Annotated in this window: 59 protein-coding genes (1 of these 59 running past the window's edge); 35 read left to right on the top strand and 24 right to left on the bottom strand. The window is 55.8% G+C overall.

Annotation, left to right across the window (positions count from 1 at the left end):
• A protein-coding gene (locus VGM48_RS02825) for a hypothetical protein (RefSeq protein WP_331576197.1) crosses the window boundary here: on the top strand, positions 1–123 show its 3' portion. The gene continues 54 nt to the left of window position 1, outside the view; the window shows 123 of its 177 coding nt (coding positions 55–177); the start codon falls outside the window, past its left edge; the stop codon is at positions 121–123.
• Between the two features lie 13 nt (positions 124–136).
• Here the strand turns inward: VGM48_RS02825 and VGM48_RS02820 are convergent, their stop codons facing one another.
• Complete coding sequence (locus VGM48_RS02820; RefSeq protein WP_331576196.1) at positions 137–1,810, bottom strand: amidase; 1,674 nt, start codon at positions 1,808–1,810, stop codon at positions 137–139.
• Positions 1,811–1,861: 51 nt separating this feature from the next.
• On the opposite strand from VGM48_RS02820, the gene VGM48_RS02815 reads away from it, so the two are divergent.
• From VGM48_RS02815 to VGM48_RS02790, 6 genes are all read left to right on the top strand, one after another.
• Complete coding sequence (locus VGM48_RS02815) at positions 1,862–2,380, top strand: RNA polymerase sigma factor (protein WP_331576195.1); 519 nt, start codon at positions 1,862–1,864, stop codon at positions 2,378–2,380.
• Positions 2,362–2,946 carry a hypothetical protein gene (locus VGM48_RS02810; protein WP_331576194.1) on the top strand — a complete coding sequence of 195 codons (585 nt, stop codon included), beginning with the start codon at positions 2,362–2,364 and terminating at the stop codon, positions 2,944–2,946. Before VGM48_RS02815 ends, VGM48_RS02810 begins: the two co-directional genes overlap by 19 nt.
• Positions 2,943–3,452, top strand: a complete 510-nt coding sequence (locus VGM48_RS02805; protein ID WP_331576193.1) for a DUF4252 domain-containing protein — start codon at positions 2,943–2,945, stop codon at positions 3,450–3,452. Before VGM48_RS02810 ends, VGM48_RS02805 begins: the two co-directional genes overlap by 4 nt.
• A 1-nt stretch (position 3,453) precedes the next feature.
• On the top strand, positions 3,454–3,912 hold the full coding sequence (locus VGM48_RS02800; RefSeq protein ID WP_331576192.1) for a DUF4252 domain-containing protein: 459 nt from the start codon (positions 3,454–3,456) through the stop codon (positions 3,910–3,912).
• 197 nt (positions 3,913–4,109) lie between these two features.
• On the top strand, positions 4,110–4,505 hold the full coding sequence (locus VGM48_RS02795) for a response regulator transcription factor (RefSeq protein ID WP_331576191.1): 396 nt from the start codon (positions 4,110–4,112) through the stop codon (positions 4,503–4,505).
• A gap of 58 nt (positions 4,506–4,563) precedes the next feature.
• On the top strand, positions 4,564–6,042 hold the full coding sequence (locus VGM48_RS02790) for a Gfo/Idh/MocA family oxidoreductase (protein ID WP_331576190.1): 1,479 nt from the start codon (positions 4,564–4,566) through the stop codon (positions 6,040–6,042).
• A 27-nt stretch (positions 6,043–6,069) separates the two neighbouring features.
• Here VGM48_RS02790 and VGM48_RS02785 read toward each other — a convergent pair whose 3' ends face one another.
• Positions 6,070–6,837: an SDR family oxidoreductase gene (locus VGM48_RS02785; protein WP_331576189.1), complete on the bottom strand. Its 768-nt coding sequence runs from the start codon at positions 6,835–6,837 to the stop codon at positions 6,070–6,072.
• Positions 6,834–7,820 (bottom strand): nucleoid-associated protein, encoded by a 987-nt coding sequence (locus tag VGM48_RS02780; protein WP_331576188.1) that lies wholly within the window; start codon positions 7,818–7,820, stop codon positions 6,834–6,836. Before VGM48_RS02780 ends, VGM48_RS02785 begins: the two co-directional genes overlap by 4 nt.
• A 492-nt stretch (positions 7,821–8,312) precedes the next feature.
• Between VGM48_RS02780 and VGM48_RS02775 the strand changes: the two genes are divergently transcribed.
• The 4 genes from VGM48_RS02775 (at position 8,313) to VGM48_RS02760 (ending at position 14,349) form a co-directional block, all read left to right on the top strand.
• On the top strand, positions 8,313–11,237 hold the full coding sequence (locus tag VGM48_RS02775) for an Ig-like domain-containing protein (RefSeq protein WP_331576187.1): 2,925 nt from the start codon (positions 8,313–8,315) through the stop codon (positions 11,235–11,237).
• A gap of 36 nt (positions 11,238–11,273) precedes the next feature.
• Complete coding sequence (locus tag VGM48_RS02770; RefSeq protein WP_331576186.1) at positions 11,274–12,245, top strand: type IX secretion system membrane protein PorP/SprF; 972 nt, start codon at positions 11,274–11,276, stop codon at positions 12,243–12,245.
• Positions 12,246–12,257: 12 nt separating this feature from the next.
• The gene (locus VGM48_RS02765) at positions 12,258–14,000 is read left to right on the top strand and encodes an OmpA family protein (protein ID WP_331576185.1); all 1,743 of its coding nucleotides are present in this window, start codon (positions 12,258–12,260) and stop codon (positions 13,998–14,000) included.
• 115 nt (positions 14,001–14,115) lie between these two features.
• Positions 14,116–14,349 carry a hypothetical protein gene (locus VGM48_RS02760; RefSeq protein ID WP_331576184.1) on the top strand — a complete coding sequence of 78 codons (234 nt, stop codon included), beginning with the start codon at positions 14,116–14,118 and terminating at the stop codon, positions 14,347–14,349.
• On the opposite strand, the gene VGM48_RS02755 is transcribed toward VGM48_RS02760, so the two are convergent.
• The 4 genes from VGM48_RS02755 to VGM48_RS02740 all read right to left on the bottom strand — a co-directional run bounded on the left by VGM48_RS02755 (position 14,346) and on the right by VGM48_RS02740 (position 19,345).
• Positions 14,346–15,038: a LytTR family DNA-binding domain-containing protein gene (locus VGM48_RS02755; protein WP_331576183.1), complete on the bottom strand. Its 693-nt coding sequence runs from the start codon at positions 15,036–15,038 to the stop codon at positions 14,346–14,348. The two genes, VGM48_RS02760 and VGM48_RS02755, sit on opposite strands and share 4 nt — an antisense overlap.
• Before the next feature lie 8 nt (positions 15,039–15,046).
• Positions 15,047–16,651, bottom strand: coding sequence for a sensor histidine kinase (locus VGM48_RS02750; RefSeq protein WP_331576182.1), 1,605 nt, complete (start codon positions 16,649–16,651; stop codon positions 15,047–15,049).
• Between the two features lie 184 nt (positions 16,652–16,835).
• Positions 16,836–18,527 carry a hypothetical protein gene (locus VGM48_RS02745; RefSeq protein WP_331576181.1) on the bottom strand — a complete coding sequence of 564 codons (1,692 nt, stop codon included), beginning with the start codon at positions 18,525–18,527 and terminating at the stop codon, positions 16,836–16,838.
• A 5-nt stretch (positions 18,528–18,532) separates the two neighbouring features.
• Positions 18,533–19,345 carry a universal stress protein gene (locus tag VGM48_RS02740; RefSeq protein WP_331576180.1) on the bottom strand — a complete coding sequence of 271 codons (813 nt, stop codon included), beginning with the start codon at positions 19,343–19,345 and terminating at the stop codon, positions 18,533–18,535.
• A gap of 150 nt (positions 19,346–19,495) precedes the next feature.
• Between VGM48_RS02740 and VGM48_RS02735 the strand changes: the two genes are divergently transcribed.
• The 3 genes from VGM48_RS02735 (at position 19,496) to VGM48_RS02725 (ending at position 22,525) form a co-directional block, all read left to right on the top strand.
• Positions 19,496–20,191 carry a response regulator transcription factor gene (locus VGM48_RS02735; RefSeq protein ID WP_331576179.1) on the top strand — a complete coding sequence of 232 codons (696 nt, stop codon included), beginning with the start codon at positions 19,496–19,498 and terminating at the stop codon, positions 20,189–20,191.
• A gap of 1 nt (position 20,192) precedes the next feature.
• On the top strand, positions 20,193–21,584 hold the full coding sequence (locus tag VGM48_RS02730; RefSeq protein ID WP_331576178.1) for a HAMP domain-containing sensor histidine kinase: 1,392 nt from the start codon (positions 20,193–20,195) through the stop codon (positions 21,582–21,584).
• A 77-nt stretch (positions 21,585–21,661) separates the two neighbouring features.
• Positions 21,662–22,525 carry an OmpA/MotB family protein gene (locus VGM48_RS02725; protein WP_331576177.1) on the top strand — a complete coding sequence of 288 codons (864 nt, stop codon included), beginning with the start codon at positions 21,662–21,664 and terminating at the stop codon, positions 22,523–22,525.
• Between the two features lie 73 nt (positions 22,526–22,598).
• Here VGM48_RS02725 and VGM48_RS02720 read toward each other — a convergent pair whose 3' ends face one another.
• From VGM48_RS02720 to VGM48_RS02695, 6 genes are all read right to left on the bottom strand, one after another.
• Positions 22,599–22,793 (bottom strand): hypothetical protein, encoded by a 195-nt coding sequence (locus tag VGM48_RS02720; protein WP_331576176.1) that lies wholly within the window; start codon positions 22,791–22,793, stop codon positions 22,599–22,601.
• A 35-nt stretch (positions 22,794–22,828) separates the two neighbouring features.
• The gene (locus VGM48_RS02715) at positions 22,829–23,068 is read right to left on the bottom strand and encodes a hypothetical protein (protein WP_331576175.1); all 240 of its coding nucleotides are present in this window, start codon (positions 23,066–23,068) and stop codon (positions 22,829–22,831) included.
• Positions 23,069–23,326 (bottom strand): ABC transporter permease, encoded by a 258-nt coding sequence (locus tag VGM48_RS02710; protein ID WP_331576174.1) that lies wholly within the window; start codon positions 23,324–23,326, stop codon positions 23,069–23,071. It lies immediately after the preceding gene.
• Positions 23,327–23,452: 126 nt separating this feature from the next.
• Positions 23,453–24,664 (bottom strand): hypothetical protein, encoded by a 1,212-nt coding sequence (locus tag VGM48_RS02705; RefSeq protein WP_331576173.1) that lies wholly within the window; start codon positions 24,662–24,664, stop codon positions 23,453–23,455.
• Between the two features lie 238 nt (positions 24,665–24,902).
• Positions 24,903–26,240, bottom strand: a complete 1,338-nt coding sequence (locus tag VGM48_RS02700; RefSeq protein WP_331576172.1) for a TldD/PmbA family protein — start codon at positions 26,238–26,240, stop codon at positions 24,903–24,905.
• Between the two features lies 1 nt (position 26,241).
• Positions 26,242–27,876, bottom strand: a complete 1,635-nt coding sequence (locus tag VGM48_RS02695) for a TldD/PmbA family protein (RefSeq protein ID WP_331576171.1) — start codon at positions 27,874–27,876, stop codon at positions 26,242–26,244.
• 60 nt (positions 27,877–27,936) lie between these two features.
• On the opposite strand from VGM48_RS02695, the gene VGM48_RS02690 reads away from it, so the two are divergent.
• Entirely contained in the window at positions 27,937–30,174 is a 2,238-nt protein-coding gene (locus VGM48_RS02690; protein ID WP_331576170.1) for a S9 family peptidase, read from the top strand.
• A gap of 45 nt (positions 30,175–30,219) precedes the next feature.
• On the opposite strand, the gene VGM48_RS02685 is transcribed toward VGM48_RS02690, so the two are convergent.
• The 3 genes from VGM48_RS02685 to VGM48_RS02675 all read right to left on the bottom strand — a co-directional run bounded on the left by VGM48_RS02685 (position 30,220) and on the right by VGM48_RS02675 (position 33,787).
• A complete protein-coding gene (locus tag VGM48_RS02685) occupies positions 30,220–31,803 on the bottom strand; it encodes an amidase (RefSeq protein ID WP_331576169.1) in 1,584 nt (527 codons plus the stop codon).
• 80 nt (positions 31,804–31,883) lie between these two features.
• The gene (locus VGM48_RS02680; protein WP_331576168.1) at positions 31,884–32,648 is read right to left on the bottom strand and encodes a LytTR family DNA-binding domain-containing protein; all 765 of its coding nucleotides are present in this window, start codon (positions 32,646–32,648) and stop codon (positions 31,884–31,886) included.
• Positions 32,642–33,787, bottom strand: coding sequence for a sensor histidine kinase (locus tag VGM48_RS02675; RefSeq protein ID WP_331576167.1), 1,146 nt, complete (start codon positions 33,785–33,787; stop codon positions 32,642–32,644). Before VGM48_RS02675 ends, VGM48_RS02680 begins: the two co-directional genes overlap by 7 nt.
• Positions 33,788–33,925: 138 nt before the next feature.
• Between VGM48_RS02675 and VGM48_RS02670 the strand changes: the two genes are divergently transcribed.
• Positions 33,926–34,150 (top strand): CDGSH iron-sulfur domain-containing protein, encoded by a 225-nt coding sequence (locus VGM48_RS02670; protein ID WP_331576166.1) that lies wholly within the window; start codon positions 33,926–33,928, stop codon positions 34,148–34,150.
• 56 nt (positions 34,151–34,206) lie between these two features.
• Here VGM48_RS02670 and VGM48_RS02665 read toward each other — a convergent pair whose 3' ends face one another.
• Entirely contained in the window at positions 34,207–35,022 is an 816-nt protein-coding gene (locus VGM48_RS02665; RefSeq protein WP_331576165.1) for a phosphatase PAP2 family protein, read from the bottom strand.
• A gap of 138 nt (positions 35,023–35,160) precedes the next feature.
• Between VGM48_RS02665 and VGM48_RS02660 the strand changes: the two genes are divergently transcribed.
• From VGM48_RS02660 to VGM48_RS02645, 4 genes are read left to right on the top strand one after another with little or no spacing between them, the layout of a single operon-like run.
• Complete coding sequence (locus VGM48_RS02660; RefSeq protein ID WP_331576164.1) at positions 35,161–35,886, top strand: pirin family protein; 726 nt, start codon at positions 35,161–35,163, stop codon at positions 35,884–35,886.
• 1 nt (position 35,887) lies between these two features.
• The gene (locus VGM48_RS02655) at positions 35,888–36,196 is read left to right on the top strand and encodes a hypothetical protein (protein WP_331576163.1); all 309 of its coding nucleotides are present in this window, start codon (positions 35,888–35,890) and stop codon (positions 36,194–36,196) included.
• Complete coding sequence (locus VGM48_RS02650; protein WP_331576162.1) at positions 36,193–37,221, top strand: ring-cleaving dioxygenase; 1,029 nt, start codon at positions 36,193–36,195, stop codon at positions 37,219–37,221. Before VGM48_RS02655 ends, VGM48_RS02650 begins: the two co-directional genes overlap by 4 nt.
• 34 nt (positions 37,222–37,255) lie before the next feature.
• Positions 37,256–37,879, top strand: coding sequence for an alpha/beta hydrolase (locus tag VGM48_RS02645; RefSeq protein ID WP_331576161.1), 624 nt, complete (start codon positions 37,256–37,258; stop codon positions 37,877–37,879).
• Here the strand turns inward: VGM48_RS02645 and VGM48_RS02640 are convergent.
• A complete protein-coding gene (locus VGM48_RS02640; RefSeq protein ID WP_331576160.1) occupies positions 37,866–38,447 on the bottom strand; it encodes a Crp/Fnr family transcriptional regulator in 582 nt (193 codons plus the stop codon). The genes VGM48_RS02645 and VGM48_RS02640 overlap by 14 nt on opposite strands.
• A 92-nt stretch (positions 38,448–38,539) precedes the next feature.
• Here VGM48_RS02640 and VGM48_RS02635 point away from each other — a divergent pair, with 92 nt between their 5' ends.
• The 7 genes from VGM48_RS02635 (at position 38,540) to trxA (ending at position 43,194) form a co-directional block, all read left to right on the top strand.
• Complete coding sequence (locus tag VGM48_RS02635) at positions 38,540–39,124, top strand: TetR/AcrR family transcriptional regulator (RefSeq protein WP_331576159.1); 585 nt, start codon at positions 38,540–38,542, stop codon at positions 39,122–39,124.
• A gap of 81 nt (positions 39,125–39,205) precedes the next feature.
• Entirely contained in the window at positions 39,206–39,955 is a 750-nt protein-coding gene (locus VGM48_RS02630) for an SDR family oxidoreductase (RefSeq protein ID WP_331576158.1), read from the top strand.
• Positions 39,956–40,050: 95 nt separating this feature from the next.
• Complete coding sequence (locus VGM48_RS02625) at positions 40,051–40,614, top strand: NADPH-dependent FMN reductase (RefSeq protein ID WP_331576157.1); 564 nt, start codon at positions 40,051–40,053, stop codon at positions 40,612–40,614.
• A 235-nt stretch (positions 40,615–40,849) separates the two neighbouring features.
• Entirely contained in the window at positions 40,850–41,329 is a 480-nt protein-coding gene (locus tag VGM48_RS02620; protein WP_331576156.1) for a molybdopterin-dependent oxidoreductase, read from the top strand.
• 8 nt (positions 41,330–41,337) lie between these two features.
• On the top strand, positions 41,338–42,234 hold the full coding sequence (locus tag VGM48_RS02615; protein WP_331576155.1) for a creatininase family protein: 897 nt from the start codon (positions 41,338–41,340) through the stop codon (positions 42,232–42,234).
• On the top strand, positions 42,231–42,854 hold the full coding sequence (locus VGM48_RS02610; RefSeq protein WP_331576154.1) for a bifunctional 4-hydroxy-2-oxoglutarate aldolase/2-dehydro-3-deoxy-phosphogluconate aldolase: 624 nt from the start codon (positions 42,231–42,233) through the stop codon (positions 42,852–42,854). Before VGM48_RS02615 ends, VGM48_RS02610 begins: the two co-directional genes overlap by 4 nt.
• A 19-nt stretch (positions 42,855–42,873) precedes the next feature.
• Positions 42,874–43,194, top strand: coding sequence for a thioredoxin (trxA, locus tag VGM48_RS02605; protein ID WP_331576153.1), 321 nt, complete (start codon positions 42,874–42,876; stop codon positions 43,192–43,194).
• On the opposite strand, the gene VGM48_RS02600 is transcribed toward trxA, so the two are convergent.
• Positions 43,180–44,022: an alpha/beta hydrolase gene (locus VGM48_RS02600; protein WP_331576152.1), complete on the bottom strand. Its 843-nt coding sequence runs from the start codon at positions 44,020–44,022 to the stop codon at positions 43,180–43,182. The genes trxA and VGM48_RS02600 overlap by 15 nt on opposite strands.
• A 115-nt stretch (positions 44,023–44,137) precedes the next feature.
• Between VGM48_RS02600 and VGM48_RS02595 the strand changes: the two genes are divergently transcribed.
• From VGM48_RS02595 to VGM48_RS02585, 3 genes are read left to right on the top strand one after another with little or no spacing between them, the layout of a single operon-like run.
• Entirely contained in the window at positions 44,138–44,632 is a 495-nt protein-coding gene (locus VGM48_RS02595) for a DUF3347 domain-containing protein (protein ID WP_331576151.1), read from the top strand.
• Between the two features lie 7 nt (positions 44,633–44,639).
• Positions 44,640–46,865 carry a multicopper oxidase domain-containing protein gene (locus VGM48_RS02590; RefSeq protein WP_331576150.1) on the top strand — a complete coding sequence of 742 codons (2,226 nt, stop codon included), beginning with the start codon at positions 44,640–44,642 and terminating at the stop codon, positions 46,863–46,865.
• A 38-nt stretch (positions 46,866–46,903) separates the two neighbouring features.
• Positions 46,904–47,293 carry a VOC family protein gene (locus tag VGM48_RS02585; RefSeq protein WP_331576149.1) on the top strand — a complete coding sequence of 130 codons (390 nt, stop codon included), beginning with the start codon at positions 46,904–46,906 and terminating at the stop codon, positions 47,291–47,293.
• 8 nt (positions 47,294–47,301) lie between these two features.
• On the opposite strand, the gene VGM48_RS02580 is transcribed toward VGM48_RS02585, so the two are convergent.
• Entirely contained in the window at positions 47,302–47,715 is a 414-nt protein-coding gene (locus VGM48_RS02580; protein ID WP_331576148.1) for a VOC family protein, read from the bottom strand.
• A 118-nt stretch (positions 47,716–47,833) separates the two neighbouring features.
• On the opposite strand from VGM48_RS02580, the gene VGM48_RS02575 reads away from it, so the two are divergent.
• Positions 47,834–48,367 (top strand): DinB family protein, encoded by a 534-nt coding sequence (locus tag VGM48_RS02575; RefSeq protein WP_331576147.1) that lies wholly within the window; start codon positions 47,834–47,836, stop codon positions 48,365–48,367.
• Here the strand turns inward: VGM48_RS02575 and VGM48_RS02570 are convergent.
• Together VGM48_RS02570 and VGM48_RS02565 are read right to left on the bottom strand one after the other, a co-directional pair.
• Entirely contained in the window at positions 48,304–49,431 is a 1,128-nt protein-coding gene (locus tag VGM48_RS02570; RefSeq protein ID WP_331576146.1) for an exodeoxyribonuclease VII large subunit, read from the bottom strand. The genes VGM48_RS02575 and VGM48_RS02570 overlap by 64 nt on opposite strands.
• Positions 49,432–49,512: 81 nt before the next feature.
• Complete coding sequence (locus tag VGM48_RS02565; protein WP_331576145.1) at positions 49,513–49,662, bottom strand: lmo0937 family membrane protein; 150 nt, start codon at positions 49,660–49,662, stop codon at positions 49,513–49,515.
• Positions 49,663–49,861: 199 nt separating this feature from the next.
• Here VGM48_RS02565 and VGM48_RS02560 point away from each other — a divergent pair, with 199 nt between their 5' ends.
• From VGM48_RS02560 to VGM48_RS02545, 4 genes are read left to right on the top strand one after another with little or no spacing between them, the layout of a single operon-like run.
• Positions 49,862–52,189 carry a TonB-dependent receptor gene (locus tag VGM48_RS02560; RefSeq protein ID WP_331576144.1) on the top strand — a complete coding sequence of 776 codons (2,328 nt, stop codon included), beginning with the start codon at positions 49,862–49,864 and terminating at the stop codon, positions 52,187–52,189.
• Between the two features lie 6 nt (positions 52,190–52,195).
• Positions 52,196–52,981: a DUF4249 domain-containing protein gene (locus VGM48_RS02555; protein WP_331576143.1), complete on the top strand. Its 786-nt coding sequence runs from the start codon at positions 52,196–52,198 to the stop codon at positions 52,979–52,981.
• Positions 52,982–52,994: 13 nt separating this feature from the next.
• On the top strand, positions 52,995–54,041 hold the full coding sequence (locus VGM48_RS02550; protein WP_331576142.1) for a sensor histidine kinase: 1,047 nt from the start codon (positions 52,995–52,997) through the stop codon (positions 54,039–54,041).
• A complete protein-coding gene (locus tag VGM48_RS02545; RefSeq protein ID WP_331576141.1) occupies positions 54,038–54,748 on the top strand; it encodes a LytTR family DNA-binding domain-containing protein in 711 nt (236 codons plus the stop codon). Before VGM48_RS02550 ends, VGM48_RS02545 begins: the two co-directional genes overlap by 4 nt.
• A 34-nt stretch (positions 54,749–54,782) precedes the next feature.
• Here the strand turns inward: VGM48_RS02545 and VGM48_RS02540 are convergent, their stop codons facing one another.
• Positions 54,783–55,316, bottom strand: a complete 534-nt coding sequence (locus VGM48_RS02540) for a ferritin-like domain-containing protein (protein ID WP_331576140.1) — start codon at positions 55,314–55,316, stop codon at positions 54,783–54,785.
• A gap of 104 nt (positions 55,317–55,420) precedes the next feature.
• Positions 55,421–56,396, bottom strand: a 976-nt coding sequence (locus VGM48_RS02535; protein WP_331576139.1) for a hypothetical protein, incomplete at its 5' end; no start/stop codon positions are given.

The following is a 56,396-nucleotide window of genomic DNA, read 5'->3' as shown; positions in this document are numbered from 1 at the left end:
TATACCGTCGACCCAAGTCTGAACGGCGCCGTCGAGCGCCTGAAACTTCCTAAAAAAGTGATCGAAGCGAACGAACATCTCCTCGAGCTCGAAGAGCAGATCAAGGCAATCCCATGGAGCTAGTCGAATAAGCCCTCTACTCAAACCCCTTCGGCCGCTGCTTATTATACGGCGTCGCATCCTGAAACGCCTTCGCAAACGCCAGCAACTTCGCCTCCCCATACAACTGCCCGATAAACGAGATACTCCCCGGCATTCCATCCGGACGATATCCCACCGGCAATGTCACCGACGGATGCCCCGTCAGATTTGTGATAGCTAACTGATCCCCCGTCTCCGGCGGCGCAATAATGATATCATACTGGCTGATAAACGGATCCACCTTCTTCATGATCTCCGTCCGCATCCGGCACGCATTCACATACTCCACGGCCGGCACAAACCGCGCCGTCCGAAACGTATTAGGCCAGCGGTCCTTGTTCTGCTGCACCATCTCATCATCCCGGTTGGTCCGCGTCAGCTTGTCAAACGCAGCCGCCGACTCCACCCCGATGATCAAAGAAAGAATATCGTTCCCATGCAGATCGTCCGGGAAATCCACCGGTATCAACCGCGCCCCCAGCTTCCGCAGGATCAACAGCGTCTGCTTCTCGGGGCTGCTCTCCGGCAGCGAATCGATATAATTCCGCGTATACGCGATCCGCAACTGCCGCAGATCTACCTTACCAGTATAATTGAACGGCATAAGCCGGGACGAGACATCCACGCTATCCCCCCCATGGATATAGGCAAAGACGATCGCCGCATCCTCCGCGCTCCGGCAGATGGGCCCGACCTTATCCGAAGACCAGCACAACGCCATACAGCCCGTCCGCGCGATACTGCCAAACGTCGGTCGCAACCCCGTCGCACCACAGCGCATCGACGGATCCACGATCGACCCATAGGTCTCCGTACCAATCGCAAAAGGCACAAGCCCCGCCGCCGTCGACGAAGCCGACCCCGCGCTGCTGCCGCCCGATCCCACCGCCAGGTTCCAGGGGTTTCGCGTCAGCCCGCCAAACCAGACATCATCCATGGCCAGCTCGCCAAGCGAAAGCTTCGCCACCAACACCGCACCTGCGTCATCAAGCCGCTCGGCCACATAACAGGTCGAGTTGATGACCTGGTCCTTATAAGGGGGCGTTCCCCAGGTCGTATGCGTTCCCTTGACCGCAAACAGGTCCTTGATCCCGTACGGAATACCCTGCAGCGGGCTATGAACGACGCCCTTGGCAAAAAGCGCATCCGCCCAACGCGCCTGTGCAAGCGCGCTGTCTTCCGTCAGCTCGATCACACAATGCAGCACCGGGCCATACTTTTTGAGCCGGTCGATAAAGAATTTCGTCAGCTCCACGCTGGTGATCTTCCTGCGCCGGAGCAAGCTGGCCAGCTCCGGAATGGAATAAAAGGCCAGATCATTCCGGTTGGCCGGCAGGGCAACTTCCCCCGGGATATCCCAGCGCAGCGGGTTTTGCCGGCGCTCGTACGCCGTCCCCGGCAGCAGCGGATCGAAAGACAGCGACAGCGGGACATTGTTATAAAGATCCTGGGAATGCAGATATTGATAGAAATGCAGGTGATCGATCAGACCGCTAACAATAGAATCCCGTTTCACGGGCGTAAACTGAAGATCGAAGAGTTTTTCGGCGGCCATCAACTCAGGCATCCCGACGCCGGCGGAATCCTGGGCCGCCAGCCGGCCGGGCAAAGCTGCCAGCACACCCGTCACCACGGTCAGGAGGAGGGTCGGAAGGCATTTTTTAAGCATACGAAGAATTTACTGTAACATTAATGTTTTTCTTCCGTCATCTCAACAGTAATGTCATTAGAAGTTTTCAAAGGCCGCATATTGCCGATGAAAGACAAGCTGTTCCGCTTTGCTTTCCACCTTCTTGGGGATATCCAGGAAGCGGAGGACGCCATACAGGAGGTGTTCGCCGGCATCTGGACAAAACGGGCGGAATGGCCGCAATGGGCGAATATGGAAGCCTATTGTATGACAGCTACCCGTAACAATTGCCTCGACCGGCTCCGGCGCCACCGGATGCCGACCGTCCGGGACGCATCGGCCCACCAGCTCTCCAGCCCGGACCATGACCCGCATGAAAAAATGACGAGCAAGGAAATGATACAACGAATACGCCAATGCATGGATACCCTGCCTCGGCTGCAGCAGCAGGTCATCCGGTTACGCGATATGGAAGGGTTCAGCTATAACGAGATAGCCGAAGTGCTCGATGTTACCCTCGACCAGGTGAAGATCAGCCTCTTCCGCGGCCGAAACGCCATCCGGCAGCTCATAACAAAACAGGAGGAAAAATGGAAAAAGCAAATGTGATAGCCCTGCTCGAAAAATACTGGCGGACAGAGACGAGCGTGGAAGAAGAGAAAGCCCTCGCGGACTGGTTTAACGCCCAGGACCCCGATACCCTCGACCCCGATCTCCAGGCCTATGGCCCCCTGTTCGCCTACTTCGGCGAAGAGGCCCGGGTCTCTCCCGGCCCCGGCTTCGAAGCCCGGATCCTCCAGGCAATAACCGCCGCCGATGCAGAAACCTCAGCCGCTGCAATGTCCCCCGCTGCAATGTCCCCCGCTGCAATGTCCGCCGCAGCATCCCCCGTCCCACCCCGGTCCCCGGTCTTCCATTTCCAATGGGGCCTGGTCTCCGCCGCCGCAGCCGTCCTCTTCCTCGTAGCGAGCCTGTTCCTCCTGCAACCAAACCAAAAACACCCTGTTGAAACGCCTGTCACCGCCGACACACGGGCCGTCGCCGGCACCCCGGTCCTCGCCCGCGTAACCGATACCTACGACGATCCGGAACAAGCTCTCGCCGCCGTCCGTCATGCCCTGCTCATCGCCTCCGCTCACCTGAACGAAGGCCGCAAACAAATAACAAACAAATGAAACGACTACTCCTCATCCCCCTCATAGCCGCGCTGACCATGACCGCCCGCGCCCAGGATGATGCCATCGGCAAATTCTTCGGCAAATACCTCGACGACTCGCGGTTCACCGTCGTCTCCGTCAGCCCCCGCATGTTCCGCCTCATGTCAAAGGTCAACTGGGACACGATCCCTTCCGACCTCAAACAGACCGTTTCCCGGCTGCAGAGCTTTCGTATCCTCAGCACCGAAACGACTCCCTCCGTCTTCTATAAGGAAGCCCTGGCGCAGATCGACAGAAAAGAATATGAAGATCTGATCACCGTCCGCGACAACAAAGACAACTTCCGGTTCATGATCCGGGCTACCGGCAATACCATACACGAACTGCTGATGATCGCCGCCGACAAAGACGGCTTCACCCTCATGAGCTTTGTGGGCGATATCGATCTCGACAAGATCAGTCGGCTCGGCGCCGACCTGGACATAAAAGGCATGGAAAATCTAAAAAACGCAAAACGAAAATAACATGAAAACACTCCTTCTCCCCCTGACGGCCCTCCTGCTATCTTTTGCAGCCTGCGCCCAATCCTCACAGCTGGAAAAAGTCTATCAGCAATACAATTCCGGTGATAACTCGATCGGCATCGACCCCGGACTCCTGCTGAATGTCAGCTTCTCTTCGAAAAAGATCTCCGCCCTGCACTGCCTGCTCATCGACGGTAAAAAATCTCCCAATGCCGGCCGCGAATTTCGCGACCTCGAACACGCGGCCCGCGCCGACCACTTCGAAGAATGGTTCTCCATCCGCAAAGGAAAGGGTAGGGTACAGTTGCTTTCCCGCGAAGGGAAAGACGATCTCGAGGAAGTCGTCTGCCTGATCGTCGGCGATGACGACGGCGGACTGTTTATCCACCTCCGGGGTCATTTCACCGCTGCCGACAAAGCCAGGCTGGAAGCGGCTTTGCAGGACCATGACAGTCAATGAGTGGTTCTACTTTGATAATAATCAAATATTGTAATAAGTAAGTGTTTTTACTTATTAGTGAGTGGCTGATTTCTAATTAATTCCCTTTATCTTGTCGTTAAGTTAAGCAACTCGTTTGGTTTCCTCTGCGTAGCAATAGTAGCACACCTTGTTTTCCGACCTGTCTTACTCTATTCATTAACTTAACGACCACAACCATGATCAGGATTCTACTAGCTGATGATTTCACGATCATCAGAAAAGGTGTTAGACAGATATTGACGCAAGCATACCCCAACGCCGAGATTGAAGAGCTCGAAGATGGAGAGGAATGGGCCGATAAGCTCAGGGATAGCCCCTGGGATATGATCATCTCCGACCTTCCGGGCCCTGACAGAGGCGGATGGGAAGCCCTCCAGCAGATTCGCCAGGAATATCCCGACCTGCCCGTCCTGATCCTGAGTCTTTATAAAGAAAATCACGCCGGCCAGGCCCTCGAATCCGGTGCTGCAGGGTATATGGGCCGGGACGCGGCTTCCGATGAACTCATCTGGGCCGTCGGCCAGATCCTGGCCGGTAAGAAAAATCTGACCGTCCCTTCAAAAGACAATTGAATATTGTTGTACATTTAAGAGGGCCAACGTATTATACAAAAAAAGCGGCCCTCTGACTATGAACAAGAAGCGCATATTCACACAAGACGATTCTCGCCGTAACTTCCTGAAAAAAAGCCTGATAGCCGCCGCCGGTTTCTATATCGTTCCCCGCCACGTCCTGGGAGGCCGTGGCTATACCGCCCCCAGCGACAAACTCATGATCGCTGGCGTCGGCGCCGGCGGCAAAGGCGAATCCGACATCAATAACTTCTACGGCAGCGGCAAAGCAGAGATCGCCTATCTCTGCGACGTCGACGACCGCCGCGCCGCCACCATCCGCAACAAATTCCCCAAAGCAAAATATTATAAGGACTACCGGGAGATGCTCGACAAAGAGCACAAACACATCGACGCCGTCTCCGTCTCCACCCCCGACCATATGCATGCCGTCATCGGCATGGCCGCCATGCAGCTCGGTAAGCACGTATACATCCAGAAGCCCATGGCCCACGATATCTACGAGGTCCGCATGCTCACCGAAGCCGCCCCCCGCTACAAGGTCGTCAGCCAGATGGGCAATCAGGGCGCTTCCAGCGACGGGGTCCGTCAGTTGGTCGATTGGTACCGGGCCGGCAGCATCGGCGACGTGACCGAAGTCTTCTGTTTCACCAACCGCCCCGTATGGCCCCAGGGCATCCAATGGCCCACGACAAAAGCCACCGTCCCGCCCGAACTGGACTGGAACCTCTGGCTCGGCACCGCCCCCCAGAAAGACTATGTCGATAACCTCGTTCCCTTCAACTGGCGCGGCTGGTGGGATTACGGCACCGGCGCACTCGGCGACATGGGCTGCCATATCATCGCCCCTGCCTTCCAGGTCCTCGATTTGGGTTACCCCACCGAAGCCGAATGCAGCGTCGGCGGCGTATATGTAGGGGAGTTCAAAGCAGGTTACTTCCCCGACAGCTGTCCGCCATCATCTCATATTACTCTGAAATTCAAAGGTGTATCCGGTAAGCCTGATGTAAAACTGCATTGGATGGACGGCGGCATCCAACCCGAACGCCCGGACGAACTGGGACCCAGCGAGATCTTCGGCGACGGCGACAACGGCACGCTCTTTATCGGTACAAAAGGAAAGATGATGTGTGGCACATACGGCCGTGATCCCAACTTGCTGCCCACCTCCCGGTCGGCCCAGACCGTCGTCCCTCAAACCCTTAAACGCGGTCCCGGCGCCGATATCACCGGCCACTATACCGCCTGGGTGGAAGCCTGTATCGCCGGCTATGGCAGCCAGCAGGAGCAGGACCTTAGCTCCAACTTCAAAGTCGCCGGCCCGTTAGCCGAGACCGTCCTCATGGGCAATCTCGCCATCCGCAGCTATGACGTCCGCCGGCCACGTAACACTTCGGGTGGTCATAGCCGTGACGAGTTCGAATATCCCGGCCGCCATATCAAGCTGCTCTGGGACGGCCCAAATATGAAGATCACCAATTTCGATGACGCAAATCAATTCGTAAAACGCACCTACCGCCAGGGTTACAATCTTTAATTCCTGCCCATCCTGGGGGCGCAGCCCTCAGGATGGGCCTGGACTTATCGCAGTCCACCCCCCATCGATCACCAGCGTCTGACCCGTGATGTGCCGGGCCTCGGGCGAAACAAGGAACGTCACGGCCTGCGCGATATCCTCCGGCCGTGCCGGCCGCCCCATCGGGGTCAACTCCGACCAGGTCTTCTCATAGCCCGCATCCTCCGCCGTCCGTTCCGTCATCGTCGCACCCGGCGCCACCGCATTCACCGTGATCCGATACGGCGACAACTCGATCACCAATCCCCGCGCCAGCATCTCCAACGCCGCCTTCGTCATTCCATATGCCACCAAACCCTTATGCGCCTGATGACCGGTAACCGACGACATAAACAAAATGCTCCCACCATCCCCCTGCGCCCGCATCTGCGCCGCCGCCGCCTGTGCCAGAAAAAAGCTCCCCGCCAGGTTCAGCTGCATCACCTGCTCCAGCATCTCCGGCCGGTAAGAAAGAAAATCCCCGAATACCGTCAACCCCGCATTCGCGACCGCGATATCCAGCCGGCCAAAGACCCGCACCGCCTCATCCACCATCCGCCGGATAACGGCCACATCACTCGCATCCCCCGCAAACGCAACACATCGCTGACTCGCCCCATCCCCAAACTCCCCATTCAACCTCTCCGCCGCCTTTCGCGCAAGCGCCTCATCCCGGTCGTTCAGCAGCACACGCACCCCGCCCTTCACAAACTGTCTAACGATTTCAAAACCGATTCCCTGACCGACTCCCGTAACAATAGCAACTTTACCATTCATACCTCGTGATCAAAATAGATTTTATAAAAATGTTTCCCCATCGCCTCATCATATCCCTTCTCGATCAACTCCCTGTCCCCATGCACATAGATATGGAAGTTCTTGTCCAGCTTGATAACGCTCTTGAACACCCGCGCCTGTCGCTTCACCGCCTGCGTCGAGATCTCGAAGGAATCGGTCGGCTCTACATAGTTTCTAAAAGATTGGATCAGCCCGTCGTGATGCAACACCTCCGTCTCGAATTCCTCCCGGTCGAAATTCCCATGCGTCTTGAAATAATCCATACTCCGGTTGAGAATATCGATCTGCTCCGTCTTCGACACTTCAAACTCATCCGGCATTTGTTTGGTCACGAAGTTCTTCGTCTGCGTCAGAAAGTCCTGCGTCTGCACGAACTCGTTCATCCGGATCATCACCCCAAGGAACTTATCCTTCCAGTATAACGCTTCCTCGCCCTTGCCGTTCGAGTCGAAGATCAGCAGTTCAAAGCCCTGCTCCTCTTCGCGGTGCAGGATCAGACATCCCTTGTCCACCTTCGACAGTTCCACCCCTTCTTTCAACTGCAGGTCCAGGTCATCCGCTCCCGGAACCATATCGGCAAACAACACCTTCGTCTCGGCCTTGAAGATACCCACGGCATCCAGCACCGTCTCCCCATCTTCGATCCCCCTGAAAAAGCCGGTATACAATTCCCCCGGCTTTATCTTCGGATGCTCGGCCACCGTGAAAAGATGCGAGGCGATCCGCACCGACTGCTCGTAAATTGCCCCCTGGTCCCTGAACACCTCCCGGACAAAATTATACACCTCATTGTATTCAAGCGACGCGCTGTGATGAAATGTATAACGTTCATGGCAATGGGCAAACCGGGAAAGCAGGGCCTCCGTCAAACGGGCCTTCAGATCCCCATCCAGTCCCTGCTCCTCCTTCGAAAGCAACAAAGCCCCTCCATTCTGCTTATTCCCTGTATAATGTACGGTCAATCTGTCGATTATAGCGTCTGTAAAGATCATTGTAAAAGCCGTAAAGATAGGTTTTGGCATCCCGTTCCAACAGGCGAAAAATCAAAAAACGGAAAAAATGTGCATAACTATTTTAACCCACTAAGAAAGACAAATTTGTTAATTATCACGTGATTACAAACAAAATATTTCTAAAATGCCAGGTGCGGTCAAAATTATCCCTGTCACTATACAATAAAACAGGGTAAATCTTCCTTTTTATAGTAGTATAAATCCGATAACCCCTACGAAAGATCATCAAGCTAAAACCCAATTATATGAAACCCAAACCTTACACAACATTTTTACCGCTCCGGCTCGTTGCCCGAAAGTGACAGGCACATAGTGTCTCCCCTCATGCCGTCACCGCAACGACTTCTGTAGGTGTCTTATCACCGTTTTCCCGATTTACAAAGTTGGTTGCGTGTCCGCATGGGACCGTAAAAAATGTGTGGGGTATAACCTCCGTGTTCTATGACCCTGAAATTGAAAAATAACGATGCATTGGCGCATAGCCCTGGTAGCAATACCCGGCCGCGTTTCATCGCTATGCTGCTGATGAGCTTTGGGCTTCTCTTAAACTTCTGGCTGCCTGCGAAGGCCGCACCCGGCGAGAGCCCCAAAAAGTTTCTGAATTTCGCCGTTACCCAAATAAAGCAGAATTCCGTCGCCGCAACAGGCATCGAAGATATCATTTCCGTTACCGTCACTCCCTGGGTCGCGGGTCAACCGGAGATGACCATTACCTTTAAGGTCGATGGACTTTCCCAGGACATCGTGACGGTGAATGGAGTTGCCACCTTTCACTTTGCCGATGATAATGTAGGCGTCTATAACGTGGATATAAAGACCGCCGGCTCGCTTGTCGCCAACACCACGATGACCTTCATCACGGCTCCCGGTCCCCCGAATATCGTCCAGAGTTTTATCAATTGGGTCGTACAAACGAATCCTGCGGATGGAACCAGCCAGGACGTAGTCCAGGTTGTTCTCAAGGACAAGGATGGCAACGCTGTTAACTCCAATACGCCGGTATACTTTTTTATTTCCAGCGGCACGGCCAACATGACCTTCGGCAATCCCGATAACAATCCGGCAGACGCGCCGGCAAACGCATTTACGGCGGGTAACCAGTCCCTGGCCTATTTCACGAGCACGACCGTAGGCTCGGTCGTTGTAAAGGCCATGGTAAAAGACCAAAGCGGGGCCTGGATAACCCTTTTGGATCCCTCCGGAGCAAACGACTTTACAACCGTCCTGTTTACAGACCTTCCACCGAGCGACGCGAACAGCTATATAAAAGGCATCGTCAAAACGACCGCAGCCGATGGGGTAGGCCAGGATGAGGTTGACGCAACCGTCAAGAACAGTCTGGGTAATAACGTACCCGACGGCACCGTCGTCACCTTCACCATCACCAGCGGCACGGCGACCATAACCACGACGGGAACCACCGTCAACGGTGTGGCCAAAGCTTATTTCACCAGTACAGTTGTCGGCGACGTTACCGTAAAAGCGACAGTCGATATCAGCGGCACTCCCGACGACCTGAAGGACGTTGATGCCCCCGCCAACAGATTTACCACGATCCACTTCACCGATCCACCACCGGCTGACGCCAACAGCTACATACAGGGCATCGTTAAGACCACAGCAGCCGACGGCACCAGTAAGGACGAAGTAGACGCCCTCGTCAGGAATAGCCTGGGCAATAACGTCCCCGACGGCACGGTCGTCACCTTTACCATCACCAGCGGAACGGCGACGATCACCACGACCGGAACCACCGTCAACGGCGTGGCCAAAGCCTACTTCACCAGCACGATAGTCGGTGACGTTACCGTAACAGGATCAGTAGATATCAGCGGAGTGCCGAATGTCCTCAGGGATGTCGACGCCCCCGCAAACCGATATACAACCATCCACTTCACCCAACCTCCGCCTTCGGCCAGCGCAAGCCATATCGTAGGCATCACCACTACGACCACAGCCGACGGCACCAGCCAGAATGAAGTGGATGCAATGGTCTATACCGCCGGCGGTGCACCGGTCACCAGCGGAACGGTAACCTTTACCATAAAGACAGGTACGGCAACGATCATCACCACCGGTACCATCGTCAACGGCGTAGCCATAGCCTATTTCACCAGTTCCACAGTCGGTACAGCCGATGTACAGGCGACCGTGGATATCAACGGCACCCCTTCGGCGCCCCTTACTGACCTTAACAACCCGGCCAATAATTTCGTCACCATCAACTTCGTCCAGGGTCCTCCCGTTTCCGGTGGTCCTGGCACAGGTGGCCCCGGTACCGGTGGCCCAGGCACGGGCGGTCCGGGTACGGGTGGTCCTGGGACTGGCGGTCCCGGCACGGGTGGTCCGGGAACAGGTGGCCCGGGTACAGGCGGCCCCGGCAGCGGCGGAACGGGTACCGGTAGCAATAACGGGATCACCAATCTCTTTATCCGGCAGCCCTTCGACTATCAGCTGGCCGACGGCGTTAAGCAGGATAGCCTCATCGCCTATATCACCGATGCCGGCGGGCATCCGCTGGAAGGCATTAAAGTGACCTTCCTGGTCCATACGACTCCCGAACAGGGCACCATCACCACCGGCAACAAGTTCGTCGGCGATTCAACCGACCAGCTTACTGTCGGCGGCTACGCCCGTATCGCGGTCACCAGCGCTGACACGGGTAGATTATATGTGGAAGCGTACTACATCGATCCCGCGACAAACGCGCAGGTATCCATTTACGTCACCGATAACGGCGACGTCCATAACTACGAGACCGTACACTTCGTAACCGCACCGGATGTCACCAACCCGCTGACCTCCCTGACGACCATCATCTTCGAAGCCCTCGCAGATGGCACCCAGCAAACCGAGGTGAGAGCCCATATCGTCGATCTCAACGGCCAGGCCATGCCTGATCAGCCGGTCTATTTCAGCATCGACTCCGGAACGGCAACCATCGTCTCGCCACAACCCGCCTACACCGACGCCAATGGCGACGCCTATATCTATATCACCAGCAAAACCCCCGGTGACGTGCTCATCACCGCAGTCGTGGATGACAAAAAGATCATCTTCGGCAGCCCGGCAAGAGTACGCTTCGCCCCGATCAATATCTACGTTCCGCGCGTGTTCACACCGAACAACGACGGGACCAACGACATCCTCAAACCGATCCTCGTAGGGATCTCCCAATTCCACTATTTCAACATCTACAACCGTTGGGGTAACCTGATCTTCACCACTCAGGATCCCAACCAGGGCTGGGATGGCACCTTCAAAGGCGTGCCCCAGCCGGTAGAGACGTATCTGTGGATAGGAGAGGGCATCGATGTCAATGGCAAGAAGATCGTTCAAAGGGGAATGGTTTCATTGGTAAGATGATAACATGAAAAAATTTAATCCAATAATATCCAGATCATGAGGCAAACGTTAACAATATTGATCCTTCTCGCATTCACCGGCTTCGCCAGTGGACAGGAGATCAATTTCTCGAGGGTCCAGGATATGACCATCTGGTATAATCAATCGCTGAAAACCGAAAAACAAAATACCCTCAACCTCAACTATCGCAGCGTTCAATACGGCGGCCAGATTGCTTACAACAGCGTAGCGGCCCTCTTCTCCATGCCTTTACTGTCAAAAGAAGGAAAGAATAAACCCAACTCCGGCTACTTCAGCTTCAGCGCCGGCGCGGCTTCCGATAAGACAAACGACGGTATCCTGAACAATTCCCTCGGAATGCTCGGTATTTCCTATGCTATCCCCATCGGCCGCCACGAGACTTATCTCGCAGCAGGCTTCCAGGCAGAATACTACCAAAGCCAATTGAACGTGGCCGGCATCAGCGGCGCCTTCGGCGACCAGTTCGACTCCTACGGCCCGATCGAAGGAGCGCCCAGCGCCGACCGCCTCGCAAACGGCTGGTCCTATGGTCATTTTAATATCAACGCCGGCGTGTCCGTCTTCAGCAACGGCCGCAACGATAAATGGTATGTCGGTGGTTCCATCATGCAGGCGAACCAACCCTATGCCTATAAGATCAAATCCGATTCCACCCGCCTCAAACCCGTCATCGGCATACAGGGCGGCTATAAATTCACGACAAAGGAAGAGGACGAAGTGGGCTTTTACATGTCGATGAACTGGGAAGGACCAGCCTATCGCCACTACTACAACCTCATCTACACAAAGGCTATCCCCGGTGTCGCCGGCGGCGCCGCTGTCGGCCTCGGCCTCGGCTACCGCTACAACGACGCCCTCGTCCCGAACCTTGAACTGCGTTATCAGAAATTAACACTTGGAGTTTTATACGACGTAAATATATCCACCATCAGCGCATCCGGTATCGACCGGAACGGCATCGAGCTGGCGCTGAAAATGGACTTTTAAAAAAAATATCCCATGAAGAAGGTAATGATTGGTTTGATTGGTTGCTCCCTCCTGGGCCTGCTAACGGCCAGGCCAATGTGGGCTCATCCTGCAGGCGCCCGGTACACCACCGGCTACCAGCCTGTCACGGACACAACCGGACAAACACCGGGGCACACGATAATCACAAGGGATACCCTTGCCCCGACAACCCTTGACACCTCGTACCGGTACCGCTCCACGGACACCGGCGTAAAGATCAACGATACCGTCATCTCGCTCGCCGATGACGCCCCGGTAAGCCCGGCCGTGAAAAAAGATTCGGCCACGGATCCGGCAAAGACCGATCCGGCAAAGACCGATCCGGCAAAGGCTGACGCCGCAAAAGCCGACTCGGTAAAGCCCGACGCAACAGCAACCGACGCAACAAAGGCCGCCGAAGTGAAAACTGACCCGAAACCCGCCGACGTCTCCCTGGCCGACTCATCGGCAAATACAAAACCCGACGCCGCCCAGGCTACCCAGCCAAAGGAACCCGCCGATACCACGTCCGAAGACCGCGCCGAACAACAAAAGCGCGAACTCGACCGCCGCTGGTTCATCGCCCCATTGACGAAATTTCAATTCCAGGACTTCGCCCTGCTGGAAAAGAACCGTAAGGGGTATCTCAGCGATGCCAACAACCTGCCGTTCTTCCAGCGTGGCAACGCCTCCTTCGCCGCCTCGGCCTATAAGAATCTCACCAATCGCCTGTCCGTCAGCGCCGACATCGGTCTCAGCTTCGGCCATGCGACAAGCAACGACGTTCTCATCAGCCAGACAAAATCAAAGACCTATAACCTGCTGAACGCAGCACTGTACTATCATCTAATCAGCCCTGCCTATCGCCTCCAGCCCTATGTCACCGTAGGATTCAACGATATCATCAACGATAAATCGTATCCCACCGTGCCCCTGGGCGTCGGCGCCAAGTTCAACTCCCGCAAGATCATGGTCCTCGGCGAAGTGTCCTATGGCCAAAGCATCTCAAAGAACGTTGCCAGCACAACCATGTACTCCCTCGGCATCTATATCCCGATCAAAAGCAAGAAACAAAAACAACTGGATCAGGACGAAAATTCGAAATATGACAAGAAAGACGACAAGAAAAAGGATACCGCCAATAAGAACGGCAACGGCAATGTGACCAATAACATTTATATCACGATCAACATGGACTCCGTCCTGAAGGCAAAAGGCCTCCTCGACGACAACGGCAACCCTTTCACCGCCGGCGATGGCAGAAGAGGCAGAGACGGAGCCGACGGAGCCGATGGGGACGACGCCGCCAGCGCCCATAACCGCCGCAAAAAGCCCTTCCGCGCCATGGGCCTCGATGATTTCAACGAAGACGATTATCGCATCGACTCCCTCGATGGCAAACCGGTCATCCGTTTCGTGGTCTACTTCGAATTCAATGACTATGGCCTCAACTCAAAAGCCTTCGGCAGCATCGACAAGGTCATCCGCCACCTCAAGAGCAGTTCCGAATTCTCTGTGGAAATAAAAGGGTATACCGACTCCGTAGGGACCAATCAGTATAACAACGTGCTCTCCCGGAAAAGAGCCAAGATGATACTCGATTACATGAATAGCCGCGGTGTCCCCGCCGATCTTATGAAGGCAAAAGCCTACGGTAGCGATGACCCGGTCGCCGACAACAGCGACCCCAACCAGGCCTGGCTCAACCGCCGCGCCGAGATCATCGTTCACAAAAAAGAACTGGCCGCTCAATAGCGTAATCCCCCCACAAGGTTTTATAAAAAATATAACACAATAATTTCCCAACCCGGGAGTTATTGTGTTATATATTCTATATATTCGTTAAGGACCCTAAAAAATCCATCCTTCCATGTTAAATCTGTACACAAACGCACTCTGGACTCAGCTACCCTCCAACATCAAGATCCGGCTCGTCGACGAATCCGGTAATCGCCTCGATCCCTTTCAGATCAATGAAGTTGACTATCTTTCCCGATTTATCAATAAATGCGTGGTTAATAAGGTATTACAACGGATGCTGGCCTCCAATCACTCCGGCGTCATCGAAGTCTATAACGACAAGGTTCTCGTAAAAGACAACTAACTTCCCGTTATCTTCCCGATCTCTCTTGCAAAGCCTGCCCCGACAGGTAGCTCCCGGCCCGCCACCCAAACCGAGTCGCGTTCCACCCGTTCTACCTTCCCGCTCGCTACAATATAACTTCTGTGTATCCGCACAAATGCCGGCGGAGGCAGCAAGGCCTCCGCTTCCGTCATGGTCAGCCGCGAAAGGATCTTCTCCTCCCGCAGCACAAACTGCATATAATTTCCCGTACTCTGCAGATACAGGATATCCTCCAGCCGCACCCGCACCTGTCCGTAACCACTTTTTATAAACAGCTGACCCGGCGCCGCCGGCCCCCCATTCTTCCGTTTCAACTCGAACAGCTCGAACGCCTTATTACAGGCCTTTAAGAACCTGCTCTGGCTAAACGGCTTCAACAGGTAATCTATCGCGTCCAGCTCAAAACTCTGCACCGCATGCTCGCTGTACGCCGTCGTAAAGATCACCATCGGCGGATGCGGGATACTCCGCAGAAACTCGATCCCCGAAATATCCGGCATTTTGATATCTAGAAAAAGCAGATCGATCTTCTCCTGCTGCAACCGCTTCATGGCCTCATACGCATCCGTATACACCCCCACCAGGTCCAGAAAACCCACTTTCCCCGCCAGCGCCTTCACGACATCCAGCGCAATCGGCTCATCATCGATGGCAATAGCTTTCAGCATACCCCAATTTATGGTTCTATCATCAACTGTACAAAAAATTCCCGCTCGTCCTGGTTGACAAAGAAGGCATGTCGTGCCGGATACAACAGGTTCAGCCGGTGCAGCACATTCTTCAGGCCAACCCCCGACTTATCCTTTTCAGGGTCATTCACCCCCCTCACATGAACACTGTTCCGGATCTCGAACAGCATCTTCTTTCCCTCCGCATTCAACCGGATATTCACCCACGAAGGCTCCCGCAGCGAGATCCCATGTTTAAAGGCATTCTCCACAAAAGGGATCAGCAACATCGGTGCGATCATCGCATCCGGCAGCACCTCATCGATCGCCGTCTCGATGCGGATCAGGGGCGACGAATCCGTCCGCAGCCGCTGCAACGCAATATAATTTTTCAGGTATTCAACTTCTTTGCCCATAGGTATTTTGTCTTGATGATTATCGTGTAACATAAACCGCATCATGTCCCCCAATTGCTGGATACCTCCCGCCGTCTTCGCAGCCTCCTCCTGCAGCGCCGTCCCATAAAGCGTATTCAACGCATTGAAGAGAAAATGGGGGTTGATCTGACTCCGCAGGAATTGCAGGTCAGCCTCCGACTTCCCAAGCGCCTGCTGCAATCCCCGCAGCTCCATGATCTTGTCCTTTCTGCGCTGGAAGATGATCCACGACAATGGCGTGATGACAAACAGCTGTCCCATCCAGATCGACAGGATCGCCGGCGGCAGCATGTGGGCCGTCGGCATGATCAATATAGGCGCCGGGAAGCTCCAGGCAAGCGTCGTCCAGAACAGACGGCGCAATACCATCCACCGGAAGAACCGCCCTTCACCCACCAGCGGGAACACCCAATAGACATTGGTGAAACCCGCCAGCACCAGCGCGGGGATCACCCCAAAAAACGTAAAGTAAAAGCCCGGATCGTAATCGATCACATCGAAGAAAAAAAGCACGCAGCCGATGATAAGCCACACCGTGGTATAGGTGGTCAGCTGGTTGAGCAACGAGATGCGAAAGGCATTCCGCCGGGCGTCGGTCGTCAGCCGCCGGATACTCCACTCCCGGACAAACCCATACGCAATATACATCAGTACCAGTCCGGCCGATCTCGTCCATCCCAATCCCAGCACCCGGTTGGCCGTGCTCGTCCAGTCCCAGCCGATATAGTCGAACTGCCGCTGATAATAGATCACCACGCCCCATATCGCGCCCAGCAACACCGTCAGCACGATGGCATTGATCATCCCCCAAAGAAAACGCTTCAGCGTTTCACCCGCAGTCCCGCTGACCTCGATCCGCGCCCGTAACGTAAAAGCCACCCGGAAGGACCCCGGTTCCGCAGCATCCACCTGCACGAGGCGTGGCAGGATATAAAGGTTCATCCACACATACGCCAGGTAAAAGGCGATCAGCAGCCCCGTCTCCGGTAGCAGGTAATTGATAAAGAAGTCGAAGTATAGATGATGTTCGGTGAAGTTCGAACCCCACTGCTGTCGCTGCTCGACCCCGGTATATTCGAAGATCTTCCACCAGGCCCCGGCGACGCCCAGCAGACAATACACCGTCACCAGGATCACTTCATGTTCCCGCCATTTGATCGGATTATGCTTTTTCAACTCCATCTTGTTTTTTCAACAAGATTAAAGCAAAACCCCACCGCCTCCGGTCAAATGTGATAAGATCCCCGGAAAATGTGATGGAAATGGGGGCCGCTGCTGCGGCCCCCATGGCCGGCCCAAACCGGGCCTCAATGATCTATCCGTTTTCGCTCTGTGTCTCCCTTCGCGAACTCCGTCTTCTCTATTTGTCTCCCTTCGCAGATTCCGCCTTCGCCGCTTCCCCCTTCGTGGCATCGCCCTTCGCAGCATCCCCCTTCGCCTCCAGCTTCGCCATATTCTTCTTCAGGATAACGATGTACCGCATGGCATCCGCATTCCCCGGATCCAACACCAGCAGCCGCCCGAAATAGTCGATCGACCCCGCATAATCCTTTTCCGTATTGGCCTTATAAGCCGCGATATACCCGTAGGCCTCGATCAGATGCTTGCGGTTCGTCTTGTTGGTCGAATCCTTACTGTCTATCTCGATCAATTTCAGGTAATGAGGGATAGCCATTCCCGTGGACATCGCCGTGTCCATCGCCGCATCACAGCGCGCCCGCCAGTAATACCCGAAATCCTGATCGGGATACTTCGTCTCATAAAGCCCGAACACACTGTCGGCATTCGGATACTCCTTGGCCATATAATGCGCCAGCCCCCAGTTGAACAGGTCCAGATTCGTCGACTTGCTGTTGCCCGTATAATATTTACTCAGCCACAGAGCCTGGTTGGAATAGTCCTTTTGCTCTTTATACAGGGCCGCCAGTTTCTTCGCATATTCGATCCGCTGGGCGCTGTCCTTTTCCATCCCCCCGGCCTTTACAAGATAGGCCACCGCGCTGTCCGGCTGCCCCAGCGAAGCATAGATCTCACCCATCGTGCTATAGTCCTTCACCACAAATCCGGTATCGTGCTGCTCCCGGAAATATTGTTTCATATAGTCAAGCGCCTTCAGACTGTCATGCTGCTCCTTATACGAATAAGCAATCAGCTTGTACAATCTCGGCTCCGTCACCTTCCCCTGCTGCGCGATCAGCTGCTGCGCCCGGTCGATCGCCGCGGAATATTTCCGCGATGCATATAAGAGGTCGGTCACGAGGTAGTCATTTTCGATGCTCGCATCACTGGCGGCAATATAGTGGTCAAGACATTCCATCGCCTTGTTGACATCCCGGAAATAATAGTGATAGTATAACTCATACCAGGCGGGACCATAAAGCGAATCCGCAGCCACCGCATCGTTGAAGTATTTGAGGTACGAATCCGGGTTGTTCTGCGTGACAAAGATCGTCCCAAGCCGGTACATGGCCTCCGCATCCTTGCTGTCCTGCGCCAGCGCATCCTGGTAGGCCTTATAGGAATTGGTGCCGTCCATCATCCGGCGATAGATATTCCCAAGCCCGATATAAATATCCCCGTTCCGCTTTTCCCGCTTGATCGCCTTGTTCAGCAGATCGATGGCAAATGCATAGTTCGCATCCGTCGAATCGGCCCTTTCCTCGGCCCTCGCCACCGCCAGCAGGACCGGCACATCCTTCTCCCTGGTCATCTGAAGCGCCCGGTTGAAATACACCATGGCGCTGTCCTTCCGGTGTTCCTCCAGGAAAAGCTGCCCATACGCGCAGAGGCCCAGTGGCTGCTGAGCCGCCGCGGCCGGCATCCGGCCCAGGGTATCCCGCAACGCCGGGATCCTCTTTTGATGAACATAAACCTGTGTCAACAGCAGCCACGCCTCCGAATTGGCCGCATCGGTCTGCAACACGGAATGAATTTGATGGGCGGCCCCGTCATAGCGCTCGTAATGCAACAATTTCCTGGCCTCCGCCAATGACTGGGCCTTGGAGCCACCCATCATGAAAAAGATAACGAAAACAAAAAGCAATTTTTTCATAAGCCTTAATTTTGTAGTTCTGACTTGTATGGTTGTATATCAAGTACTTGTATCTTCGAGTCCTTCCCCAGCAGATCGCTGATATGCCGGTAACCCGCAATCCCCGAAACCCCGCTCTCCGTCTCCGGATTCACCACGATCATATCGGCCATGATCAGCTCGGCGCAATTCAACGCCGCCTTCGCCGTGCTCTGCCGGCCCGTAGCCGAATATTCTATCGGATGGTGAAGATGCTCCCGCATCTGATGATACGCTTTCAGGAACACCTGCGGCAACGCCCAGTCCTTATGCTCCTGCCGGTCCTGGATGGCCAGCAGATGCACCTGGGCCCGGTACCGCTTGGCCAGCATCACCGCCCACTCCAGCTTCCGCTCCGGCAGAAAATTCCGGATCGGTATCAGAATAACCCGGGTCTTACAATCCGCCGATCCGGGCTTCACCGTCAACACCGGATAGTTACTCTTCTTGGCAATGATATCCGGCGAGATCCCCCGAAACCCGAACCACTTTTTGGGTGGCTTGCTCTTGCCGATAACAATAAGGTCCGGCCGCAGTAACTCCGCGCACTCGATGATCGCCCGCTGTACGGACCGCCCCCGGAGAAGATGTCTTCTCACCCTGATCATCGGATAGGTCGCCGCGATCATGCTTTCCAACCGCTGAAATTTTTCATCCACCTCACTCCCCGCCCGCAATACATGAAGGAGGTGAAACTCCGCCCCCTCCTTTCCCGCCAGCTCGGCCGCCTTTTTCACGGCGATATCCGTGTTCTGCGAAAAATCCACCGGGATAAGGAGCGTATTGAAAGCAATGGCCATTTTCTATCTTTCACCCAAAATATTCCCCAAACATTAACATACCCTTAGATTGGGATTAGAATTGCATTAGAGTCGCCGCTTTGCTCCGGCCAAATACGTAATTTCGCGGGGAGCGGGCTAATTTCCGTCAAAGCCTGCAACGAAAACCCAATGGAAGAAAGAAGAATACTCATCGTCGAAGACGAACGGAAGATCGCCGACACCCTTAAGATGGGACTGTCTGAAAACGGTTTCGAAGTGGATGTCGCCTATGACGGAAAAATAGGATACCAGCTGCTGCAGTCCCGCAACTTCGACCTCATCATCCTCGATATCAACCTGCCGGGGATGAACGGATACGAACTCTGTAAATCTATCCGTAACCGCGACAGAAATCGGCTCGTCATCATGCTCACCTCCATGAGCTCCCTCGACGACAAGATCGAAGGCTATGACGCCGGCGCCGACGACTACCTCGTCAAACCCTTCGAATTCCGCGAACTGCTCCTCAAGATCCGCGCGCTCCTCAAACGCACGCCCGGCCAGGCGGAACCCGTCGGCCACTACCTCAGGGCCGCCGATCTCGAAATGAATCTCGATAACAAAGAGGTCCACCGCGGCGGCAAACGCATAAAGCTTACCGCCAAGGAATTCCAGCTGCTGGAATATCTCATGCGCAACAAGAACCGCGTCGTATCCCGCGCCGACCTGGCCATCAACGTCTGGGATGTCGACTTCAACACCAATACGAATGTCATCGACGTATATATTAGTTACGTCCGCAACAAAGTCGACAGGGACTTCGACCACAAGCTCATCCAGACCCATGTCGGCATGGGCTATATCCTAAAAACCCAACCCAATTGAAATGGCGGTGCGTACCCGTATAACGCTCCTGTTTACCCTCCTCGTGGTAGCCATCCTCACACTCGTATGCACCTCGGTCTATTATTTCTCCTATACCAATCGCATAAAGGACATCCAGACCCGCCTCGCCAACCGCGCCATCACCACCGGCCGGCTCCTCAGCCAGCGCAACGTCTTCGACGAAGCCCTCATCCGCAAGATCGACGCCTCCACCTCAATGACCATGAAGGACAAGGTCATCGAAGCCTACGACACAAACGGGAAACTCATCTATTGGTATACCGACGACCCCGCCGATACGCTGCACATCGGAACGGCCACGCTCGACAAAGCCCGCAAAAGCAGCGGCGCCTATACTTTTACCCAGCAACCCAAAGATGCCGTCGCGATCAATTTTAAAGAAGGCAATACGGCCTTTATCATCATCGCCGCAGCATATGATGAAGCCGGCAACGAAAAACTCCGCCATCTCCGCCTCGTGCTTTCCCTCAGCTTCATCGGCGGTATCCTCATCTCCGTCATCGGCGGCTATCTCTTCTCGATCAGCCTCCTCCACCCGATCAAGCGGATTGCCGACGAGGTCAACGACATCTCCGCGCGAAACCTCGCCCGGCGCATCCGGTCGGCGACCGCCGACTCAAAGGATGAATGGTACTATCTCTCCGAAACCCTCAACCAGCTGCTCAACCGCCTCCAGGAAAGCTTCGAGATCCAGGGGCGTTTCATCGCCAACGCCTCCCACGAACTGTCCACACCCCTGACCTCGATCTCGAGCCAGCTGGAGGTAGCCCTCCAACGGGTCCGCACCATAGAAGAATACCGTAAGGTGATCCAATCGGTGTACCAGGACACCCGCCAGTTGAGCAAACTGACCCAGACCCTGCTCGAATTCGCCCGGGCCTCCGGGACGGCCGGCGGTCTCGAGATCGATCTCCTCCGGGTCGACGAGATCCTCCTGCGGCTGCCCGCCGAGATCGGCAAGACAAATCCCCTCTATAAAGTTACCCTCGACTTCGATCAGCTGCCCGAAGCCGAGGAAGACCTTCTCGTATTCGGTAACGAAGACCTGCTCTTCACCGCCATCCGCAACATCGTCGCCAACGCCTGCAAATACTCCGACGACCACCACGCCATCGTCCGCCTTACCGTATACGCCAAGGAGATCCTCATCGCCGTCGAGGACAAAGGGCGGGGGATAGGGGAGGAGGAATGGGAGAATATCTTCCAGCCCTTCTATCGCAGCGATGACGGCCTGGCCATCCCCGGCTTCGGTCTCGGCCTCTCCCTGGCCCGCCGGATCCTCCTGCTTCACAAAGGCTTTGTCGCCGTCCGCTCGGTCATCGGCGAAGGCTCCATTTTTACGATCACCCTCCCCTCGGCGGCAAAACTCTAATCAAATTCTAATTTGGCTTTAAGCTCGCGTTAATCCTTTTGTACAACCTTGTCGGGTAAATCAATCAAACGGTAATTATGCATATCAAGCACCTGGCACTGGTGGGTGTCACCCCCCTTTTGCTCTTTTCCTGCGTCAGTACCAAAAAATTCAAAGGCCTACAGTCGAAATACGATAGCCTGAACAACGCCTACAGCGCGTTGCAAAACGACCTGAAGAATTGCAACAGCAAGACAGCCACCCTCACCCACGAAAAATCCGATTGCGACGCCCGGACCGCCGCATTGCAGAAACAGATCGATTTTCTAAAACAGAACAATACCCAGGCCCTCAAACAGCTTGAGGACATGTCCGTCATCAGCAGCTCCCAGGCCCAAAGCATCCAAAAGTCACTGGATAACCTCGGGGCAAAAGATGCCTATATCCAGAGCCTCCAGGCCGCCATGGCGCATAAGGACTCGCTCAACATGGCCCTCGTCAATAACCTGAAAGGCGCCATCGGCAACCTCAACGATCAGGACATCAATATAAAGGTGGATAAAGGGGTCATCTACGTCGACATCTCCGACAAACTGCTCTTCGCCAGCGGTAAGTACAATGTGACATCCCGCGCCCAGGAAGTGCTGGGTAAGGTGGCCCAGGTGCTGAAGGCTCAGCCCGATATCGAATTCATGGTCGAAGGCCATACAGACAATGTGCCGTTCCGTCGGGGCGACTTACTGGATAACTGGGACCTTAGCGTAAAACGCGCCACAGCCGTCATCCGCATCCTTCAAAATAAGTATGGACTCCAGCCCGCTCATATGGCTGCCGCCGGCCGCAGCGAATATGTTCCCGTCGCCTCGAACGACACCCCGGACGGCCGGGCCCTCAACCGTCGCACCCGCATCGTGATCCTGCCGCAACTGGACCAGTTCTTCAAATTGCTCGAGCATAAATAATGTTCAGGTTGTCTGTCATCAGTTGGTTTTAGCCTTTCCGTGCTCTAACAGCCCCGCGCCTGCGGGGCTTTTTTTATTCGCTACGCAAAGATTTTACCGGATTCGCCAGCGCCGCCCGCACCGCCTGCAGACTCACCGTCACCATCGCGATCAATAAGGCCACCGCACCCGCCAGCGCAAGCATCCACCAACCAATCGGCGTCCGGTAGGCAAACGCCTCCAGCCAACTGCTGCTCGGCGCTAAAGGCCGCCAGCCCGAAAAGCCCAAGACTCGAGATAAGGATCGCCATCAGCGTAAAGGAATCAATGATCTTCGACAGCGTGATCTCCGTCGCCGAGATCTGGTTGGTGAAATTCCCCTTGATCACCTTTATCGCCTGGAAGGCCGAAAGATAAAAGGCTGGATAGCTGCCTGCCGATCGGCTCCAGGTGCAACTCCTTTTTCATCCCCAGTTCCTTCAGCTGCTTCTGCCCGTATTTATCGAGGAAGGCCGGCAATTTCTTCTCCATGTCGCCCACCTTCGTGTTCGGCCGCAGCTTCACCTAAGAAATAACGAAATTACTACCCGCCCACGAATTGTTATGATTGATATAGTCGCCATAGCCGCCGCTGTTCATCGCCATAAAGAAATCCGCGTGGATATGCGATTTGCCGAGACTCTCATCGATAACCCCACCCACCGTAAAATCATGCTTCCCGAATGCATTGTCCATCTGGATCACCTTGCCTACCGGGTTCTCCGTGCCAAAAAGCTTGTCGGCAACAGGTTTCATCAACACGACCGAATACGGCGCCGCCAATGCGGTCCCCGCATCTCCGCAAAGCGTCCCCGCCGCCAGCCAGAATCAACCGGCAGTCCTCTATTCCAACCCTCCGCCCGTTCGAATTTGATACAAGCGCCGTCCGGTCCCAGCCCATCCCCGCGACTAATTCACCAGGTACATCCGCGTCGCCGAATTGATATAATCATTCGGATCAAACGCCGCATCGAAGGTGTCGTTCAACGCATTCAGCTTCACCTCCAGCGCCTGCACCCTCAACCCGATCTCCGGGTCATTCCGGTATTTAAAGATAAGCTCGTTATACTTCGACAGGATCCCGCGGATATCAAAGGTCAGATCGCCAAACCGCAGCTTCAGCGACTGCACGTCCATCAGCTCATAATAGATCGGCTGCTTCCAGCTCTTGGCATCCGCCGTCTTGCGGGTCATCACCAGCGCCGAAGCATCCTTGCGCAAATCGGTCAGAAACTGATATCGTTTCTCCGCATCCGTCTCCCGGCCGAACCGGCCCGCATAATCACCTTTCGGCACCCGCAAAAGCGCCAGATTTTGATTGAGGATGGTATCATAATGGATCTGCAGCTTCTCCAACTCCTTTTGCACGATATCCCACTGCTGTTCGACCAGGTCCTTGTCATAGTTGAACTGGCTTAGCTTCGCCGTCAGCAACAGCATCTTCTGACTCTGTTCCCGCAACTCCTTCTTCTTGCTGCCAAGACTGGTGATATAGGAGTTGATCCCGAGAAACAACGCCTGCGACACCGGCCCCGCGATCGGCGTCGCACTGCTGATGTTCCCCGTTATTTGCACAAAATCACTCAGCACCGCCAGCGCCGCCTCATGATCCTTCTCCTTCTGGATATACTCGTTGAATTTCTTATACCATTCCTGGTAGCCGGGATAGGTCATCGGGTTGGCCGTCTCGTTTAACGTCGTGAAAAAGCTTTTGGATGCGTTGAAAAGCACCAGCGGCTTTATCTCCTTATCCATCGACACCAGGTTGATGATGGCGGACTGGTAATTGGCCTGGTATACGTACAGCTCGTTCTCCTCGATGGCCTGCTGTTTCTTCTCGAGGGACTGCACCCGCAGCAGCAGCTTATCGGCCTTGTCCCGCGCATCCCGCGAAGCGGCGATCTCCTGGTCGAGGCTATCTACCTTATGGTCGAGCTTGGAGAGCGTTTGATCGATGTCTTTTGTCTTCTTGTCCAGGCTTTCCTGGATATCGCCAAGCACCTTATTGCGGATATTCTTGTCCGTGGTAAGAGTAGTGTCCGGTGTCGCTGGAACGGAGGCCTGCCCAAGAGCCGTCTGTAAAAGGAACAACCCCGGCAGGATAAAAAGGAATTTTTTCACGCGATTTGAATTTTTCGGTACCCAAATTAATAGGGAATACCCGAAAATCCGTGTTAGAAAGCGATTAGAATCGTAGATCTACGATAAAAATCGAGGGTCTTTGCGCTTTTTTAACAACTTATTCTGATCTACTTTTGACCTATCCAATACTTATGAAGTCCGAATAACAAGATCCAGAAAAACCAACACATCCAATTTCTCTTGAAAAGCCCTCGACTAATCATTGAGGGTTTTTTCGTTATATGGCATCCGACAATGAAGTAAACGTAAAGTCCTTCACCCGCATCGGCGGTATCAGCGCAGAAGCCCCGCTCTCCCCACTCACCGTCCTCACCGCCTTCCCCATCGCATCCAGATTATTCAGCATAATAATAGGACTCTCATTAAACCGGAAATTCTTCACCGGGTACTTGATCTCCCCATTCTCGACATAAAACGTCCCATCCCTCGTCAACCCCGTCAAAAGCAACGTCTGCGGATCGACCGACCGGATATACCACAACCTCGTCACCAGGACGCCTCTCTCCGTCCCCTTGATCAGTTCCTCGAGGGACGCATTCCCACCCGTCATGATAAACCCATCAGGGTTAGGCACCGGCTTCACCCCTTTCTTCTGCGCCCAGTACCGCGAATACACCAGGTTCTTCACAACCCCTTTCTCGATCCACGAGACCTTCTCCTGCGGAAGTCCTTCCCTGTTATAGTTACCCGTCGGCAACTGCTCATTCCAGGGGTCTGAATAGATATTCACCTGCTCGTCGACCAGTTTCTCACCCAATCTCGTCTTCCCGCCCGGCAGGCTTAAAAAATTGCGTCCCTCATCCGCGCCCCGCGCGTCAAGGCCGCCATACAAATTCTCCAGCAACACGATCCCCGCGGCGGGCTCCAGGATCACGGTGTACTTCCCCGGCTCCAGCGCCTTGGCTCCGCCGCTTCGCGCCGCCTTCCACGCCGCCGCCTTCGAGGCCGCCGCCACATCCAGATCGGCGATATTATTGTACCCCGCCGACGCATACCCGCTGCCGGTGCCGTCATCGGTTCGCATCGTCACGGAGAAGTCGACATTGGTCCCCGTGCCGTAGGCGAAAAGTCCTCGTGAATTCATCAGCGCCGAGCAGCTGGCCGAATTTTCCAGGTATCCCGCTGCCGTTACCCTGGCATCCCGCGCAATGGCAAGACTCTGCTCGACCAGGTTGGCCCGCAATTGCGTGGAAATAGCTGCCGTCTCGGGACTGAAGGTCTTCGATGCAGCCGCATAGGTCTGCGGTCCCAGCAGTGGCATATGCTCCGGGTTCTCGGGCGCCAGCTGCGCGATAGCCTCGGCCCGCCGCACGGCCTTTTCCAACGAGGCATCGTCATATTCATTGATCGTAGTGATCCCCTGTTTCTTTCCGAATGTGGATACAATCTGCACCTGTGTACTGCTGTTGGCGCCGCTGGTGGACACCGAATTACGGGCATACCGGATATTCCCGCCATCCCCGCTGCCGACGGCTACCTGGCATTCGTCCGCCTTTGAAAAATGCAGGACCTTGCTCAGTAAGGTCTTCGCTTCGTCTTGTGTTAGTAAGGGCATATTAGATCTTTCTTGCTGTATTAATGACATTGACCCCATTGAACCGGGCCGTGGCCGCCCCGTGTGACACGGCGCTCACCTGCTCCGGTTGTCCCTTTCCGTCAAAGAACGAACCCCCGAGCCGGTAATCCCGTTCGTCGCATATCGCCGTACAGGAATTCCAAAACTCCTGCGTATTTGCCTGGTAGGCGACATCCTTCAGCATCCCCGCGATCTTCCCGTCCCTGATCTCATAGAAAAGCTGTCCGCTGAACTGGAAATTATACCGTTGCTGATCGATGCTATAGCTGCCGTCGCCGACGATATAGATACCCTTCTCCACCTTGCTGATCATCTCCGCCGGCGTAAGCTGCCCCTTGCCCGGTCGCAGCGAGATATTCGCCATCCGCTGGAACTGAACATCGCGCCAGCTTTGCGAATAACAACAGCCCTGCGATTCCTTTAATCCGATGATATGCGCCTGGTCCCGGATAGCCTGGTAATTGACAAGCACCCCATTCTTGATAACGTCCCACTCTTTTGTACCTACCCCTTCATCATCATACCCCACCGCTCCGAGCGAGCCCTTTTGTGTCTTGTCCGCCACAATATTCACCAGGCTGCTCCCATAGTTGAATTTCTTCGATTCCCATTTATCCAGCGTCAGAAAACTCGTCCCGGCAAAATTTGCCTCATAGCCCAGTACCCGGTCCAGTTCCGTGGGATGGCCGCAGGACTCGTGTATCGTCAGCCAGAGATTGGTGGGGTCGAGGACCAGGTCGTACTTCCCGGCCTCGATGGTCTTTGCGCTATGCTTTGCCGCCGCCTGCTCCGCCGCCAGCCGCGCATCCTCAAGCATATCATAACGGTCACGATAAAGCATCGTGATCCCGCTGATCTTCTCCTTCGCCGAGGGGATCAGGTATTCATATCCCATCCCCCGTGGGGCGCTAAGCGCATCCCGCGTCTCGAACTTCCCGGTCTTATCATTCGTCTTGGTGACCGTGAAGGTCGGCCAGATCCGATGGATATCCTGGTCGATATACGAACCGTCGGTGGAAGCAAAATATTTCTGCTCGTTGACGAGAAAAAGCGAAGAGTCCACAAAGCTCGCCCCGCTCTTCATCGCCGCCGCATTCACCGCAAGCAGCAGCTCGGCCTTCTCTTTGATCGGGATCTCGAACCCGTTCTTTTCGATCGGGGTCTTCCAGGTGACTTCGCCATAACCGTTCTGCGGCGCCAGCTGCACCGGCTCCTTCAGCAATCGGGCATTCTCCCGGGCGATGGATACCGCCAGCTCCGCCGCCTGCGCGATCCCGTCCTTATCCATTTTGTCGGTGGCCGCAAAACCCCAGCTCCCGCCGGCGATCACGCGGATGCCGATCCCGTAGGATTCGGTATCCACCGTATTTAAAACCTTATCTTCGCGGGTAATGATAAACTGGTTGCGATAACGCCCGATCCGCACGTCGGCATAGCTCGCACCCTTGGACCGGGCCGCATTCAGCGCGATATCCGCCAATTGTTTTTTCAGGGCGGTGTCTACGGTCTCCAACGGCTTTCCGGGCGATACGGGAGACCCCAGGGCCGGTATGCCGCTCAGCAACGCACCGCCGATACCCATTCCTGACAAATAGAGAAAGTCTTTTCTTTTCACATTTTGGTTTTATATTCTAATATAGAATTTTATACTTTAGCTATCTAATATTTGATTTCAATGGTCAAAAAACTCACAGCATCGGCTTTTCTTGCTTTCTACCTACTTACCCTGAACGCACAGCAGCCCGAAGCCACCGGCGGCAGTACTTCCGCAACCACGCAATATAATTCGCTTCCCGATGCCCTGCAGGCGGGCTTCCGCCTTCGCGGCAAACCCGGACCGGCAAGCGTCAACTGGATCGATAACGGAAACCGGTACTCCTTCATCTCCAATGGAGAGATCCATACCATGGACCCCAAAACACTCGAAGAGACCACCGTCTTTAGCAATAATGATGTCCATCTCCCCAACTCCACCCAACCCCTCCGCTACGAGTCCTTTCAATGGTCGAAAGATTCAAAGCACCTCGTATTCCGGACCAACTTCCGGCATATCTTCCGTAATTCCGGCATCTCCGACTACTATATGTATGACGTAGCCACGCGGCAACTGCAACAGGCGGCAAAGGATGCACGGTCCGCCGAGCTGTCCCCCGACGGCGGCAGGATCGGAATGGAACGCAACGGCAATCTCTACGTCTATGACTTCGCCGCCGGCCGCGAACGCCAGCTCACCGACGACAGCACCAGCGAAACCGGCCTGTTCAACGGCCACTACGACTGGGTATACGAAGAAGAATTTGGCCAGGGACAGGCATGGACCTGGTCAAAAGACAGCCGCTATGTCGCCTTCTGGCAATTCGACGACTCCAAAGTTCCCGTCTTCCAGATGACCAACTTCGAAGGACTCCATCCCAAGCAGGAAAAGATCTCCATCCCCCAGCCGGGTGATCCAAATCCCACGGTCCGCATCGGCGTCGTCGACGTTCAGTCGGGAAAGAAGGTCTGGCTCAAACCCGACGAGACCGGCGACTTCTATATCCCCCGCATCTACTGGACAAGCGAACCTGACGTGCTGGCGCTGATGACCCTCAATCGCAGCCAGAACCACATGAAGCTCTATTTCTTCAATGTAAAGACGGGTGAACACCGGGTCGTCCTCGAAGAACAGAACCAAACCTGGGTCTCCATCTTCGACTTCTACACCGATGTCAACGATATGGTCTACTTCCCCGAAAAGACAAAGGATTTCTTCTGGGTTTCCGATCGCTCCGGCTACTATCATATCTATCGCTACAGCTATGACGGCAAGCTGATCGGCCAGGTCACAAAAGGCAATTACGATCTGATAAAGGTCACCGGCATCGACCCCGATACCAAATCGATCTACTATCTCTCCGCCGAAGCCTCACCCCTCGAACAACAACTATATAGTATCAAATACGATGGCACCGGCAAGAAGAAACTGACCGGCGTGCCCGGGTATCATACGATCGACATGTCGACCAATACGGCCTGGTACCTCGACGAATACAGCAACACGACGATGCCGACCCAGGTGGGATTGTATAATTCCCAGGGCAAACTGCTCAAACAGCTGGAGGACAACCATGCCGTCAGCGAGTTTATCAAGACCCATGCCTATTCCCCGCAGCAACTGTTTCAGTTCAAGACCTCCGACGGGGTCACCCTCGACGGCAGCATGATAAAACCGTTTAATTTCGACTCCACGAAAAAATACCCCGTCATCCTGGCCATTTACGGCGGCCCCGAATCTCACGACGTCTTCAACCAGTTTTCGACCAGCGGCTTTCACCAGTGGCTCGCGCAAAACGGGTATATCGTGGTCGGTATAAATAACCGGGGGAACTCCGACTACGGCAGCGCCTTTATGAGGGTCGTTTATCAGCACCTGGGGAAATGGGAAAGCAATGATTTCGCGGAAGCGGCTCATTACCTGTCGACCCTGCCCTATGTCGATGGCCACAACATCGCGATCACGGGCACCAGCTATGGCGGGTATAGCACAACATACACCCTGCTGACCCATCCCGGCGTCTTCAAGGTGGGCGTCGCCAACTCCCCCGTCACCGACTGGAGATTGTATGACAATATCTATACCGAACGTTATATGGGAACCCTCGCCGACAACGCCGAAGGCTACAAGAACAGCAGCGATATGACCCATGCCGACAAGTTGCAGGACCATCTGCTGATCATCCACTCGATGCTCGACGACAACGTCCATCCTGCACAGACGATGGAACTGCTGACCGCCCTCACCAACGCCGGCAAGGACGTCGATCTCCGCATCTATCCCCCCGGCGCCCATGGCGCCGCTTACAACTGGCCCAGCTATTTACTCATCTCGAAGGTCACCTTCGAATATTTCGAACGCTATCTAAAAACTCACTGACCCGCCATATAACCCCGGGGCTGTCGAAACCCCGGGTTCTTGCTTCTAAAAATTCGCCGCATTGACCAGCCCCGGCATCGCCCGTTTCTTTGACGCCTGCTCATAGGCATACGCCATCCTGATCAGCGCCGCCTCGCTGTAGGCCGTGCCCACGAAGGACAGCCCTACCGGCAATCCCAGCACCAGCCCCATCGGAACGGTGATATGCGGATAACCCGCCATCGCCGCCGGGCCCGAAAAGCCGCCCCCGGTGCGGTAATCTCCCGCGATCAGGTCGATACAACAGGCCGGCCCGCTGGTGACCGAGATAATGGCATCCAACTGGTTCTGCCGCAGCAGATCGTCGATGATCGTCCGCGCCGTCAGCAGCTTCTTCAATGCGTCTGTATATTCGGCGCTATCCAGCCCGCCCCGGGCATCACTGCGCTCCAGCGTCTCCTGCTTGAAATAGGGCATCGCCTTTTTCTCATTGGCCTTGTTAAAGGCGATCACATCCGCAAGCGTCTTCATCGGCGCATTCGCGGTGGCAAGATATTTATTGACGCCGTCTTTGAACTCATACTGCAGGATCATCCCTTCCACCGAGCCCGGCTCCGACATCAGCTTTTGCAATTCCACTTCCACGATGGTCGCTCCCTGCGCCTTCAACGTCGAAACCGCCTCTTGCATCGCCGCGACCATCCCTTCATGGCCCGTCAGGGCGGACTTCTCGATCCCCAGCTTCTTTCCGCGCAACCCATACCCGTCAAGCCCGGTAACATAGTCGGCCGGCGTCTTCCCCTGGCTTTCCTTCGTCACCGCGTCATCGGGGTCGACACCCGCCAGCGCCGCCAGCAACAGCGCCGCATCTTTCACCGACCGCGCCATCGGTCCTGCCGTATCCTGGGTGGCCGAGATCGGGATGATCCCGCTGCGACTCAGCAGCCCGACCGTCGGCTTGATCCCTACGATCCCGTTGATGGACGAAGGCGATACCACCGATCCGTTCGTTTCCGTGCCGATAGCCACCGCGCAGAGGTTGGCGGACACCGCCGACCCCGAGCCCGCACTCGACCCCGAGGGGTTGCGGTCGAGCAGATAGGGCATCTTCGTCTGCCCGCCCCGGCTGCTCCACCCGCTGGTGCTCCGCGTACTCCGGAAATTCGCCCACTCGCTGAGATTGGTCTTTCCCAGCAGCACCGCACCCGAAGCCCGCAGCTGCCGGACGATAAAAGCATCCTTCGCCGCCCGGTGCCCTTCCAGCGCAAGCGCCCCCGCCGTCGTCTGCATCTTATCCCCCGAATCGATATTGTCTTTTATAAGCACCGGGATCCCATGCATCGGCCCCCGCACCTTCCCCGCCTTCCGCTCCGCATCCATCGCCGCCGCAATGCTCAACGCATCCGGGTTTAGCTCGATCACGGCATTCAACGTCGGCCCCTTCTTATCGATCTCCGCGATCCGCTTCAAATACAACTTCGTGATCTCCACCGAACTCACCGCCCCGCTCGCCATCTTCTCCTGCAACTGGTCGATCGTCACCTCCAGCAGCAGAAATTCCTTCTCCCCGGTGTTACCCCCCTTAAACGACAATGTAGAAATCGCAATTCCAGCCAACGAGCCGTCTCGAAGAAACTTTCTTCTATCCATAATGCAGTAGTTTTAGCCCTGAATATAACAAAAAAGAACCCCCGCACAACGCGCGGGGGTCTCTACGAATAAACAAAGTATCATCTTTTTCCGATCAACCCCATCACCACCTCCTTGTAATTCACCCCGATCGGGATCGTCACCTTCCCCAACTCGATCGTATTCCCATAGATCGATCGTATCTGCCCCGTCGCCACCAGGTAACTCCGGTGCACCCGGATAAACAACCGCGCCGGTAGCAACTTCTCCAGTTCATTCATCGTCTGATGCGTCACCAGCGTATATTCCGGCGTGTGGATCTTCAGATAGTCCTTCATCCCCTCCACATACAGGATCTCCGAAAAACTCACCCGGAAGAACTTGCTGTTCGATTTGATGAAGATATGATCTCCCTGCGGCAACGACCCCATCTCAATCGTGGCGCCGTCAACCCCCGAAGCCAGCGCCCCGGAGCCGCCCACACCGGCCATCCCGCGCCCGCCTGCCGCATAAAGCCGTCCATCCAGCAACTTATTGACAGCCTTTGAAAACCGCTCAAAGGATATCGGCTTCAAAAGATAATCGATCACATTGAACTCATAGCTCTCCAGCGCATACTCCGCATAGGCAGTCGTCAGCACCACCAACGGCGGATCGGTCAGCCCGCTGAGAAAATGCAGCCCGCTCATTCCCGGCAGCCGGATATCCAGGAAGATCACATCCACCTCCTGCGTCTGGAGCGCCGCCATCGCTTCCGGCCCGGTACGGAATACTCCGACCAGATCCATCTTATCTATCCGCGCCAGATGACTCTTGATCACATCCTGGGCCAGCGTTTCATCCTCGACGATGATACATTTTAACAAGCGGCAAAAGTTTTTAAAATTAACGACACCGTAAAAGTACTCTTATTTAGGATTACGTCTAAGGTATGAGAATCCGGGTAAAGACTCTCCAGTCTTTCCCGGGCATTGTGAAGTCTCAGTTCACTGGTCCGGGTTTCATCTCTCTCGGTCTGGATGATGTCCAGATCGTATGAAGAAGGATAAAGCAACTCCAGCAGGCTCCGGCTATGGGCAATGCCCATCCCGTTGAGCTTCTTGGCCTGCAGCTCGAGATCGGCGTCTGTGCTGTTGATCACATTCAGTACCAGCTGCCCGTTGCCAACCCGCAGGGTGATATAGATAAAAGGTTCGCCAAAGCTGTGGTCCATCGCATGCTTGAACCCGTTTTCGATAAAGGAGATAAAAAGAAAGGGTTCGATCAGCAGCCCTTCGGTTTGCCCCTCCACCGTCAGCCGGATGTCCGCCTTATGCCGCAGCTTCTCGATCTCGATATAGTTGCGGATGAATTCGATCTCCTTGTCAAGTGGGATCTTTTCTTCATTACATTCATAGATCAGGTAGCGCATGATATCCGCCAGCCTGATCACGATATCCGGTGTCCGGTCCGACTTTTGGAGGCTCAGGGAATAGATGCTGTTGAGGGTGTTGAACAGGAAATGGGGGTTCAGCTGCGCCCGGAGATAGCGCAGCTTGAAAAAGGTGTTGTCCTTTTTCATCGCCTCCAGAAGGTCTTTCTCATCGTCGGCCTTTCGGATATAAAAGATGGCGACCGATAGGGCCATATTCACGGCCGTCCACCAGCCTTCCCGTAACAGGTGCGTCGGCGTCATCGCAAAAAAGCCGTTCATCGGCGCCCCGGCAATCTTCCCGAAAAGGGAATAGACGCACAACAAAAAACCTCCGATCACCACGAAAGAGGCGATGGAGATCAGGATGGGGAGCGAGCGCCGCTTCCGCGTCGCCAGGGCCGACCCCATAAACCGGGAGAAAAGGATATAGGCGGGAAAGACCAGCAGGCTGGCCATCAGCAGGAAGGGCCATAGCCAGCGAAAGGGGCTCAGGATCCAGTTGGTCACCGGCTGCAGCAGGATCAGCATCACCCAGTAGAAGGTCTCCATCTTCGGGCGCCGCTTTCGGAGCCGGTCGTTATCATATTCCATGCGGGGTTAGAGATTTTACCTAAATCTACCGGCTGTTAACGGGGCGGGAAAAACTTTTCGACTAATATTAGGTAACGTTCGATGAATTAGGCCAACCGCCTCCATTTCCCTATTTTCGCGCCGCACAAAAACAAAGATATGCCCACCAAGATCACCGTCAACAACAACGGCTCGCTAAAAATTGAAGGAGATTTCGAGATCGTAGATCGTAACGGCCAACCCTATGGCCTCGGCGGCCGCGAGATCGTCAGCCTCTGCCGCTGCGGCATGTCTCAGAACAAGCCCTTTTGCGACGGCTCCCATAAAGGCCATTTCGAACACGACGCCACTTCCTTCGACCTGCCGCCCAAAAAGACGGTCTGATCCCGTTCAAAAGCAGGTCTGATCCGGCCAAAACGAGCCCGCCTCGCCGCAAGTCGCTAACCGACCTTATAAACCAGCGTTAACCCCGGCCCCGTCGGACCCACCGGCGCTACGCTGACATGCCTGGCCAGCTTCTTCGGCATATGCAGTCTCGGCGTCAGCATTCCCGATGCCACGCCGATCACCGCCCCCAGCGCGATATCGGTGGGAAAATGCTCTCCCGCCCGGCTCCGCCAGTATCCGGTCAGCGCGGTGATCGCCCCTGCACCCGTATAGAATACCCATTTGAGATCCGACTCGGGATGATAGGCCGCCCAGGTCGTCGCAATAAAGAATACCGACGTCCCCACCAGCGCCACATGCCCCGCAAAGAACGAGTTCCTCGAATTCGACGACTGCCGCTCCTTCAGCGGACTCGCCGCCTCATACGTCAGCGGCCGCAGCCTGCTCGCCCAATGCACCGCCGAAGTATACAACACCCCGGTAAGGATCACCGACTCCCCGTAGAGATAGGTCAGCTTCCAGAAATCCTTCCGCATCCGCTTGTCGACCCCAAAAACGATCAGCGGCAACGGCATAGCCACATAAAAAGGCACATAGCTCAGCTGATCCACCGAATGCGAGTACGGACGTACCCCCCAGCGGTCCAGCCAGTTCAGGTCGCTGATCTTTAGACTGTTCAGCTTGGCAAGACTCGTCTCGTTCTTGGCGCTGATCTTCGAAAAGTTATACAGGTCAAGCGCCGCTCCACCCACGACCAGCGGGATGTCCATCGAAGACTTGATCCGGAAAAGGCTGTCACCCGGCTTTTGGCCAAAAGCGCCCCCCGCCAACCCGGCGGCAAGGCTCAAAAAAATAGCTAATCTTCTCATACCCTTAAAGATGCGACAGAAAATTAATAAAAAAAATGTTCAAAGGGCGGCATTCCTTGTATATATCGCTTTCTTAAACTAGGTTAATGGACAGGGCTGGGGTAGGGGGCTAACTTTGTGGGACAAAAAACAGCAACAATGACAACAACCCTTCATAGAGCAGATACCCGCGGCCACGCCGATCATGGGTGGCTCAACAGCTTCTTCTCTTTCAGTTTTGCCGGCTACTATAACCCCGAACGCGTCCAGTTCGGCGTCCTTCGGGTACTCAACGACGATAGCGTGGAAGGCGGAAAGGGATTCGGCTCCCATCCCCATGATAACATGGAGATCATCAGCATCCCGCTGGAAGGCAGTCTCGCCCACGAAGACAATATGGGGCATAAACAGGTCGTCACCGCGGGCGAGGTCCAGGTCATGAGCACCGGCAAGGGAGTATTCCACAGCGAGTACAACAACAACCCCGACCAGTCCGTCAAATTCCTCCAGATCTGGGTCTTCCCCAATAAACTGAACGTCGATCCCCGGTACGATCAGGTGCGTCTCGACCCTTCAAAAGGCCACAACGCGCTGCAGCAGGTGATCTCGCCCAACCCCTCGAACGAAGGGTCCTGGATCTACCAGGACGCCTGGTTCCACATGGGGACCTTCGACGCCGGCCGTAAATTCGCCTACGAAACAAAGAAGCCCGGAAATGGGGTCTATCTTTTCATCATCGACGGCGCCTTCCTCTACAAAGGGCAGCGCCTCGAAAAACGCGACGGCCTCGGCGTCACCGACGTCGACAGCCTGGACCTCGAAGCCGCTGAAGCAGGGTCAAGGATCCTCATCATCGATATACCCATGAAGAACAATATCCAATAATATGGAAACAAATATCCTGGTCATCGGTCGCGACGCCGCCATCCTGGCGGTCATCCAACGCCTGATCAACGCCCACGAAGGCTGGCACGCAACTACCGTCTCCACGGAAGATGAGGCCATAACAGCGCTAAAACAAAGAACATACTCCATCGTCTTCGTCTCCGCCGGTTTCTCGGCGCAGGAAGAGGAGACCCTAAGGGGGAAATTGAAAAACATCGATCCGCAGGTCACCGTCACGCGCCACTACGGCGGCGGAAGCGGCCTGCTGGAAAACGAAATATTAGGTATACTCCAAAAAGGAAAGCAATGAAAAATACAATAGCCGGTATCCACCATATCACCGCCATCGCCGGCAACGCACAACGCAATTATGATTTTTATACAAAGGTCCTCGGCCTCCGCCTGGTAAAACGGACCGTCAACTTCGACGACCCCGGCACCTATCACTTCTATTATGGGAATGAGAAGGGCGCGCCGGGTACGATCCTCACCTTCTTCCCCTGGGAAGGCATCGTCGGCGGCCGCCCCGGCACCGGCATGGCGACGGAGATCGGCTACTCGGTACCAAAGGATAGCCTGGAATTTTGGGTCCAACGCCTTAAACAACACAACGTCCAACAATCACCGCTGATCCAGCGCTTCGGCGAAACCGTGCTCCCCTTCCAGGACCCCGATGGGCTAAACATCGACCTCATCGTCCCGCAACAACCCGACACGCGTCAGCCCTGGGTAACCCCCGGGGTAAACGCCGACGCCGCCACAAAAGGCTTCCACAGCGTGACCCTCACCCTGAAGAGCATAAAGCCTACCGCGGCCATCCTCACCGATGTCTTTGGCTATGAGTTGAAAGAACAGGAAGGCGATCGCTATCGGTTCGTATCCGCCGCCGCAGTATCACCCTCCACCGCGTCATCCTCCACCGCGTCACCCTCCACTGCGTCATCCGCCACCGCGTCATCCTCCAGCGCGTCGTCCGCATCCGCTCCAGCATCCATCGTCGACCTGGTGGAAGCACCCCAGGGCACTCGCGGCCTCAATGGCGGCGGCACCAACCACCACGTCGCATTCCGCGTGCCCAACGAAGAGATACAGATGGAGTTCCGGGAGAAGATCCTCAGCAGGGGATTGCATATCACGCCAAAGATCAACCGGGATTATTTTTATTCCCTCTATTTCCGCGAACCCGGCGGCGTCCTCTTCGAACTGGCCACCGACAATCCCGGCTTCACCGTTGACGAACCGCTAAACCAGCTCGGCACCCACCTCCAACTCCCGGAACAATACCAATCTTCCCGGGAGAAGATCGAAAAATCCTTACCCGCCCTCAACGTCTAAACCCGCGGTCGACCCGCGAAAAACGCGAATAATTATGCATACCCTCGACTATATAACCTCCGGTAAAGACCTCCCCGGCGCTGGAAAAGCCCTCATCCTGATCCACGGCCGCGGAGGCTCCGCCGAAGACATCCTCGCCCTCGCCGACGCCCTGCCGGTAGAAGACTTCGCCTGCTTCGCACCAAAGGCCGCCGCCCACTCCTGGTACCCGTACTCCTTCATGGCCCCGATAACCCAAAACGAACCCTGGCTCACCAGCGCCCTGCATGTCCTCAAACAACTCGTCACCGATATCAACAACAAAGGCATCACAAACGAGAACATCTGGCTGGCAGGTTTCTCTCAGGGCGCCTGCCTCGCCCTCGAATTCGTCACCCGCAACGCTACCCGCTATGGCGGCGTGGCGGCCTTCACCGGTGGCCTCATCGGCGACCGCATCTACTCCCAACACTATAGCGGCGACTTCGGCGGCACCCCGGTCTTCATCGGCACCAGCGATCCCGACCCGCACGTCCCCGTATCCCGCGTCCATGAGACGACGGCCCTCCTGCAAAAAATGAACGCGGCCGTCACCGAACGCGTCTACCCGGGAATGGGTCATACCATCACCACCGCCGAGATCGGCGAAGCCGCCCGCGCCGTCTTCAATGCTTCCTAAACATCCCCGACCTCACCTTACTCAAAAACTCCGGGGACACACCGATATATCTCGCGATCTGATGCTGCGGCACCCGCTGGGCCACCAGCGGGTACTTTTCCAAAAACGCCTTATACCGTTCCTCCGCCGTCTGCGACACCGCCGCATAGAACCGCTGCTGCAACACCCCCAGATTCCGCTGCACCAGCAACCGGAACATCCGCTCAAAAGCCGGCACCCGCTCGAACAACAGCGCCTTGCTCGAATGATCGATCGTCAGCAATTCCGTATCCTCGACCGTCTCGATAAACAAATTCGACGGCGTCCGGTCCGAAAAACTCGTGATATCGCTCACCCACCAGTCCTCCACCGCAAAAAGCAGGATCGTCTCCACCCCCTCCTTGTTCAGGTAATACATCCGCGTACACCCCTTCAGGATAAACCCCTCGAAATCACAAACCTCCCCCTCCTGCAAAAGGAATTGCTTCTTCCGCACCTTCCTCACCCGTAAAAGCGAATGAAAAAAATCCAGCTCCTCCACCGAAAGCGCGATATACTTCGCGACAAACTTATCGATACCTTCAAACATACCTCAATTTCAAGCGAATATACCAACCCCAAAAATAAATTTGGAAAATAATACCGATCGGTATAATTTTACATCGTCAAACAAGCAAAGCCATGAGCAAGGCGGAAAAAACAAAACAATTCATCATCGAGAAAACGGCTCCCATCTTCAACCAGAAGGGATACGCCGCCACCTCGCTCACGGATATGACCGAAGCCACCGGTCTCACGAAAGGAAGCATCTACGGCAACTTCGCCGACAAAGACGCGGTAGCCCTGGCCTGCTTCGATCATAATCATAAGATCGTCCGCGAAACCATCCGCAAGGAAATGGATCGCCGCAGTTCCTGGCGCGACAAACTCCGCGTCTATGTCGATGTCTATAGCGGCAACGGCAAATTCAATCTCGTACCCGGTGGCTGCCCGATCCTCAACACCGCCATCGAAGCCGCGGACACGCATCCCGCCCTGAAAACAAAAGCCGCCGAAGCCATCGAATCGTGGAAAGAGAAGATCGTGACCCTGATAGAAGCCGGGAAGGCAAATAAGGAATTCCGGCCGGTCACCGACTCCGAACAGGCCGCCCTCTCCATCATCGCCCTCCTCGAAGGCTCCATCATGATCCGCCGGACGGTCGGCCGGCCAGGCTATGGCAAGCCGCTGATCACCGCCGTGGAAAACATCATCAATTCGCTCTGACCCCGTATTCCCGAAATGCTCCCGAAAAGGGCCTTTTTTTCGCCTAAAAATATACCGATCGGTATAAAAAATAAGAATAAAATGAACACTTCAAACAACACCATCCTCATCACCGGCGGCAGCGCCGGCATCGGCTTCGAGATCGCAAAAGCGTTAAGCTCCGACAACAGGATCATCATCACCGGCCGCAACCCGGAACGCCTCAATGCCGCCGCCGCCCAGCTTCCCAACACCACCGCCATCCTCGGCGACGTCTCCGACGCAAAAGATGTCGAAACCCTCGTCGCCACACTTGGCAAAAACCACAGGGATCTTAACATCGTCATCAACAACGCCGGCAAATCCGCCCCCGTCTATAACCTCGCCACCGAAGGCGTCGACGCCTTCACAAAGGCAGGTGAAGAGATGCTCACCAACTATCTCTCCGTCATCCGACTCAATGAAAAACTGCTCCCCCTCCTCAAAAAGCAAAAAGAAGCCGCCATCGTCAACGTCACGTCCATCGTGGCCATCGCCCCCGGCGGCCGTCTCCCGTCCTATTCCGCCAGCAAGGCCGCACTGCACAGCTATAGCATCACACTGCGCCAGCACCTTGCAAACTCCAACATAAAAGTATTCGAACTCTATCCGCCCCTCGTCAATACCGAATTCTCGGCTGAGATCGGCGGCGCGATAAACGGCATCGCCCCCTCCATCGTCGCCGGCGACCTGAAGAAAGGCCTCGAACAGGATAGCTTCGACATCCGTGTCGGCCAGACCGCCGAACTCTATCAGTACTACCTCGCCGATCCGCAAGCAGCCATCAAGGTAATGGGCGGCGCCGAAGCATAACCGATCACCGGCCGGCCCGCAAGGGCCGGCCCCAAACCACAGGTCGCCCTGGCCGACCACTAGCACAGGCAGCACATTTTTCGTAAATTCGCCCTATGAACGTCCTACTCTTCAACGGTTGCAGTGACAACCGCCCCGATACAACCGGCCGCAGACTCTCGGCATACCTGCACCAGCAACTCCTCGACAACGGCTATACCGTTTCCCAGGTCAACGTATCCGACGCCCAAATCCCCTTCTTCCAACTCCGCGAACCCAACCCGCCGGCCGAGGTCGAATCCATGGTCGACGTCTTCTCCCGCAGCGACCTGCAGATCTGGCTCACCCCCCTCTACCACGGCGGGATGACCGGCGCCATGAAAAACTGCCTCGACTGGCTCGAACTCACCGCCCGCCGCGAGAAACCCTATCTCACGGACAAAGTCGTAGGCCTCGTCTGCTGGGCCGACGGCGGCCAGGCCATGCAGGGCATCAACGCCATGGACGCCGTGGCAAAAGCCCTCCGCGCCTGGGTCATCCCCTATACCGTCCCCCTGGTAAAAAGCCAGATCTATACCGACGCCCATCGCCGCGAACTATCCCTCGAGCATACCCGTAAACTCGACCGCCTCGTCACCCTCCTCGGCAACGCCGCCCAGGCCTTCGCCCTAACCTCCTGACCACATCGATGCGCCGCGCCCCGCTATATATCGCCCTGCTCATGCTCGCCACCGCGCTCGGCAATACATCCGCGGCGAAACCACCCTCACCCCCATCCGCCTCCATCTCTCGACCACCGAAAAAGCCGATCTCCTCGCCTTCCTCCACACCCTCACCGACTCCTCCTTCATCACCGATCCCCGTTTCTCCGCACCGTTTTAATCCATACCTTCATAGGAAATATACCAACCACCAATGAGAATCCTTCTGCTGGCCGCCGCCTTCGTCCTGGCGCAACTCACCACCACCGCCCAGTCCGTTACCGTAGGCGGCGAAGTCCTCACCCCCCTTACCCTCACCGCGGCCAATCTCACCGCCATGCCCCGGTCCACCGCCGTCTCGAAAGACAAACAGGGCGTCCCCCACACCTTCTCCGGCGTCGCCCTCGCCGACATCTTCAAAAAAGCCGGCGTCACCACCGGCCGCGAACTGCGCGGCGAGAACCTCGCCAAATATGTCCTCGTCACCTGCGCCGATAATTACCAGGTCGTCTTCTCCCTCGCCGAACTCGACTCGAGCTTTACCGATAGGGTAGTGATCCTCGCCGACCAGGTGGAAGGCAAACCCCTGCCCGCCGGCACCGGCCCCTTCCGCATCGTCGTCCCCGGCGAAAAGAAACCCGCCCGCAATTGCTTCCAGGTGCTCTCCATCGACATCAAATTCGCCAAAAAATAAACTGCCACATGAAAAAGACCTTCCTCCTCGCCGCGACAGCGATCACCCTCGCCGCGACACTCATCGCCCCCGCCGGCCAGGCCCAGCAACCCCCCACCCATACCCGCTGGGATGAACTCACCGCCAGCGACTGGCCCCGCGCCCTCGCCGCCTCCAACCACACCTGCATCCTGCCCATCGGCATCCTCGAGAAACACGGCCCCCATGTGCCGATCGGCTCCGACCTCATCCAGGTCCGCGAATGGTCGGCCCGCGCCTCCAAAAAAGAATATGCCGTCGTCTTCCCCGATTATTTCTACGGCCAGATAAATGAAGCCCGGCACGTCCCCGGCAGCTTCGCCCTCCCCGAACGCGTCGTATGGGACCTCCTCGAAGCCACCTGCGATGAAATTGCCCGCAACGGCTTCGACAAGATCGTCATCATCAACGGCCACGGCGGCAACCCCGAACTCATCCGCTACTTCATCCAGACCCGCCTCGAAAAAGCCCGCCCCTACGCCGTCTATTTCTTCGAACCCGGCAATGACAGCACCTACCGCCGCCAACTCGCCGCACTCCACCGGTCCGACCCCGCAAACGACCAACACGCAGGCGAACGCGAAACATCCTCCCTCCTCTACCTCCGCCCCGACCTCGTACAGATGGACTCCGCCAACAATCAATCCGGTCTCAACCAACACCGGCTCAACATCCCCAACGTCTACACCGCCATCTGGTGGTACGCCGACTATCCCAACCACTACGCCGGCGACGGCTCCAAAGCAACAAAAGAAGAAGGCCAGCTCATCAACGAACACTATATCGGCCAGCTCGTCGAAGCCCTGAAGGCCGTCAAAGCCGACACAAAAACCCTCCAGCTGCAAAAAGAATATTTCGATAAGGTCCCGCTCAACCCACGTCCATGAACACACTCCAGCAAATAAAAACTCACCGGGTCGTCGCCATCCTCCGCGGCAGCGACCCGGCTCATATCCTCCCCATCGTGGAGGCCCTCTATGCCGGCGGCATCCGGCTGCTCGAAATAACCCTCAACAGCCGGGATGCCCTCAACGCGATAAAAGAAACAAGCAAACAATGGGGCGATAAACTCCTCGTCGGCGCCGGCACCGTCCTCACCCCCGATGAGGCGCAGTCCGCCGTCGACGCCGGCGCAAAATTCATTCTCTCACCCTCCCTCGACATCCCCACCATCCAAAAAACCCGCGAGCTCGGCGCCGTCAGTATCCCCGGCGCCTTCACCGCCACCGAGATCCTCACCGCCTGGCGCAACGGTGCCGGGATGGTAAAGGTCTTCCCCGCCTCCGTCGGCCCCGCTTATTTCCGCGACCTCCGCGGCCCGCTGCCCCAGATCCCGCTCATGCCCACCGGTGGCGTCAATCTCGGCAACATCCGCGAATTCCACAAAGCCGGCGCCGCCGCCTTCGGCATCGGCAGCGCCCTCGTCACCCCCACCGAACAACTCACTCACAGCTACTTACAGGATCTCACGACCAACGCCGCCGCCTATATCGCCGCGATTGGCTAACTTTGTAAAAAAGAGGCGTATGGAAACCACGGCAAAACCATCCTTTGGAGAGATAATAAAAGGCCACAAGCCCGTATTGGTGGACTTCTCGGCCGAATGGTGCGGCCCTTGTAAGATGATGCCGCCGATATTGAAAGAAGTAAAAGACAAAATGGGCGACACCGTCACCATCCTGAAATTGGATATCGATCGCAATCCAACCGTCGCCTCCGCCTACGGCATCCAAAGCGTACCCACGCTGATCGTGTTCCGCGACGGCGAGGTCAAATGGCGCCAAAGCGGCGTCCTCCGCGCCGACCAGATCAAACAAATCCTCGACGGCGTGCTATCTTCCCAGTAGCCCGGCATCCCCCAGCCAGTCATAAAGCCGCTGCGGCCAGTCCGCAACACCACCGGTATTGCCTGTCCGGAATCCAAACCCGTGTCCGACATAACCATATAAATGCAGTTCGGCCGAAACCCCCTCCTGCTTGAACCGGACAAACAGTTTCGCACACTCTTCGGTGATATCCGCACAATCCTCATACCCCCCGCAAATAAAAGCCGGCGGCGACCGCTTCGTCACGGCAAACCGATCAGGATGGCTGGGGTACACAAGCACCTGGAAATCCGGGCGCGACGGATTCCGGTCGATCGCATCGCCGGTCACCAGCGGCGGCTTCTCATAACGCGAAGCCGCAAACGCTGCCAGCTCCCCGCCCGCGGAAAAACCCATCACCCCGATCCGGCCCGCATCGATCCCCCACTCACCCGACCGGTGGCGGACCATCCGGATCGCCCGCAGAATATCCCCCAGGGCATGCTCCTCCACCGAATACGTCGAACCCGGCTCCCGCCCAAGCCGGTATTTGAGCACAAAGGCCGCCACCCCCCGCTCGCTAAGCCATTTCGCAGGGCGATGACCCTCGTGATCGATCCACAGCTCACGATGACTCCCGCCCGGGGCAATGATAATGGCCGCCCCCGTCGCCCGGTCCGCCGCCGCGGGATAATAAACCATCGCCGGCCGGTGGATATTCGTCACCAGCCGCTCGTCACCGGACATCCGGACCTTCTCCACCGGCGCATCCGCCGTATCGGGCCACAATAAAAAGCCCTCCTCCGTCGGATGATCCAGATACTGCGGCGGTGAGAATTTTCCTCTTAACTTGTTGATTAACCGTTTCATTCTGCCCCAATTTTATGAACATTTTTTATATTTCCGTGTTACCTTTACAAAAAACCCACCCCCCCTCACCCAACCCGCCCGGCTCCCCGTACTTCAAAAACAATAAAACCAACTCATGAAGCACGTTATAACCGTTCTCTCCGTCATCGCCATAACTTCTTTCTTCTCCCGGCTCAGCGCCCAGCAGATCGCGCTCGCGCCGGTCCTCACCGACTATTACAACATCAAAGATGCCCTCGTCGCCGGCGATGCAAAAGCCGCCGCCGAAAAAGCCGCCGGCCTGGTGACGGCGCTCAGCAGCGTCAACATGTCCGCCATCCCCACCAAAGATCATATGGCCTTCATGTCCCTCCAGGATAAACTGGCCCTTGACGCCCGGCATATCTCCGAATCCACCGACCTCAGCCGCCAGCGCGAACACTTCGCCGCCCTCTCGGCAAACATGGCCGCCCTCGCAAAAAAAGCCACCCTCTCGGTCCAACCCGTCTATCAGGAATATTGCCCCATGAAGAAGTCCTCGTGGCTCAGCAGCGACACCGCCATCAAAAATCCCTATTACGGCAGCAGCATGCTCACCTGCGGTAAGGTCACCGGCACCCTGAAACCCTAACCGCCGCATGAGAATTTCTGTCATCGGCCTACTGCTCGCGCTAGGCATCACCGCGCATGCCCAGATGCACCCGCACACCGTCATCTACAATTTATACATCACCGACACCACCGTCAACTACACCGGCCACCCCCGCCACGCCATTGCCGTCAACGGCTCACTGCCGGGCCCCGTCCTCGAATTCACCGAAGGCGATACCGCGGAGATCCATATCCACAACGAAATGATGATGGAAACCTCCGTCCATTGGCACGGCATCATCGTCCCCAATCGCTACGACGGCGTCTCCTACCTGACCTCTTCCCCGATAAAACCCATGTCCACCTACACCGCCGTCTTCCCCATCGTCCAAAACGGCACCTACTGGTATCACTCGCATACCATGCTCCAGGAACAGGTCGGCCTCTACGGCGCCATCGTCATCCACAAACGCCCGTCAGCCACGCAAACCAGACAGGCACCCCCAAACGCCGGAAAACCATCGCCCCAATCCCCGCAGGCGTCCCCGCACGAGCAGGTCCTCCTCCTCAGCGACTGGACCGACGAATCCCCCTACGAAGTCCAACGCAGCCTCCACTTCGCCACCGACTGGTACGGCATCCGCAAAGGCAGCGCCCAGGACTATGCCGCGGCAATAAAAGCCCACCATCTGAAAACAAAACTCATAAACGAAGCCAAACGCATGCTCCCCATGGACGTCAGCGACGTCTATTACAATAAATTCCTCGTCAACGGCCGGCCCGAAGGGACCGCCCCGCAATACAAACCCGGCGACAAGATCCGCCTCCGCATCATCAACGGCAGCTCCTCCACCTATTTCTGGCTCCAATTCGCCGGCGGCAGGATCACCGTCATCGCCAACGACGGCAAGGACGTCGAACCCGTAGAGGTCGACCGCCTCATCGTCGGCGTCTCCGAAACCTACGACGTCCTCGTGACCCTGCCCTCGAGGTCCCGGATCGCCTCCGACACCTCCGTAGGCGCCGCGGCCGACAGCAGCTACGCCTTCCGCGCCACCGCCGAAGACCGCACCGGCTCCACGACCCTCTGGCTCGGCGACGGCCCAAAAAACAACCTGCCGCCCCTCGCCAGACTCAACTACTTCGAAGGCATGAACATGATGAACGGCATGATGAACGCCAGCGGCGGAATGAAAAAAGGAATGGAGATGAAAATGGCCAATCAAACCATGGACATGAACAGCGTCATGTACCCCGATGACCCCGGCACACCCCTCAACTACGGCATGCTCCGCTCCACCCGCAAAACAACTCTTCCCGCAAACGCCCCCGTAAAGGAATATCACTTCAACCTCACGGGAAACATGAACCGCTACACCTGGACCATCAACAACAAAACGCTCTCCGAGACCGACAAGATCCTTATCCGCCATGGCGACAACGTCCGGATCATCCTCTACAACGGCACGATGATGCGTCACCCCATGCACCTCCACGGCCATTTCTTCCGCCTCCTGAACGGCCAGGGCGACTATGCCCCCTTGAAAAACGTCGTAGACATCATGCCCATGGAAACCGACACCCTTGAATTCGCCGCCACCGAAAGCGGCGACTGGTATTTCCACTGCCATATCCTGTATCATATGATGAGCGGCATGGGCCGCATCTTCCACTACGAAGACTCACCCCCCAACCCCCAGGTCCCCGACCCGCAACAGGCGATAAAGAAAGTCTACAGCGATGACCGCGAGATCCGCCCCATGGCCCGCATCGGCCTCGAAAGCAACGGCAGCGACGGCGAAGCGCAACTCGCCAACACCCGCTACCGCTTCCAAACCGAATGGCGCATCGGCACCAACTCGCGCAGCGGCTATGAAAGCGAAAGCCACCTCGGCCGCTATCTCGGGACCATGCAGTACTGGCTGCCCTATATCGGCTGGGATTTCCGCTACCGGAACCCCCATGCCCCCGAGAAAAATCTCTTCGGCCAGACCGACACAAAAGACCATCGCAACGTCTTCTGCGTCGGCCTCCAATACACCCTGCCCATGCTCCTGGTCGCCGACGCCCGGCTCGACACCCGCGGCAAACTCCGCCTTCAGCTCGGCCGCGAAGACCTGCCCGTCACCAGCCGCCTGCGCTTCAATTGCATGGTCAACACCGACAAGGAATACATGCTGGGCTTCCGCTACATCATCACAAAATACTTCGGACTCTCCACCCACTACGACAGCGACATGGGCTATGGCGCCGGCCTCACTATTAATTATTGATTGCGGGGTCGTACCTTGTGCTTATAAAATGGCAAGCCATGTCTAACCTCAACTACATCTTCCCCTTTTTTATCGTAGAGCACGTGCAGCAGTCGGTTGCCTTCTATGTCGATAAGCTCGGATTCGAGGTCCGGTATACAGGCCCTGCCGACGATCCTTTTTGGGCTATCGTTGGCCGCGATAATATTTCAATCATGCTAAAGGCGATCGCGCCGGAGATAAAACCGGTGCCCAACCATACCCGTCATCCATGGGCACCCTGGGACGCCTTCGTCTCTACGGCCGACCCGGACGGGCTATTCGAGGAATATCGTTCCCGCGGGCTGGCGTTTCGTCAATCCATCATGGATAACCATGACGGATTGCGCGGATTCGAGTTGGCAGATGCCGATGGATACGTGCTGTTCTTCGGCCACCCCAGGGAGTAACGATCATTCTATCTTTTCGGCTCGATCAGATCCCACAAATTCCCGTATAGGTCCGCAAACACCAGCACCGTCCCATACGGCATCACCGCCGGCTCCCGCACCACGGTAACCCCCTCTGCCACCAGCCGCGCATGATCCCGCGCGATATCATCCGTATGTAAAAAAAGAAACACCCGTCCGCCCGTCTGATTGCCTGCATACCGCATTTGCTCCGCATCCGCCGCCTTCGCCAGCAGCAACTTGCATCCTGCCGAAGATGCCGAGCCCGCCGCATCCGCCGAAGGCGCCACCACCACCCACCGCTTCGTCTCGCTAAGCCGCGTATCCTCGATCAACACAAATCCAAGCCTGGAAACATAAAAAGCGATCGCCTCATCATAATCCCTGACGATCAGCGATAACTGCGCAATCTTCCGATCCATAAAAAAGTTTTGAACACTAAAACTATCGCATTTGTCGCGAAATCCCTTTTTATTGTCGGGATCACCCCTCGCGCAAGAAAAACAGAATGCCCAACTTTACAGAAGAAAATAAATAGTCATGAACACCAGCAAACAAGAACTCGCCGTACAAGCCAAACAAACCGGCGTCGCCATCCTCGATACGATCGGAACCTTCACCGACGAACAATTCAACACCCAACCCGCCTATGGCGGCTGGACCGCCGGCCAGGTCGCCGAACACCTCCTCCTCTCGGCCGGCGTCGTCGAAGTCATCGCCGGAAACACCGCTCCGACCACCGGCCGTCAACCCGGTCAGCATCTGCCTGCCATCGCCAGCGTCTTCCTCGACTTCAATACAAAATTACAATCCCCCGATTTCATCATCCCCGCCGATGGCTACCACGATAAACAACAACTCCTCAGCAAGACAAAGCTCGTCTGGGACAAGATAGGGGAGGGGATCCGCCGCCTCGACCTCACCGTCACCTGCCTGGACTTCGAATTCCCGACCATGGGCCCGCTCACCCGCCTCGAATGGCTCTGGTTCTATGTCTGGCACACCCAACGTCATCTGCGCCAGCTAAAGAATATCCACTCGGCCACCACCACCGCCACCACGATCACCCAATAGATGATCCGCCGCCGCCGCCCGATCACCCTCATCCCATCCACCTGATCCCGGGCCGTCGTCAACTGCCCCAGCAACAACTCCAACTCCCGTTGCTGCAACCCCGCCCGTTGCCCGTTCAGATCCTCCAGGCTGCGGACCTTCTCCTCGAGATTCCGCACCTGCTTGTCATAGTGCACCGACAGCTGCGTCGTTATCGTCTCCACCAGCCGCGCCTTCGAGTGCTGCAGCTCAGCCACCGTTTCGTTATAGAGCCGGTTAAGGTACTGCCCGAATGCCGTCGGCGTGATAAATGCCTTGTCCGCCACCTTCTGCACCAGCGGAGTGTCTTCCTTATGCCCGATTGCCGTCACAAATAGCGGTTCCAGCTCCAGGCAATAAGCGGCCAGATCGGGACTGTTAAAAACTTCCATATTCTCACCCCCGCCCCTCGAAAGCACCAGCAACTCGTTCTTCTCCCGGTCGTTGTACCTGCGCAGAGCCTGAACGATCTCCGCCTCCGCGGATAGATTGATCCGTTCGTAAGCAATCTCATAAAAACCGATCGCCTCCTCCAACGCATGACTGATATCGCTGTCGATGATCGCCGTCTTCCCGATCAATATCCGGATCCGCACCATCTCCTCATTCACGATCCGTCCTTTCAAAAAATTGTCCACATCCCCAAAACCAAGCGCCGCCTTCTTCTGCAACACCTCTATCGCCCGCACGTCTTTCTCCGAATACGTATTGGCCGTTTGCTGCAGCAACTGCGTCATCACGGCATGCACCTCGATCCGCCCGCCGTTAAGCACCACCCGCTTGGTGATATACCCATAAAACTCGATCGTCTTGTTATTCGTCAGCCCATTGCGCAGCAACGCCGGCACCACCAGCGTCAGCACCGCCTCCGTCGTCTCATCCTTCAACGTGTCATAAAAAAAGCCGGCATAGGTAACCCCCCTGCCGGCCAGATAAATGCCCTTTAACAAAATGATCTTCTTCGTCGCCGATGGCGCCAGCACACTATTGAACAGATGCAGCAGAGATGCCGGTGTATAGCTGATATCCTCGGACACACCCTCCATTTTTCCTGCTAATTTACTAATTTTATTGGAAGTGTTCCGCTAAATTCCTTACCATCTCTTTCCAGCCCCCATCGATAAGATTCAGACTTCCCTTCGGATCACCCGCAGCAGAATAGCGATCAGCGCGATCACCAGCAAAATATGAATGATCCCGCCGGCATCGTAGGCAAAATAACCAACGGCCCAGCAGATAACAAGAATGACGGCGATGAGATAAAGAAGGTTGCCCATATAGTGTTGTTTTAAGGTTAGTCTATCTTATGTAAAAAACCTGCCAGCCCAAAAAACCGCCCCGATGCGCTCATCCTTCCGCCGACTGGGGAAATCCCTGCCCAGCCCTTGTACCCAAAATCGGCTCTTTTGTATCCTCAATCCCTCCATTGGTCTTCCCTAACATTGCTTTAACGCGAGGTCATCCTATCCTTGCGCCATGAAACCCAAAACACTAACCGGGCTGATAGCGGCATTCCTGTTTCCCCTGCTGTCCATCGCCCAGATCCGCCACACCATAAGCGGAACGGTCCGGGACTCCTCCTCAGGTGAAACCCTAATCGGGGCCAGTATCGTCCTCCTGGAAAAGACCCATTCCGCCCAACTCAGTAACTCGTATGGATTTTATTCGCTTAGCGCTCCGGAAGGCCGCTACCGCCTCATCGTCAGCTTCGCCGGCTTTCGCAACGACACCCTCGCGGTAAACCTGGATCATGATCTCAGCCTGTCCATCCAACTCGCCCCTGGCTCTCCCCAACTGCAGGAGGTCGTCGTCACGGGCAACCGGAATACCAGTAACGTGACAAAGCCGCTGATGGGCGTCCAGAAGCTCTCGGTCAACGAGATCAAGGATATCCCGGTCATCTTCGGCGAGAAGGACATCCTCAAGACGATCCAGCTGCTGCCCGGTGTACAGTCGGCCGGTGATGGCAGCAGCGGGTTCTACGTCCGCGGCGGCAGCGTAGACCAGAACCTGATCCTCCTCGACGAAGCCACCGTATACAATCCCTCCCATCTGCTGGGGTTCTTCTCCACCTTTAACTCCGATGCCATAAAGGATGTCACCCTCTACAAGGGCGCCATCCCCGCAGAGTTCGGCGGCCGGCTGTCTTCCGTCCTCGACGTCAGGATTAACGACGGCAGTGATAAGGGCTACCACGCCAGCGGCGGCATCGGCCTCATCTCCTCCCGCCTCGAAGCGGATGGCCCCATCGAAAAGGACAACGGCTCCTTCGTCGTAAGCGCCCGGCGAACCTATGCCGATCTCTTCCTGAAGCTCTCCAGGGACAGCAACACCAATAGCAGCAGCCTCTACTTCTATGACATCAACGCAAAAGCCAATTACAAACTCGGCGCGAAGGACCATCTCTTTCTCTCCGGCTACTTTGGCAAGGATAATCTCGGCCTCGGCAACACCTTCGGGCTGGACTATGGCAATGCCACCGCCACCCTCCGCTCGAACCATATCTTCAACAGCCGGCTCTTCTCCAACACCTCCCTCATCTATAGCAAATACAACTACGATATCACCCTCAACTCGGGCAACAACGACATCGCCATCACCTCCTATATAAAGGACCTTCATTTCAAAGAAGATCTGCAGTATTACGCCAATGCCGGCAACAAGATCAACTTTGGAGTGGATGTGATCCACCATACCACCTCGCCCGGCGTCATCACCAGCACCGATCAATCCAGCTTCAACGATCTTACCATCCAAAGCAGATACGCCCTGGAAAGCGCCGTATATTTTTCCCATGACATTTCCCTCGGCGAAAAAGTGAACATCAACTACGGACTCCGCGCCGGCCTCTTCACGGTCCTCGGCCCCGGTGATTTCTACACCTATGATTCCGCCGGCAATACGCTCGACACCACAACGTACCGCTCCGGTCAGAGCGTGAGGAATTACTTCAACCTCGAACCCCGCTTCTCCATGAGCTATAAGCTCACGGACCTCTCCTCGGTCAAGCTGGCCTATACCCGCACTACCCAAAACCTGCACCTCCTGTCCAACTCCACCTCGTCGAATCCCACGGATGTATGGATACCCAGCAGCAACAACGTAAAACCCGAGGTCGCCGATCAGGTTTCCGTTGGGTACTATCGCAATTTCGCCAACAACAACTACGAATTCTCCACCGAAGTCTATTATCGGGACATGCAGAACCAGATCGATTATAAGAATGGCGCTCAGTTGGTCGCCAACGAGAACGTCGAATCACAGCTCATCTTCGGCAAAGGCCGCTCCTACGGCGCCGAGTTCTTCATAAAAAAGAAGGTCGGCCAATTCACCGGCTGGATCAGCTATACACTTTCCCGCACCGAGCGTCAGTTCGCCGGCATCAACAACAATGCCTGGTATCCCGCCAACCAGGATCGAACGCATGACATCTCCATCGTCGGCATCTACAAGCTCAATGACAAATGGACCCTCTCCGGCGATTTCGTGTACTACACCGGTAACGCCGTTACCTGGCCCACAGGAAAATACGATGTCAACGGCCAGGTCGTATGGCTTTACACACAGCGCAACGCCAACCGGATGCCGCCCTACAATCGCCTCGACCTCAGCGCTACCCTGCAGGGAAAGAAGACAAAGAAGTTCGACAGCAACTGGAACTTCTCTATCTACAACGCCTATGGCCGGCAAAACCCCTACAGCATCAGCTTCCAGCAGGACCCCGGCGACGCGTCAAAGACCCAGGCCGTCCAATGGGCCCTCTTCCGCTGGGTTCCCTCCATCACCTATAACTTTAAATTCTAATCGACCATGCGCCGCATAATACCCTGTCTCATCCTGATCCTCGGCTCTTGCCAGAAGGTCGTGCACCTGAACCTCGAAACCATTCCGCCGCAGCTCGTCATCGAGGGCAACATTACCGATGGGGCCCTCCCCGACACGGTGAAGGTCATGCGCTCGGCGAATTTCTATGCCGGCAACACTTTCCCCGGCGTCTCCGGCGCCACGGTCACGATCAGTGACAACACCGGCGTCAAAGAGTTTCTCACCGAGATATCCACCGGCATCTACATCACCCATACCCTCCGGGGAACACCCGGGTACACCTACGATCTTTCGGTCACCGTCAACGACACCAGCTACTCTGCAACTTCGACCATGCCCCAGCCGGTTCCCCTGGATTCGATCACCTTCACCACCTCCACCCGGTTCAGAAACGGCCAGATCACCGCCATCGTCAATTTCCAGGACCCGCCCGGAGTGGCCAACTATTATCGCTATGAAGAACATATCAACGGAGGTCTCTATACAAAGGATTTCTTCTTCTTTGAAGACAGGCTTTCCGACGGCCGGTATATCCAGGATAACCTGCGGACCGACAGCATCAGCCTCAACCACGGCGATCTCCTGCAGGTAGATATGTTCAGCGTAGATAACAACGACTACACCTATTTTTCCGAGCTCTTTCGCTCCACCTCCACCGGGGCATTCGGTACCAACGCCTCACCTGCCAACCCCTCCACAAACATCAGCAACGGGGCCTACGGATATTTCAGCGCCCATCCGGTCCGGTCAAAATCCGTGATCGTTCCTTAACTTGCGACAGGACATGTTAAAGTTAAACCGCTTCTATACCGTTCTCTTTCATACCGCGATCTGGTCGGTGCTGATCCTTTGTATCTGGCTCTGGCGCCCCAGCCAGCCGCAGCCGAGGAGCCTGTCCTTCGTACCGTTGAGCGGGGGATTGCTTATTTGGACCGGCCTGCCATTCATCGGCCTTTTTTATTTGCACGGGTATGTGCTCATCCCGCTCTACCTTTCGCGGAAGAAACGGTTGCTCTACTTTACCTATACCTTTCTTGCGCTCATCGTGGTTATCGCCCTCTCGGGACTGATGCCCTTCATCGGCACCCAGCCGCCGAACGGGTACTATTTCAGCATGCGGCGCATCGCCCCGGGCTTCTTCTTCCTCATGGCCAGCGCCAGCGTCGGCGCCTGGCGGGAGAACGCCAAGCTCGAGAAAGCGAAAAAAGAAAGGGAGACGGAACTGCTTCGCCTCGAACTCTCCTTCCTTCGCGCTCAGGTCAACCCTCACTTCATGCTCAACGTGCTCAACAGCATGGCCCTGCTCGCCCGGCGCAAATCCGACCTGCTCGAACCCGTCCTCCTCGAACTGGCCCGCCTCATGAACTATATGCTCTACGATGCCGGAAACGGGAAGATCAGCCTCGAAGACGAGATAAGCTATCTTCGCGCCTATATCGACCTTCAGCTGCTTCGCTTCGGCGACGACGTAAAGGTCTTTTTCAACACCCCGGAGGTGGTCACGCAACGCAGCATAGAACCCATGCTCTTCATTCCTCTCGTCGAGAATGCCTTTAAACACGGTATCGGCCTGGTGACCGACCCGGTCATCACCATCGGGATCCACGCCGGTGATGACAATCGCGTCTGCCTCGTCGTGGAGAATAAATACAATCCCCTGGTCCGGCAACAGGGCGCCCGAAGCCAGGGCATCGGCCTCAGCAATCTGCGCAAAAGACTGGATCTGGTATACCCGGGTGACTATGATCTCCAGTCCGTCGACAACCGCTCGGCCGCGGTATCGGCAAAGGACAACCGGTTTGTCACCACCCTAAATATCCCGCTCCAATGATCAGATGTCTCGCCATAGACGACGAAACCCCCGCCCTGGATATCCTCGAAGACAATATCCGGCAGGTGCCCTTTCTGCAACTGATCGGGAAATGTAAGAACGCCTATGCGGCCCTGGAAGTCATGCACAAAGAGGCGGTCGACCTCCTCTTCCTGGATATCGAGATGCCCGGCATCAGCGGGCTAAGCTTCCTCAAAAGCCTGGCTAATAAGCCGATGGTCATCTTCATAACGGCCTACCGGAACTACGCTGTGGAAGGATTCGACCTCGACGTCCTGGACTATCTGGTAAAACCCGTTTCCTTCGATCGCTTCCTGAAAGCCGCGGGCAAAGCCCTCGAATACCACGGGTTCAAACAAAAAGAGGATAGCCCGAATAGCAACTACCCGGACTACCTCTTTATCCATACGGAATATCAGCTGACAAAGGTCTTCATCCACGAGATAACCTATATTGAAGGATTGCGCAACTATATTCGTATCCATCTTGCCGGTTCCGCAAAACCCCTGCTTTCCAAGCTAAGTCTCAAAGCCATCGAAGAAAAATTGCCTCCGGGCAAATACGCCCGGGTACACAAATCCTTTATCGTGCTGCTGGACAAGATCAGCTCTATCCGTAACGACATCATCCGCATCGGCAACCGCGACATTCCTCTGAGCCGCTCCTGCCGGGAAGAATTTTTCAAAAAAATAAACACCGGGATCTAGCCCCCGACCGCCTCCCCCGGTCCTCCGCCGGCGCCTATTCCACTTTCTCCCGCGCCGCGGCCGCATTGCTGTTCGTCTCGGCGATCTCCGTCAGCTTCTGATCCGCCGCCTTCTCCTCGACCAGCGTCTGCTGAAGCAGGTTCGCGACATCCGTCTGCCCCATCGTCTTGGCCAGCTGCACCAGCCCTCCATAGGTCGCGATCTCATAATGCTCGGCCTTCTGCCCGGCAAAGATCAAACCCACATCGCGCTGTGCGGTCTCATCCTCCGTCTCGTCGATGATGTCTTCCCCTTCCTTAATGATCCCCTTGATCGCCTGGCACTCCTGCGTGTCGGCTTCCTCGTTCATCATCCGAAACGCCTGCTCGATGCGCGTGACATGATTCCGGGTCTCTTCCAGGTGGTTGTTAAAGGCCTCCCTCAGCTCGGCCGAATGCGCCGCATCCGCCATCTTTGGCAAGGTCTTTACCAACTTCTGCTCTGCCCAGTAAATGTCCTGTAGCTGCTCGATGAAGAACTCCCGCAACCGGGATTGTGTTTCTGTCGAAGTTGATGTTACTGTTGTCATAGTTGTAAGTTTAAAAAGGGCTGCCGCAGAAATCGCGCCACCCGGCCCGCCTTCCCCGGCCATGGCATGGTTTATGCCCGCCGTTCGCTGTCCCGCTTTTTTCCTCACAACACATACCAATTGGCCCCATCGGTCTGTAGACTCACTGTCGCTCCCGATGCAATGACAAGACTCGACCCGGAAGAAGTCCCGATAATCGATCCGCTGGGCGTTGTCAGGGTCATCGTATTGGCCGATCCCGAAGTAATATTCCGAACTACGAACTTTTTACCCTGTCCCCTGGCTGTTACTGTGGGGTCACCGGGAGCCGGCAGCGCTACCGAAAAACTACCGGCGGCAGCATTACCAATGATCGTCGCATCTTCCGCCGTCAGTGTGGTGGCCGCGGTGATGGACCTGACCATCACACTGGAGAAATTATCCCAATCCGTATACGTGGGAGTTGGCGATGACGAGCCGAGCACGTATTTGACATCGATCGGCCCGCGGATGACGTTGTCTTTGTAGATCGTGTTGTAGCTGCTGGTCATATTACTGAAATGAATGGAATGCCCCGCCTTGTTTACCTTTCCGAGGATCAGCGTATTCCCGGTAACCAGCGCACTGTCGGCGTCATTTATATTCAGCACGTCCAGATCGCTCCCGTTAAGCGTTAAGGAATCGGCAATGACCGTATTGTTGGTAATATTGGGATATTGAGCTCTCGTGGTAGTTGTACTGTTATAACCCTGGACATAAATTGCATAATGTGGGGTCATGGCGGAATTGGTGGTCATCTGCACGATGTTATCCTGAATTTGCCAGCGTTTGAATTGATAATTATAAGTCGTAAAGGCATATTCCAGGATACCCTGGGTCGCGTTGGTGATCATATTACCGGAGATGACCGAATTCTTTGCCTCGCTGCGGATACCATAGTTGGTGGTGGCCGGTGTGGTCGGGCTGCCGATGGAAACAGAGCCGGCGGGGATCGCGCAATCCACGATATTGTTGGCGATCACGACGGGCCGCGTCGAGGATGAATCGGTGTAAGGACTCACAAAGATCAACTCCTGGCCCATATTCTTCAGGATGTTCCCC

Origin of the sequence: Puia sp., from assembly GCF_036500295.1 — a bacterium.
GTDB lineage: Bacteria > Bacteroidota > Bacteroidia > Chitinophagales > Chitinophagaceae > Puia.
The sequence above is the reverse complement of the archived record's forward strand: the minus strand, read 5'-3'. Positions and strand labels throughout refer to the sequence as shown.

What these genes read in the sequence shown, in the direction of transcription:
- VGM48_RS02820 (WP_331576196.1), bottom strand. Translation starts at nt 1,810, where the DNA reads ATGCTTAAAAAATGCCTTCCGACCCTCCTCCTGACCGTGGTGACGGGT.
- VGM48_RS02815 (WP_331576195.1), top strand. Translation starts at nt 1,862, where the DNA reads ATGTCATTAGAAGTTTTCAAAGGCCGCATATTGCCGATGAAAGACAAG.
- VGM48_RS02810 (WP_331576194.1), top strand. Translation starts at nt 2,362, where the DNA reads ATGGAAAAAGCAAATGTGATAGCCCTGCTCGAAAAATACTGGCGGACA.
- VGM48_RS02805 (WP_331576193.1), top strand. Translation starts at nt 2,943, where the DNA reads ATGAAACGACTACTCCTCATCCCCCTCATAGCCGCGCTGACCATGACC.
- VGM48_RS02800 (WP_331576192.1), top strand. Translation starts at nt 3,454, where the DNA reads ATGAAAACACTCCTTCTCCCCCTGACGGCCCTCCTGCTATCTTTTGCA.
- VGM48_RS02795 (WP_331576191.1), top strand. Translation starts at nt 4,110, where the DNA reads ATGATCAGGATTCTACTAGCTGATGATTTCACGATCATCAGAAAAGGT.
- VGM48_RS02790 (WP_331576190.1), top strand. Translation starts at nt 4,564, where the DNA reads ATGAACAAGAAGCGCATATTCACACAAGACGATTCTCGCCGTAACTTC.
- VGM48_RS02785 (WP_331576189.1), bottom strand. Translation starts at nt 6,837, where the DNA reads ATGAATGGTAAAGTTGCTATTGTTACGGGAGTCGGTCAGGGAATCGGT.
- VGM48_RS02775 (WP_331576187.1), top strand. Translation starts at nt 8,313, where the DNA reads ATGACCCTGAAATTGAAAAATAACGATGCATTGGCGCATAGCCCTGGT.
- VGM48_RS02770 (WP_331576186.1), top strand. Translation starts at nt 11,274, where the DNA reads ATGAGGCAAACGTTAACAATATTGATCCTTCTCGCATTCACCGGCTTC.
- VGM48_RS02765 (WP_331576185.1), top strand. Translation starts at nt 12,258, where the DNA reads ATGAAGAAGGTAATGATTGGTTTGATTGGTTGCTCCCTCCTGGGCCTG.
- VGM48_RS02760 (WP_331576184.1), top strand. Translation starts at nt 14,116, where the DNA reads ATGTTAAATCTGTACACAAACGCACTCTGGACTCAGCTACCCTCCAAC.
- VGM48_RS02755 (WP_331576183.1), bottom strand. Translation starts at nt 15,038, where the DNA reads ATGCTGAAAGCTATTGCCATCGATGATGAGCCGATTGCGCTGGATGTC.
- VGM48_RS02745 (WP_331576181.1), bottom strand. Translation starts at nt 18,527, where the DNA reads ATGAAAAAATTGCTTTTTGTTTTCGTTATCTTTTTCATGATGGGTGGC.
- VGM48_RS02740 (WP_331576180.1), bottom strand. Translation starts at nt 19,345, where the DNA reads ATGGCCATTGCTTTCAATACGCTCCTTATCCCGGTGGATTTTTCGCAG.
- VGM48_RS02735 (WP_331576179.1), top strand. Translation starts at nt 19,496, where the DNA reads ATGGAAGAAAGAAGAATACTCATCGTCGAAGACGAACGGAAGATCGCC.
- VGM48_RS02730 (WP_331576178.1), top strand. Translation starts at nt 20,193, where the DNA reads ATGGCGGTGCGTACCCGTATAACGCTCCTGTTTACCCTCCTCGTGGTA.
- VGM48_RS02725 (WP_331576177.1), top strand. Translation starts at nt 21,662, where the DNA reads ATGCATATCAAGCACCTGGCACTGGTGGGTGTCACCCCCCTTTTGCTC.
- VGM48_RS02700 (WP_331576172.1), bottom strand. Translation starts at nt 26,240, where the DNA reads ATGCCCTTACTAACACAAGACGAAGCGAAGACCTTACTGAGCAAGGTC.
- VGM48_RS02690 (WP_331576170.1), top strand. Translation starts at nt 27,937, where the DNA reads ATGGTCAAAAAACTCACAGCATCGGCTTTTCTTGCTTTCTACCTACTT.
- VGM48_RS02685 (WP_331576169.1), bottom strand. Translation starts at nt 31,803, where the DNA reads ATGGATAGAAGAAAGTTTCTTCGAGACGGCTCGTTGGCTGGAATTGCG.
- VGM48_RS02675 (WP_331576167.1), bottom strand. Translation starts at nt 33,787, where the DNA reads ATGGAATATGATAACGACCGGCTCCGAAAGCGGCGCCCGAAGATGGAG.
- VGM48_RS02670 (WP_331576166.1), top strand. Translation starts at nt 33,926, where the DNA reads ATGCCCACCAAGATCACCGTCAACAACAACGGCTCGCTAAAAATTGAA.
- VGM48_RS02665 (WP_331576165.1), bottom strand. Translation starts at nt 35,022, where the DNA reads ATGAGAAGATTAGCTATTTTTTTGAGCCTTGCCGCCGGGTTGGCGGGG.
- VGM48_RS02660 (WP_331576164.1), top strand. Translation starts at nt 35,161, where the DNA reads ATGACAACAACCCTTCATAGAGCAGATACCCGCGGCCACGCCGATCAT.
- VGM48_RS02655 (WP_331576163.1), top strand. Translation starts at nt 35,888, where the DNA reads ATGGAAACAAATATCCTGGTCATCGGTCGCGACGCCGCCATCCTGGCG.
- VGM48_RS02650 (WP_331576162.1), top strand. Translation starts at nt 36,193, where the DNA reads ATGAAAAATACAATAGCCGGTATCCACCATATCACCGCCATCGCCGGC.
- VGM48_RS02645 (WP_331576161.1), top strand. Translation starts at nt 37,256, where the DNA reads ATGCATACCCTCGACTATATAACCTCCGGTAAAGACCTCCCCGGCGCT.
- VGM48_RS02640 (WP_331576160.1), bottom strand. Translation starts at nt 38,447, where the DNA reads ATGTTTGAAGGTATCGATAAGTTTGTCGCGAAGTATATCGCGCTTTCG.
- VGM48_RS02635 (WP_331576159.1), top strand. Translation starts at nt 38,540, where the DNA reads ATGAGCAAGGCGGAAAAAACAAAACAATTCATCATCGAGAAAACGGCT.
- VGM48_RS02630 (WP_331576158.1), top strand. Translation starts at nt 39,206, where the DNA reads ATGAACACTTCAAACAACACCATCCTCATCACCGGCGGCAGCGCCGGC.
- VGM48_RS02625 (WP_331576157.1), top strand. Translation starts at nt 40,051, where the DNA reads ATGAACGTCCTACTCTTCAACGGTTGCAGTGACAACCGCCCCGATACA.
- VGM48_RS02620 (WP_331576156.1), top strand. Translation starts at nt 40,850, where the DNA reads ATGAGAATCCTTCTGCTGGCCGCCGCCTTCGTCCTGGCGCAACTCACC.
- VGM48_RS02615 (WP_331576155.1), top strand. Translation starts at nt 41,338, where the DNA reads ATGAAAAAGACCTTCCTCCTCGCCGCGACAGCGATCACCCTCGCCGCG.
- VGM48_RS02610 (WP_331576154.1), top strand. Translation starts at nt 42,231, where the DNA reads ATGAACACACTCCAGCAAATAAAAACTCACCGGGTCGTCGCCATCCTC.
- trxA (WP_331576153.1), top strand. Translation starts at nt 42,874, where the DNA reads ATGGAAACCACGGCAAAACCATCCTTTGGAGAGATAATAAAAGGCCAC.
- VGM48_RS02600 (WP_331576152.1), bottom strand. Translation starts at nt 44,022, where the DNA reads ATGAAACGGTTAATCAACAAGTTAAGAGGAAAATTCTCACCGCCGCAG.
- VGM48_RS02595 (WP_331576151.1), top strand. Translation starts at nt 44,138, where the DNA reads ATGAAGCACGTTATAACCGTTCTCTCCGTCATCGCCATAACTTCTTTC.
- VGM48_RS02590 (WP_331576150.1), top strand. Translation starts at nt 44,640, where the DNA reads ATGAGAATTTCTGTCATCGGCCTACTGCTCGCGCTAGGCATCACCGCG.
- VGM48_RS02585 (WP_331576149.1), top strand. Translation starts at nt 46,904, where the DNA reads ATGTCTAACCTCAACTACATCTTCCCCTTTTTTATCGTAGAGCACGTG.
- VGM48_RS02580 (WP_331576148.1), bottom strand. Translation starts at nt 47,715, where the DNA reads ATGGATCGGAAGATTGCGCAGTTATCGCTGATCGTCAGGGATTATGAT.
- VGM48_RS02575 (WP_331576147.1), top strand. Translation starts at nt 47,834, where the DNA reads ATGAACACCAGCAAACAAGAACTCGCCGTACAAGCCAAACAAACCGGC.
- VGM48_RS02570 (WP_331576146.1), bottom strand. Translation starts at nt 49,431, where the DNA reads ATGGAGGGTGTGTCCGAGGATATCAGCTATACACCGGCATCTCTGCTG.
- VGM48_RS02565 (WP_331576145.1), bottom strand. Translation starts at nt 49,662, where the DNA reads ATGGGCAACCTTCTTTATCTCATCGCCGTCATTCTTGTTATCTGCTGG.
- VGM48_RS02560 (WP_331576144.1), top strand. Translation starts at nt 49,862, where the DNA reads ATGAAACCCAAAACACTAACCGGGCTGATAGCGGCATTCCTGTTTCCC.
- VGM48_RS02555 (WP_331576143.1), top strand. Translation starts at nt 52,196, where the DNA reads ATGCGCCGCATAATACCCTGTCTCATCCTGATCCTCGGCTCTTGCCAG.
- VGM48_RS02550 (WP_331576142.1), top strand. Translation starts at nt 52,995, where the DNA reads ATGTTAAAGTTAAACCGCTTCTATACCGTTCTCTTTCATACCGCGATC.
- VGM48_RS02545 (WP_331576141.1), top strand. Translation starts at nt 54,038, where the DNA reads ATGATCAGATGTCTCGCCATAGACGACGAAACCCCCGCCCTGGATATC.
- VGM48_RS02540 (WP_331576140.1), bottom strand. Translation starts at nt 55,316, where the DNA reads ATGACAACAGTAACATCAACTTCGACAGAAACACAATCCCGGTTGCGG.